The 56,747-nt window shown below is 61.0% G+C and carries 50 protein-coding genes and 8 pseudogenes; 12 read left to right on the top strand and 46 right to left on the bottom strand.

The window, feature by feature from the left end; genetic code table 11:
* Positions 1–144: 144 nt before the first annotated feature.
* Positions 145–641: pseudogene (locus MAMT_RS12005) on the top strand (transposase family protein); the annotation flags it as partial.
* Positions 642–991: 350 nt separating this feature from the next.
* Here MAMT_RS12005 and MAMT_RS06130 read toward each other — a convergent pair.
* The 10 genes and pseudogenes from MAMT_RS06130 to MAMT_RS11640 form a co-directional block, all read right to left on the bottom strand.
* Entirely contained in the window at positions 992–1,903 is a 912-nt protein-coding gene (locus MAMT_RS06130; RefSeq protein ID WP_178086960.1) for an FkbM family methyltransferase, read from the bottom strand.
* Between the two features lie 59 nt (positions 1,904–1,962).
* Positions 1,963–2,268, bottom strand: a pseudogene (locus MAMT_RS11650) (ATP-binding protein); the annotation flags it as partial.
* A gap of 127 nt (positions 2,269–2,395) precedes the next feature.
* Positions 2,396–2,833 (bottom strand): annotated as a pseudogene (locus MAMT_RS11985) (transposase); the annotation flags it as partial.
* A gap of 206 nt (positions 2,834–3,039) precedes the next feature.
* Complete coding sequence (locus MAMT_RS06120) at positions 3,040–4,140, bottom strand: glycosyltransferase family 61 protein (protein WP_178086958.1); 1,101 nt, start codon at positions 4,138–4,140, stop codon at positions 3,040–3,042.
* Between the two features lie 688 nt (positions 4,141–4,828).
* Complete coding sequence (locus tag MAMT_RS06115; protein WP_142660106.1) at positions 4,829–8,242, bottom strand: beta-galactosidase; 3,414 nt, start codon at positions 8,240–8,242, stop codon at positions 4,829–4,831.
* Between the two features lie 130 nt (positions 8,243–8,372).
* A complete protein-coding gene (locus MAMT_RS06110; protein WP_178086957.1) occupies positions 8,373–9,263 on the bottom strand; it encodes a class I SAM-dependent methyltransferase in 891 nt (296 codons plus the stop codon).
* 203 nt (positions 9,264–9,466) lie between these two features.
* Entirely contained in the window at positions 9,467–10,291 is an 825-nt protein-coding gene (locus MAMT_RS06105) for a class I SAM-dependent methyltransferase (RefSeq protein WP_178086956.1), read from the bottom strand.
* On the bottom strand, positions 10,288–11,196 hold the full coding sequence (locus tag MAMT_RS06100) for a glycosyltransferase family 2 protein (RefSeq protein ID WP_142660103.1): 909 nt from the start codon (positions 11,194–11,196) through the stop codon (positions 10,288–10,290). Before MAMT_RS06100 ends, MAMT_RS06105 begins: the two co-directional genes overlap by 4 nt.
* A gap of 31 nt (positions 11,197–11,227) precedes the next feature.
* Complete coding sequence (locus tag MAMT_RS06095; protein WP_178086955.1) at positions 11,228–11,488, bottom strand: hypothetical protein; 261 nt, start codon at positions 11,486–11,488, stop codon at positions 11,228–11,230.
* 502 nt (positions 11,489–11,990) lie between these two features.
* Positions 11,991–12,426: pseudogene (locus tag MAMT_RS11640) on the bottom strand (integrase core domain-containing protein); the annotation flags it as partial.
* Here MAMT_RS11640 and MAMT_RS06090 point away from each other — a divergent pair.
* Positions 12,395–12,583, top strand: a complete 189-nt coding sequence (locus MAMT_RS06090) for a hypothetical protein (RefSeq protein WP_142660101.1) — start codon at positions 12,395–12,397, stop codon at positions 12,581–12,583. The pseudogene MAMT_RS11640 and the gene MAMT_RS06090 overlap by 32 nt on opposite strands.
* A gap of 180 nt (positions 12,584–12,763) precedes the next feature.
* Here the strand turns inward: MAMT_RS06090 and MAMT_RS06085 are convergent, their stop codons facing one another.
* The 23 genes and pseudogenes from MAMT_RS06085 to MAMT_RS05985 all read right to left on the bottom strand — a co-directional run bounded on the left by MAMT_RS06085 (position 12,764) and on the right by MAMT_RS05985 (position 36,833).
* Complete coding sequence (locus tag MAMT_RS06085) at positions 12,764–13,684, bottom strand: glycosyltransferase family 2 protein (protein WP_178086954.1); 921 nt, start codon at positions 13,682–13,684, stop codon at positions 12,764–12,766.
* Between the two features lie 19 nt (positions 13,685–13,703).
* Positions 13,704–13,895 (bottom strand): hypothetical protein, encoded by a 192-nt coding sequence (locus MAMT_RS06080; protein ID WP_142660099.1) that lies wholly within the window; start codon positions 13,893–13,895, stop codon positions 13,704–13,706.
* A 77-nt stretch (positions 13,896–13,972) separates the two neighbouring features.
* Positions 13,973–14,514: pseudogene (locus tag MAMT_RS11635) on the bottom strand (DDE-type integrase/transposase/recombinase); the annotation flags it as partial.
* 161 nt (positions 14,515–14,675) lie between these two features.
* Entirely contained in the window at positions 14,676–15,911 is a 1,236-nt protein-coding gene (locus MAMT_RS06070; protein WP_178086952.1) for a glycosyltransferase, read from the bottom strand.
* Positions 15,912–16,493: 582 nt separating this feature from the next.
* Positions 16,494–16,727, bottom strand: a complete 234-nt coding sequence (locus MAMT_RS11880) for a class I SAM-dependent methyltransferase (RefSeq protein WP_369334543.1) — start codon at positions 16,725–16,727, stop codon at positions 16,494–16,496.
* Between the two features lie 280 nt (positions 16,728–17,007).
* Positions 17,008–17,985: a class I SAM-dependent methyltransferase gene (locus tag MAMT_RS06060; RefSeq protein WP_142660097.1), complete on the bottom strand. Its 978-nt coding sequence runs from the start codon at positions 17,983–17,985 to the stop codon at positions 17,008–17,010.
* A gap of 111 nt (positions 17,986–18,096) precedes the next feature.
* Positions 18,097–18,363 (bottom strand): annotated as a pseudogene (locus MAMT_RS06055) (transposase); the annotation flags it as partial.
* Between the two features lie 150 nt (positions 18,364–18,513).
* A complete protein-coding gene (locus MAMT_RS06050) occupies positions 18,514–20,004 on the bottom strand; it encodes a hypothetical protein (RefSeq protein ID WP_178086950.1) in 1,491 nt (496 codons plus the stop codon).
* A 13-nt stretch (positions 20,005–20,017) separates the two neighbouring features.
* Complete coding sequence (locus tag MAMT_RS06045; protein ID WP_178086949.1) at positions 20,018–21,175, bottom strand: glycosyltransferase family 4 protein; 1,158 nt, start codon at positions 21,173–21,175, stop codon at positions 20,018–20,020.
* A complete protein-coding gene (locus MAMT_RS06040; protein ID WP_142660094.1) occupies positions 21,162–22,460 on the bottom strand; it encodes a glycosyltransferase family 4 protein in 1,299 nt (432 codons plus the stop codon). Before MAMT_RS06040 ends, MAMT_RS06045 begins: the two co-directional genes overlap by 14 nt.
* A 96-nt stretch (positions 22,461–22,556) precedes the next feature.
* A pseudogene (locus MAMT_RS06035) lies at positions 22,557–22,781 on the bottom strand (transposase); the annotation flags it as partial.
* A gap of 104 nt (positions 22,782–22,885) precedes the next feature.
* The gene (gene murJ / locus MAMT_RS06030; protein ID WP_178086948.1) at positions 22,886–24,544 is read right to left on the bottom strand and encodes a murein biosynthesis integral membrane protein MurJ; all 1,659 of its coding nucleotides are present in this window, start codon (positions 24,542–24,544) and stop codon (positions 22,886–22,888) included.
* Positions 24,534–24,662 (bottom strand): hypothetical protein, encoded by a 129-nt coding sequence (locus MAMT_RS11770; RefSeq protein ID WP_281289103.1) that lies wholly within the window; start codon positions 24,660–24,662, stop codon positions 24,534–24,536. Before MAMT_RS11770 ends, murJ begins: the two co-directional genes overlap by 11 nt.
* A 105-nt stretch (positions 24,663–24,767) precedes the next feature.
* A complete protein-coding gene (locus MAMT_RS06025) occupies positions 24,768–25,775 on the bottom strand; it encodes a class I SAM-dependent methyltransferase (RefSeq protein ID WP_142660092.1) in 1,008 nt (335 codons plus the stop codon).
* Between the two features lie 193 nt (positions 25,776–25,968).
* Entirely contained in the window at positions 25,969–26,733 is a 765-nt protein-coding gene (locus MAMT_RS06020) for a class I SAM-dependent methyltransferase (RefSeq protein WP_178086947.1), read from the bottom strand.
* 171 nt (positions 26,734–26,904) lie between these two features.
* The gene (locus MAMT_RS06015; protein WP_178086946.1) at positions 26,905–28,428 is read right to left on the bottom strand and encodes an O-antigen ligase family protein; all 1,524 of its coding nucleotides are present in this window, start codon (positions 28,426–28,428) and stop codon (positions 26,905–26,907) included.
* Positions 28,349–29,503, bottom strand: a complete 1,155-nt coding sequence (locus MAMT_RS11350; protein ID WP_178086945.1) for a tetratricopeptide repeat protein — start codon at positions 29,501–29,503, stop codon at positions 28,349–28,351. The genes MAMT_RS06015 and MAMT_RS11350 overlap by 80 nt, the downstream gene beginning before the upstream one ends.
* Positions 29,504–29,547: 44 nt before the next feature.
* Positions 29,548–31,299, bottom strand: coding sequence for a GumC family protein (locus tag MAMT_RS06010; protein WP_142660089.1), 1,752 nt, complete (start codon positions 31,297–31,299; stop codon positions 29,548–29,550).
* Positions 31,300–31,310: 11 nt separating this feature from the next.
* A complete protein-coding gene (locus tag MAMT_RS06005; protein WP_142660088.1) occupies positions 31,311–31,790 on the bottom strand; it encodes a hypothetical protein in 480 nt (159 codons plus the stop codon).
* Positions 31,791–31,804: 14 nt separating this feature from the next.
* Positions 31,805–32,917, bottom strand: coding sequence for a polysaccharide biosynthesis/export family protein (locus MAMT_RS06000; RefSeq protein WP_142660087.1), 1,113 nt, complete (start codon positions 32,915–32,917; stop codon positions 31,805–31,807).
* Between the two features lie 54 nt (positions 32,918–32,971).
* Positions 32,972–33,997 (bottom strand): hypothetical protein, encoded by a 1,026-nt coding sequence (locus MAMT_RS05995; protein WP_142660086.1) that lies wholly within the window; start codon positions 33,995–33,997, stop codon positions 32,972–32,974.
* 124 nt (positions 33,998–34,121) lie between these two features.
* Positions 34,122–35,582, bottom strand: coding sequence for a sugar transferase (locus tag MAMT_RS05990; protein ID WP_142660085.1), 1,461 nt, complete (start codon positions 35,580–35,582; stop codon positions 34,122–34,124).
* A gap of 360 nt (positions 35,583–35,942) precedes the next feature.
* The gene (locus MAMT_RS05985) at positions 35,943–36,833 is read right to left on the bottom strand and encodes a hypothetical protein (protein WP_142660084.1); all 891 of its coding nucleotides are present in this window, start codon (positions 36,831–36,833) and stop codon (positions 35,943–35,945) included.
* A 240-nt stretch (positions 36,834–37,073) separates the two neighbouring features.
* Between MAMT_RS05985 and MAMT_RS05980 the strand changes: the two genes are divergently transcribed.
* The gene (locus tag MAMT_RS05980) at positions 37,074–38,558 is read left to right on the top strand and encodes a DNA recombination protein RmuC (protein WP_142660083.1); all 1,485 of its coding nucleotides are present in this window, start codon (positions 37,074–37,076) and stop codon (positions 38,556–38,558) included.
* Positions 38,559–38,711: 153 nt separating this feature from the next.
* Here MAMT_RS05980 and MAMT_RS05975 read toward each other — a convergent pair whose 3' ends face one another.
* Positions 38,712–40,274, bottom strand: coding sequence for a zinc ribbon domain-containing protein (locus MAMT_RS05975; RefSeq protein ID WP_178086944.1), 1,563 nt, complete (start codon positions 40,272–40,274; stop codon positions 38,712–38,714).
* Positions 40,271–41,146: an IS1595 family transposase gene (locus MAMT_RS05970; RefSeq protein WP_246186561.1), complete on the bottom strand. Its 876-nt coding sequence runs from the start codon at positions 41,144–41,146 to the stop codon at positions 40,271–40,273. The genes MAMT_RS05975 and MAMT_RS05970 overlap by 4 nt, the downstream gene beginning before the upstream one ends.
* A gap of 111 nt (positions 41,147–41,257) precedes the next feature.
* Here MAMT_RS05970 and MAMT_RS11345 point away from each other — a divergent pair, with 111 nt between their 5' ends.
* A complete protein-coding gene (locus MAMT_RS11345) occupies positions 41,258–41,431 on the top strand; it encodes a hypothetical protein (protein ID WP_178086942.1) in 174 nt (57 codons plus the stop codon).
* Between the two features lie 179 nt (positions 41,432–41,610).
* Here MAMT_RS11345 and MAMT_RS05965 read toward each other — a convergent pair whose 3' ends face one another.
* Complete coding sequence (locus MAMT_RS05965; protein WP_142660080.1) at positions 41,611–42,645, bottom strand: ATP-binding protein; 1,035 nt, start codon at positions 42,643–42,645, stop codon at positions 41,611–41,613.
* Between the two features lie 202 nt (positions 42,646–42,847).
* Between MAMT_RS05965 and tnpA the strand changes: the two genes are divergently transcribed.
* Both tnpA and MAMT_RS05955 read left to right on the top strand, forming a co-directional pair.
* Positions 42,848–43,246: an IS200/IS605 family transposase gene (gene tnpA / locus MAMT_RS05960; protein ID WP_142660079.1), complete on the top strand. Its 399-nt coding sequence runs from the start codon at positions 42,848–42,850 to the stop codon at positions 43,244–43,246.
* A complete protein-coding gene (locus tag MAMT_RS05955; protein WP_142660078.1) occupies positions 43,246–44,808 on the top strand; it encodes a hypothetical protein in 1,563 nt (520 codons plus the stop codon). Before tnpA ends, MAMT_RS05955 begins: the two co-directional genes overlap by 1 nt.
* An 88-nt stretch (positions 44,809–44,896) precedes the next feature.
* Here MAMT_RS05955 and MAMT_RS05950 read toward each other — a convergent pair whose 3' ends face one another.
* Positions 44,897–45,301, bottom strand: coding sequence for a hypothetical protein (locus MAMT_RS05950; RefSeq protein ID WP_142660077.1), 405 nt, complete (start codon positions 45,299–45,301; stop codon positions 44,897–44,899).
* Positions 45,302–45,388: 87 nt separating this feature from the next.
* Between MAMT_RS05950 and MAMT_RS05945 the strand changes: the two genes are divergently transcribed.
* Positions 45,389–46,192 (top strand): C40 family peptidase, encoded by an 804-nt coding sequence (locus MAMT_RS05945; RefSeq protein WP_142660076.1) that lies wholly within the window; start codon positions 45,389–45,391, stop codon positions 46,190–46,192.
* 57 nt (positions 46,193–46,249) lie between these two features.
* Here the strand turns inward: MAMT_RS05945 and MAMT_RS05940 are convergent, their stop codons facing one another.
* Complete coding sequence (locus MAMT_RS05940) at positions 46,250–46,852, bottom strand: Uma2 family endonuclease (RefSeq protein WP_142660075.1); 603 nt, start codon at positions 46,850–46,852, stop codon at positions 46,250–46,252.
* Positions 46,853–46,968: 116 nt separating this feature from the next.
* Positions 46,969–47,235, bottom strand: a complete 267-nt coding sequence (locus MAMT_RS05935) for a type II toxin-antitoxin system TacA family antitoxin (protein WP_142660074.1) — start codon at positions 47,233–47,235, stop codon at positions 46,969–46,971.
* Between the two features lie 235 nt (positions 47,236–47,470).
* Here MAMT_RS05935 and MAMT_RS05930 point away from each other — a divergent pair, with 235 nt between their 5' ends.
* From MAMT_RS05930 to MAMT_RS05920, 3 genes are all read left to right on the top strand, one after another.
* Positions 47,471–47,923, top strand: coding sequence for a hypothetical protein (locus tag MAMT_RS05930; protein ID WP_142660073.1), 453 nt, complete (start codon positions 47,471–47,473; stop codon positions 47,921–47,923).
* 290 nt (positions 47,924–48,213) lie between these two features.
* Entirely contained in the window at positions 48,214–48,504 is a 291-nt protein-coding gene (locus MAMT_RS05925; RefSeq protein ID WP_142660072.1) for a nucleotidyltransferase family protein, read from the top strand.
* The gene (locus tag MAMT_RS05920; protein WP_142660071.1) at positions 48,501–48,890 is read left to right on the top strand and encodes a HepT-like ribonuclease domain-containing protein; all 390 of its coding nucleotides are present in this window, start codon (positions 48,501–48,503) and stop codon (positions 48,888–48,890) included. Before MAMT_RS05925 ends, MAMT_RS05920 begins: the two co-directional genes overlap by 4 nt.
* 150 nt (positions 48,891–49,040) lie before the next feature.
* Here MAMT_RS05920 and MAMT_RS05915 read toward each other — a convergent pair.
* From MAMT_RS05915 to MAMT_RS05885, 7 genes and pseudogenes are all read right to left on the bottom strand, one after another.
* Positions 49,041–49,457: pseudogene (locus MAMT_RS05915) on the bottom strand (AAA family ATPase); the annotation flags it as partial.
* Positions 49,458–49,554: 97 nt separating this feature from the next.
* A complete protein-coding gene (locus tag MAMT_RS05910) occupies positions 49,555–50,025 on the bottom strand; it encodes a hydrogenase maturation protease (protein WP_142660069.1) in 471 nt (156 codons plus the stop codon).
* The gene (locus MAMT_RS05905) at positions 50,022–51,311 is read right to left on the bottom strand and encodes a Ni/Fe hydrogenase subunit alpha (protein WP_142660068.1); all 1,290 of its coding nucleotides are present in this window, start codon (positions 51,309–51,311) and stop codon (positions 50,022–50,024) included. Before MAMT_RS05905 ends, MAMT_RS05910 begins: the two co-directional genes overlap by 4 nt.
* Entirely contained in the window at positions 51,301–52,074 is a 774-nt protein-coding gene (locus MAMT_RS05900; RefSeq protein WP_142660067.1) for an NADH-quinone oxidoreductase subunit B family protein, read from the bottom strand. The genes MAMT_RS05905 and MAMT_RS05900 overlap by 11 nt, the downstream gene beginning before the upstream one ends.
* 2 nt (positions 52,075–52,076) lie before the next feature.
* Positions 52,077–52,904, bottom strand: coding sequence for an FAD/NAD(P)-binding protein (locus MAMT_RS05895; RefSeq protein WP_142660066.1), 828 nt, complete (start codon positions 52,902–52,904; stop codon positions 52,077–52,079).
* Positions 52,905–52,907: 3 nt separating this feature from the next.
* A complete protein-coding gene (locus MAMT_RS05890) occupies positions 52,908–53,372 on the bottom strand; it encodes a cyclic nucleotide-binding domain-containing protein (RefSeq protein ID WP_142660065.1) in 465 nt (154 codons plus the stop codon).
* Complete coding sequence (locus tag MAMT_RS05885) at positions 53,365–54,513, bottom strand: 4Fe-4S dicluster domain-containing protein (protein ID WP_142660064.1); 1,149 nt, start codon at positions 54,511–54,513, stop codon at positions 53,365–53,367. The genes MAMT_RS05890 and MAMT_RS05885 overlap by 8 nt, the downstream gene beginning before the upstream one ends.
* Positions 54,514–54,605: 92 nt before the next feature.
* Between MAMT_RS05885 and MAMT_RS05880 the strand changes: the two genes are divergently transcribed.
* A complete protein-coding gene (locus MAMT_RS05880) occupies positions 54,606–55,268 on the top strand; it encodes a hypothetical protein (protein WP_142660063.1) in 663 nt (220 codons plus the stop codon).
* 12 nt (positions 55,269–55,280) lie between these two features.
* Positions 55,281–56,747: DNA polymerase Y family protein (locus MAMT_RS11340; protein WP_178086941.1), on the top strand; the 1,467-nt coding region annotated here is incomplete at its 3' end.

Genomic DNA, 56,747 nt, shown 5'->3' with positions numbered 1-56,747 from the left:
AAAAGGTCTACCGCGCATGGGAAGCCTTGCTGACAGTATGTTAGGTCAAGTCGAATACAGGGCACTAGAAAATCGCCATCCGTTGCTGATCGGGCATGCGGTGCTGCGCGAGGTTGTGGCAGGCTGGAAAGCCGAGGTAAAGATATGAGAATCACCCTGCACAAGAATGCGACGACTACGCCGGCAATCCGCGCGGCGATTCGGGCGGGCAACGGGTAGCGATTACGAGTTGGCGACGGCGTTTCGCGTGACTCGGGAGACGAGTCGTCGGTGGCGGAAGCGGGATAACGCCCGCGGACGCCAGCCACACGCCGCATCGTCTTCCGACAACACTCAACTCGGGACAGGAAGAGCTGGTGGTCTACTTGCGCACGCAGCTCCGGCTGCCGCTGGACGATCTGCTGGCCGTCATCCGCGAATTTATCGAACCCTCCATGACCCGCTCGGCCTTGGGTCGGCTCCTGCGGCGTCGAGGCCACTCCCGACTGCCTCAACCGGAAAAACCGGCCAATCCCACGAAACCCTTTAAAGTTTATCTGCCGGGCTATTTTCATGTGGACCTCAAATACCTGCCCCAGATGGCCGACGAGACTTCTCGCCGTTATGTCTTCGTCGCCATCGATCGAGCCGCCCGTTGGGTCAGGGCCCAGATCATTGCGTACTGCTTTTTGGGAAATAGATCGGGGTGAGAGCGTTGCCATCCTTTAAATGGTTTAAGCAGGCTTTAGAGGACTAAGCTAGGTCATCTTCCATTCCGGGCCCAACGGTAAGGCCCTCGCAAAAAGCTTGTTCGCCTCCATACGCCGAGGATCGGAGAACGAGGCGGGCTTCCCAATCCGCCGTCAAGGAAGATCGACGAAGTCGAAGTGTCCTTGACGGCAAATCGCCCGGACACAAAATCCGTTGAAGACGGATCGCAAGAACACCGTTTCTTGCCATCCCTCAATGGCAAATCCGCTCCCTCCGTCCATTCCATTCAGCGAAGAGCCTCTTAACCTTGTAAGTCCGAAATCCGCCTAAATCGAATCAAAATGCATTGAATCCGGGGCCAACGGATCGCCCGCCCATCCGCCGACAGCTGATAGGAAAAGCCGGCTCGCTCCCAGAAATCCAAGAACCGCGCTAGGCCCGGCTGCGATCCTTCGAGGTTCTGGTGATTATGGTGATACTCGACCACGGCTTCCCGAACCCTGGCGAGCGCTCCCGATTTGAACAACTCGGCGATAACCTCGGTTTCGCCCCCTGCGATATCCATCTTTAGAAAATCGACCTCATCTCCGATCCATTCCGAGAGCCGACGCGCCTTTACGCGTACGGACTTGCCGCCTCCCCATAAGTCCGCCTGAACGCTCCCGCAGGTAGTATAAGTTTCGTTCCGATAAAAGTCGATCTCACCCTCTCCTCTCGCCAGGGCGCAGCAATGGACGTTCACGTCAGAAAGTTCGTTACCTCGAATATTGCGCTCGAGAAGGGTTACCAGATTCGGATCGGCTTCGAAGGCATCAATACGGCTACGCGGGTAGCTGACCTTGAAAAAGAGGGTCGCCAGCCCGACGTTGGCCCCACAGTCGAGGATGCGCGGAGCCGGATTGGCCGAGACAAACTCGTAACCGCGCGCGACAAAAATTTCCTGCAACAGCGCCAGCGCCGCTCTTTTTCGGCAAGCCCAGGTCCGACCGGCGATTCGGACAACACCATCGTCCTCTTTGCCATGTCCCACAGACGCTTTTATCCGCATGTAATCCACGAGGATCGCTGCCTTTGAAAGACCGGGAAGCTCCGCTCCCCGGTAAAGCCCGCGCAAGGCCAACAGATGTGAAAAGATCTGGATGTCGCGATCCGCAAGCCATCGCTTAGCCCTTTCTCGCCATCCAGACCCTCCTTCCAATGCTTCTTTTGGCATCTCTCGCTCCGTAGCTTGGAAAGCTTCATGCGCCAAGCGTTTTTTCCCAGACCGCTCTCTCAAGGCCATTTCTGTCGACCGACATCAGGAACTGATCCCCTGGCGATATTGTGGAATTGAACCCTTTCTGCTGGTTTCTGAACGGTTGCGGCAAAAAGGCTAGGGTGCTGCTCCAGCAGCACCCCAGCGCGCCGTTTCTCCTTGAGCCGATAGCTCTCCCCACGGATCGTGATCCCATGGCTGTGGCGGAGGATCCGATTGAGGATCGCCGTTAATTTGAGGCGGGTCAGCATCGCTAGGAGCGGTTCGTGGTCGGTCATCGGAAGCTCTCCCCCAATAACCGTTTCGTACTCGGCCAGCGGTCGAGCCAACTCGCCGCTTCCGGCGGGCGTCTCCAGAACCGCCGCGGTCGGTCGTCGAGCAAAGCCCAGCCCGGTAAGGCCCTCGAAGTGCCCAGGGGCCGCTCGAGCGCTCCGGGCTGGCGGGAAGCCGGGCGTGGCGGGCCACTTCGGCCGCCCCGCGGCTGATCGCGATGACCTCCTTTTCGAGGTGGACCCGGACCGTCTCGCCGATCAGCCTCCAGAGCACCGAGTAGTAGTTAGCGTCAACCTCAACGCAGGCGTCGCTGCTGACCAGCCGGATCAGCTCCCGTGTCAACTCATACGAAGGCCGGCCCCCAGCGGAGAGAGCGCCCTCCGCTCTTCGCAGCTCGCGCTGCTCGGGCGATTCGGCCGCTACAGTCTTGGGATCGCTGAAAGCCCGACCGCCTTGGGCATCCTTGATCCACAGATTCAACGACCAATGGGAAACGCCGAGATCGCGAGCTACCTCGAGAATCGAACACCCCCCTCGCACCAGGGCCACCGCATTCTCTTTGAACTCGCGGTCATAACGCCGCGCGAACTTGCTGCTGCTCTTTCCGTTGTTCATTTGGGGTTTTCCTTTCTATCCCCCAAAGCCCTTGTCCGCAAAATCGAAGAAACTTCAAAGTGTCCTTGACGGCAAATCGCCCGGTCACAAAATCCGTCGAAGACGGATGGCAAGAACACCCTTTCTTGCCATCCCTCAATGGCAAATCCGCTCCCTCCACTACTCCATACAGCGAAGAGCCGCTACGGAACATGACACGTTCCCCCTCACATCAGCGAAGTGTCCCTATCCGCAAATAGCTCTTGAAGCTTTCCTTCCAGCTCCTTTGTGTCCACCCACAACTCGGGATCTATAGTGTTCCTAATCCGCTCCGGCTTCCAAACCTTGCAATCAAGCCAGTGATACTTGACCTCGCACTGTGCCGCTAAGTAGCCATACATCGCATATTGTGGTAGAAACGGCGCCCGGAACTCCAGAACGCGTGCGCCACGCCTGCAAAACACAACATTGGCGAGCCCAGCCCCGTGAGCCGCCGCGACACAATCGGCGTCCTGAAATATTCTAGCCTGTTCTTTCACGGTCCACTTTTCGGGGTAGATGACTTCAAACCCGCGTTTCGAAAGCAGCTCCATCACTTCGGTCTCGTTCACTAAGGCTCGTCTCGCCCTGCCTCCACGAGAAATATAAATGCGTTTTGTTTTTGTATTGAGTCGTTCCTTGCCGCTATCAGATTGCCCAAGAACTAGGCTTCTTACAGAATGAGCCACCCACTTGGGTATTGGTTGCACTCCAAGCGACTCGTGCGAGCAAATATATAGCGTATTGATCTTTAGATTTAGGTCCGGGCTAAGCTGCACAATCTTCGCCTTGGGTACCTCCGCTAACTCGAACAATTCTTCCTGAAATGGCAGGTCGATTACGTTGACGATGATTGCGTCCAGAGCGGGCCAGTCCGACAGGCTCTTGAGAAGAGTCAGCCTATAGGTAATTTCAAATAGCCAGTGAGCATAATTGCGCGCATTAATGTAATCCGTGAAAACTACCGCTGCTCTATCAATGCATCTGGTCACCCTCGGCAACCTCGCCCGCATGAACAAGGAATGCTCGGAGTGAGTGGGTGCGAGTTTCGGGGTTGCCTCAGCGACGAGGCGATTGTCATTACTGATGATTACCCCCCAAAAGGAGCAGACCCTTGCTCCTTGCAAGGAAAACACATCGATAGGCCGTGCCTTTTTCAACCATAGCTCATCTCTGGAGCCGAGGCCGAAAACAGTGGGATCTCCGGTCACCCAATCGAAGTTCTTGGTGAGTAGCAGCGCTCCCATATCGGGCTGCTCCGCGAAGGAGACTCGCACGTCCTCAATCACTCCCCGGGGTGGTTTCTCATCAACTGGGGTCTTAGCGATTGCGGCGATGCACCGCGCGATGCGGATTCGCGCTGGCCTAATGATGCGATATTGGGCAAAAAGGTAGAGAGGGCGAAGCCAGGGGATGTAGTGCCACAAAATCCTGCGTAGCAATGTCCGCAATCTCGTCGTCATCGTTCGTGACCGGGCCTAGCCTGGCGCCTGGCTAGTGTGCTGCATTCGCATTGGCCACAACATATGGTCCACAGGGCTTCCCATGCGCGGTAGACTTATTCTAGCGTTCTCCTGGAGCACCCATCGCATCTCGTACTGTTCAGGCGATTCGGCGGCCAGAGGCTTCGAATCGCTAAAAGCCCGACCGCCTCAGGGATCGAACGGCCCGTTTGAACCAGAGCCGCTGCGTTTTCTTTGAACTCGCGGCCATAGCGCAGTGCGAACTTGCTGCTGCTCTTTTCCTCTTTCATTTGGAGCTTTTCTTTCTATCTCCCAAAGCCCCACGCCGCAAAATTGAAGAAACTCTGATGTGCCCTTGACGCCCTCCTCCCTCCCCAGAATCCGTCGACGACGGATGGCAAGAATTCCGTTCCTTGCCATTCCTCCAATACGAATCCAGCCCACCACCACTCCATACAGCGAAGAGCCTTAAATTCCAGTAGACCTTTCCCAGTTTTTAGAGGCGAAACAGGAGTCAGTCTACCCGCTCCAGCCGTAGAATTGTGACTTCTCGGGGCGACAGGGCAACTGGGAGTCCCTCCTTTTTGAGCCGATCGGCGGTCATGACGCCGCGCTCAGCTTGGGAAACAAGTTCGGAAACCCGGTAACGCCCATCGGGAAGCAAGGGAAAGCGAATAACTCCCTCACCGCTTCTTTCCGGCTGGTCGTACCACATCAGCCGACCCACGAGACAATAGTAGACTCCTTCCGATCTTCGCTTGAGCAGGTTCGCCCATAAGTGCACATTCATGTTTTCCAGGAAGAGGGGCACCCCTCCCCACGAGGCGATGTCGCGAAGAAAAGGGTAGGAAGGATGGCCTTCCCCATGCCCTTCGCTCACCATGGGAGGCACGATCTCGGACGCCCAGATCACTACGACCTTCCCCTTTTCAAAGGTCCTCCAGCTAATCGCCGGCTCTCGCGGATCCTCAACAAACGATGCCGCCGTTTGTGCCCCCGGAGGGGTTGATTGCCCCCGTCCGCAGGTATAGAGCTCAAAGACACCCGCGCCCGAGGGGAAGACTGTTCCCGGAACCGCCCTGGCTCGTACATAATAGCGAACTTCTTCGCTGGTTGGCGGTCCAAAGCCAAACTGGCGCAGGAGAATCCAGTCCTCGCCCGGATGATCCGGGCTCTTCCGTCCGGCTGTTGCGCACATGACAAGGGTGCCTCCCTTCCTGACGTACTCTACCAACTGCTCAATCACTCTTTCCCGCAACTGCTGCTCCGACTGGATGACGAAGAGCATCTTGCTCCGAAAAGCCTTGGGCAGAGAGCCAACGCCAAAGGTAAGTGCCGATTGAGCCAGGGTCATCATAGCCCAGGGCGTCGGATTCTGAAAATTTTCGCAGAAGAGGTAGGCGTCAAAAGGCATTGCGATCGTTTGTCGCAATTCACCGAGGATCGGAACGAACTTCCGCAGGCGATCAAGGGAAACCGGCGGTTTATCCCAGGCGTCCGGATGATTCGGCTCCATGGGGAGATACGTCCTCAGGCCAATGCAGTTCCCGCCCCCGCCCAATGTCGCCGTAAAGACCGTGTCCTCGATCCGAGTAGGATCGTCTCCCCACATCAACGAAACCGATTCACTTCGTTCCTGAAATTCCACCTCCGCTCGCTCGATCATGCCGCCGCCGAGGGTTGCCGGATCCTGTGCTCCACCATTGGCCATGGCACAGCCATGGTCCCTCATCCACTGCTCCAACTCCCAGGAATACCATCCTTCCACGAAGATCAGTCGCCTGGAATCCTGTCCACGAATTGCCTCGACGATCTCCTTGTGAAAGGAGCCCAAACGCAGGCGATAGAAATCCCACCAGTCCGCTTTCCAGGAGTCCGAAGAGTCGCGTGGCGGAGAGCCTACCTCCCTCCAATCGATGAACTTTGCCTCCCACCGATTATTGAGTTCCTGAAGGGTAGCCCACCGCTTCTGACAATACGCCCGGAACTCCGCCTGCGTTTCCGGCTCGTAACCTCCCGGCGTCCGGCCATAGCTCTCATCCATGATAAAATATCCGTGCAGGGCCGGAGAGCCACGGTATCGGGCAGCCAACCTGGACATGAGGGTTTCGATGTGGGCCTTTAGCGGCGGAGCCAAATAGTTGAGCCGGCCACCATGAAAGAGATAGAGCGGCGTAATGCCGAAAATCCTATGATCCTCGTCCTCCGCGTAGGAGGAGGGCATCCATTCCGGGAGCGATCCCGCTTCAAAGCCAATCCAAAGGTAGATGCCGATTCTCTTCTCCTTCGCAAAGTTCAAGATGCGATCCAGCTCGCTCCAATCGTATACTCCGGGATAGGGCTCGAGCAGAGCCCAGGGGACAATCCATTCGATCGTCGGAAACATGGGAGGCAGCGTTTTCACCGCTTCCGTAAAGATTTTCCATCGGTGGTCCACGTCCGCCGTGCGGTCGAACACTGGGGTAACCGAGAGCAGTGGAGTTTTTCGAGCCAGTTCGTCTTGAAACGAGGGAACCTCCGCAGGAATCGGGTCGGGATTCTCCGTCAGTCGGCTTGTGTTTTCCCTTTTTGCGACCAGCCGTGTGACACGATCAAAAGGCCGTAGTTCCGTGGCGATCTCGGCTTCGATCTCGTAAAGGCCGGCGGGCAACGTCCGCAGATCTAGCGTATAAACAAAAGGAGCATCTCCCGGCCACGCAGGTTGAACGTCGATCGAGCGGACTTCTTCTCTCCATGGGTACCGCCGAACATGAATCTTGTAGAGGAACTCGCCCGGAGGACGGAAAAAGGCTACGGGGACCAAAAAAGGCTCCCGCACGCCATAGATATAGGATCCATCCCGAGCCGCCGAGCCGATCCTGACATATTGATTCGGGATCGGCCGAGACAATGGCCAGGTGGTCATCTTTTCTTTGGACCGCCCGGGGATGAAGAGCCGATACTCTTTTTCTTCAATCTTGTCGGGCAGAATGCTCTCCACGTTGGATTGCCGAACACGGACCGAGATCCAATACGTACCCGGATTCCGAATGGGGATGGGCAGGGGCTCGGTCAGTTGGAGCAGATTCACGCCGGGCTCTTCCTTGCTCGGCGCTAGATCGTAGGTTGCTCCACCCGCGAGGACCGGCATGCCCGCATAATCGTCTCGAACCTCCCAGCTCACTTGAAGCTTTCGTGCCGAATAGCTGAAGTCCGCCAACGTCAGGGAAGGGACCGGGTCTAATTCTCCGAAATATTCCTGATCGTTAAACAGGTAATAGAACTCGGAGTCGATGGGATTGAGACGGGCCAGCGCAAAGCCCCAGAACAGAAGGTTGGTCGGCTGGTCCGCGCTTTCGTACTGTCCTTCTAAAAAGAATCCCAACAAGGTGTAGGGAGGCTGGGGAGCGGGATTTCCCGGAAGGGATGAGGCATATCCGCCTCGTGCCCGGGATCCGAATGCAGGCACACTGAACCGAACAGCTCCCACAGGAGTCCATGATGTCGTGTAGCAACTTCCCCGATAGACCCCTTCGGGTCCCGACCCGATCGATTCCGTGTAAAAACGATATTCCCTACCCGCGCTATCCCGAACCAGGAAGTCGAGCTTAAGTTGGGTTCCGTGTGGGATGTCTTTGATACCTAAAAAAGTAAGGCTGTTGGCCCAACGTGGGATCTCGAGCGGATGCTTCAGAAGAAGTGTCTGCGCATTCCCCGGTCGGCACGAAAAGACAAGATGCAGACGATCTGCCTGCTGATCAACGGCAAACCCCTTAGTCCGGTTGGGCGCTTGCCAACTCTCGACATTCGCCAATTGAGGCAGAGGCTCGATTCGAATGGAAGCCTCGGCGGCGAGCCGCCCGCTCAAAAGCAAGAGAACTCCACATCCCAACGCGACATAGCGCAGAAGCGCGGTAGCGACGGCCCGAGTGCGCAAGGGCATCGCCATTCGCCGAGCGATTTTCTTACCTCGTCGACGCACGACTCTTCCCGTCGTTGTTCTCAAACTTTTGCTCGAAAGTTCGGCACCGCGAATCCGCACCCAAGGCGACCTACCGGCGCCGATCACTCCGAAGGGGCTAAAATGCCGTTTCGGCCATACCGCCCTTCGCCTTTTCCTGTCGGCCCAGACCAGTCAGGCTTGCAGCGCCATCCTCCGGAAACCCCTGTAAGGGCGGAGTGGCGCGAGCCAGATTTCGCGGCTTGTATGCGACCAGGCCGATGCTGAAGGAAGGCCAATCCAAGAAGCGGGTTATCCATCGATCCAGAAGTGCAATCCCCGGACGAAATGGGAGAGAAACCCCCCATCCGAGCCATGGATGAAGAACACTGACTCGCCGCATCAGACCCGTCACCTTTTGACTGAACCATCCACTGCAGTAAGAGATCTCCTCGATCCAAAGACCCGCCTCGCGGCAGAGTTCCCACAACATAGAGGGGGTGTATCCCCTGCGCACATGCCAGCCAAGCTCCTCCCTCTGGAAAGGCCCATTATCTTCTTTGCTGATTGCCCGGTAGAGGAAATTAGGAGTGGTAAGCAAGAGACGGCCTCCGGGAATCAGACATGCCGCCATCGACCGGAAGAGAGCCGCGTCGTCCAGGAGATGCTCGACAGTCTCCAAGCAGAGCAGGACATCGAAATGCTGACTCCACTGCTTTTGCTCGTGAAGAAGCCGCGCGTCCAACTGGAGGAATTTTGCCCTCTTGGCTCCCGAAAGCTCAGCCCTTATGGTCGCCGCTTCCAGATCCGCGTGACTCCAGCTAGTTCCGACCGAATCGTATCCGCGCAAGCTGGCGCCGATGGTAAACGCTCCGCTTCCGCAACCCACATCGAGTAGCTTCTCTCCATTAGCGGTTCGAGGAAGGCGTTTGCACAGCCAGCTCCACCGATCCCAGAGGAGAGTGTCTCCGTGCAATAGACCGGCCCGATACCCAAGAATGCGAAATAAGAGATGACGGTCTATGTGCATCGACATCAATCCTTCCTTTGTTTTTCTATGGAACTGTTCGTCCAGTTGGCGAAGCGCCCGTCTTCTATCCCGTTTCAAAGGGCCGCAATTGAGCATTGCGCCTCCACATCAAGAGAAGGAGCGAGCAGATCGCTCTTAGTCCCGAGTAAAATCGTGACACTCGTGTTTGCATCTTCCTTCTGCATAAAGTCACTACGAGGCCTTCAAGGCTTCCAGCCTCGCACGCTGAATGCGTTCACCGCCCCCACGCGCTCTCCCAGGCGTTGCCAAAATGGGGATTGCGTGCTGAAATATCGAGTCAGCTCAGAACGCAGCCCCATCTCGGTGAAGAGACGTTGAATTGCGTCCTGATCAACTCCATTACGGACAACATGATACTCCACATTGTCCGCATCTTCCCTGCCGTAGATGCCGCGTCTTCTTTTCAGATACCTCGTTGCTCCGCCAAGGATATCTCCCTGTCCCAGTCTCCAGGCAAGATAGCCGACCCGGCTGACCAGCCTGCTCCACGATGGCAACGAATCGTACCGCAGAGGATCCTCGTATGTCAGAATTTGGCCGTGCGTTCCTAGGATTCCTATCGCCTGGCGGAGGAGCCCGAGGTAATCGGGCACATGGTGCAGGAAGGCAACAGTCATCACGACATCAAAGCGCTTGCCTTGACTCCGAAGTGACTCGAGAGCAGGCATCGCGTCGGATTGGATGGTTTCCAGCATAGCCGAATGCTTCGAGCACTCCTGCCGGAGCTGATCCAGACGAGCCTGGGCGACATCCACTGCTGTGACCCTAGCTCCGAATGCCAATGCTTTTCGAGTGACAGAACCCTCGCCCGCCCCGAGATCCAAGACCGAGGGACTCGTCGTGTGCTCCGCGGCACACGAAAACACTCGGCTGAGCAATCTATCGTAAAGCTCCGCCAGCTTGCGGTGGCCAATATGCGGCGCGCCCTGGATGTACCTTTCACGCGCCAACTGGTTGTACGAGCGAGAGTTGGCCTCCGCCACCGAATGAGAATGAGCGTCTTTCATCGTACCGATCTCCTGTCTGCAGGCTGCGCTCGGCTTCTTCTTTGATCGGCAGAACGAGCGCACCCAAAGGATTCCGCCGGTAATCCGTTTATGCATCGTCTTGCCTCCCACTGCTTGGCATCGATGAGAAAACGGAACCAGAATGTTTGCAAGACGTAGAAGATGAAACCCTCGATTCCGTCTAAAATGCCTGCACGGATGAAGTAGCGATATCCAAAGAGAAGAAATGGTCGGACGAAAATCGGCAATCGGTCGTAACCCGTCCGCAATGCTCTCTTCCGCTCCACTGGATTCCCGAACCACTGCCCGGAGATCCGTTCTCCCTCAGTAGATCTTTGCAGTTCCAATACTTCGGCATCTGACCAGCGGTTATGTCGGATCGTCCACTCGCTCAGGTCCAACCCGATGTTGTCGATGATCGGACTATGGAACCTGCCGGTTGGGCCACGAACGAAAAAGTGTTGATCGTAGAGGCGGTCTTCGCACTTGCCCTTGCCGCGCCGAAATAATCGCATGTGCCATGTAGGCGATATGCCGCCGTGGCGCAGTACTCTTCCTAAAAAACAGACCAATCTTGGGATGAAGTATCCGTCCACCCCTTCGACGGGATCGGGCGCCAGAATCTCCCGCACGAGCTCGGGAGAAAGCATCTCGTCGGCGTCAAGATGAAGCTCCCAGGGATGCCGGATAGGCAATTCACGCATGGCCCAATTCCTCTGTCGGGCGTAATCCTCAAATGGGTGCTGAACGACATGCACCGGCCATGACCGAAGGAGTTCCATCGTCCGATCCGTACTGTACGAATCGACTACATGCACATCGTCGGAAGCTGCTAAGGCTTTTTCGACCGTGGCTCCGATTGTCTTCTCTGAGTTATACGTAAGAATCACAATGGAAACGTTCATTTGTCATTCCCACGGAAGGTCGGCTCGCCTTTCAACGCTCCAGTTTCTGCCCCGGCGAATGGCGAAAAAAGAAGTCGGCTTGGATGCTTTGTCCCTCAGTATCGCAAGCGACGTTGTAGACGCCGTTCAAGCGAAAGCCAGAACGGTCGGGAAATCGGAGCGCCTCGTCCGCGAGAGCCTGTCGACAGTAAAGCTCTCGGAAGGAGCATTCGGCGTACGCGAATTCAAAGAGAGCCAGGAGGTCTTCGCAGCCGCGCAAAGCTTTCCGCTCGCATCCCTCTCCCACACTCACCCTCGCTTTCTCTCCAGTTCCGGGGAAACACTTATCCTGAAGCGGGCCGATCCCCAGAAGGGATGAGGACTCGTCCCATGACAAGAAGGGCATGATAGCGAGGCCATTCGTTGGGGCGATTGCTGCCCGCGTAAGCCGGATTCGGGTATCCCTGAAAAAAGGTCTTCGAAGGGGTTGCCAGGGTTTACGAAAGGTTCAAAGGAAAGATGTGCTCCTCCGGCAAACAGCGATGGGCCGCCAGGGCAAGCCGACTCCGATTCGCTCCAATATCGACCAGTGTCCCGCAGCCAAGAGGTGGCAGCGCCGACTCGTGCTCGATCCCAGCGGCGATGCCTTGAAGCAGCGCGCGGCGATATGCGGATCGCAGCGAAAACGCCGGGAATTTCCGCGATTGTTTTATTAGTTCTTGGACGCTCACGTTCGCTTACCAGCTCTTACCGGCGTTTCAGCGGTCCCCGGTGGCAAGGCAGATTGCCTCCGAATTTAAGCTCTATCTATTACTTCACTCGCAGCGAACCGGCGCCGTCCTATGTTGACCGGAAATGGCCGGGACGCCGGCCCCTCCTCCACTGCCACCGCATGAACGGCATCCGGTGTTCGGTAGCCGGCTGACTGGTGCGGACGCTCGCCGTTGTTGGAGGCGAAATACTCCGCCAGCCCGTGCGTCAACTCGGCCACCGTGCCATATCCCTTTAAATACAACCTCGTCGTGCTTTAGGCTGCGCCAGAGCCGCTCGACAAAAATATTATCCAACAGTCGATCCATTCATGCTAATCGCCATGCCTGCGCCCTTGAGCATGCCCGTGAACCTAGCGCCGGTGAACTATGAGCCCTGATCACTGTTGAAGATTCCGGGTTTCCCGTGCAGTGCCAACGAATCCTCCAGGCAATCGACGAAGACCGAGGTGTCCAGGCTGTTGCTGATCCGCCAGGAGAGCCGCATCATCGAGGAGATGTTCTTCGGCCTTCAGGCAGAGTGCGACGTCGAAATACCCATGCCACTGCTTTTGCTCCTGAAGCAGCCGTACATCCAACCGAACGAATTTCGCGTCTTTGGTTCTCGAAAACTCTGCGCGCGTAGCCGCAGCGTCTAGGAAGCGGTTTGCACAGCCAGCGCCACCGGTCCCCAGCGTGTCTCCGTGCAGCAACCCAGCCCGGTGCTCAAGAATGCGAAACAAGAGATGACGGTCTATGCGCATCGATACTGGATTCTTCCTTTGCTGTCTCAGAGAACTGCCTGCCCAGTCGCGCGGAACGCGCGCCTTCCATTCTCCCTACATGCTGTAAGGAAGCCACCGTATTTTTCCGCTCCGCCGCAGGAGGAAAGACGGGGGAGGTCCATACCGACCCCGAAAGAAATCGATCAGCGCACACGCCCGCCCAAGGCCGAATTCATCAATCCGGTGATTCTTGGCGTCGAGGCAAAGAAAGCGCACGGTGTTCAGCGCAAAGAGAAGCGCACGAACCGCCGCCGCAGGCGATCCACCGTACCGCAAGGCAAGAAAGAGCGAGTTTCTTCCATGCAAATAGGAATATAGGAGAGAAGGAGCCGCCCGCCCCGGGTTGTCGACCGTCGCGCCCCAGACAAGGATAACGCGCCAGCCGGCCCGACTCACGCGCAACCCGAAATCGTACTCCTCCCCGTAGCAAAAGAAGCGCTCGTCGAAAAAGAGGTTGAGTTCGCGTATGCACCGTTTTCGCACGGCAAATAGGGTTGCGTTTGCGAAAACCACATCTTTCCATTCCCCCTTCTTTCCGGGCTGGCAGCGAACGCTTCTCGGCCCACGAATCGGCGTAAAGTGCGGATAGACAGGAGCAACCTCGGCATCTTGATCCGGGCAAGCGATCCCGATGGTCGGATCCGAAAGGAGAGCTTTCGCGAGCAATGCCAAACAGTCTTTACGGGGAATGACATCATGCGATGCCAAAAAGCAGATCTCGTCCTCGGGCGATTCTGCAAGCCAGCGGCGAAGCAAAACGTTGAGGGCGCCCCCAAATCCCCGGTTTTCGGCAAGCGCGACAACCTCCACCTCTTTTGGCAATCCCTGGCAGAGCTGCGCTCGCTTCTCCGGGTCTGACGCGTTGTCCGCGATCACGATGCGCAAGGGCACTTCCAATTTCTGCAAGCAGTCGACCGACTTGAGGCAGGCCTCGGGAGCATTCCAGTGGGCGATGAAAAGTGGGATTGAGCGCATGGGCAATCTCGTCATCCCGCTAGAACAGGGTATATGAACTGTCGCCATCAAGGCGCTGAGCGGCTCCAGTGGCGGTTTCGAGCTTTGCCGCGCTCATCGCCCAGGAAGATTCCCGCTCCTTCAACCGCGCTCTCGCTGCGAGCGGGATGCGCGCCCGTCGAGTCTTTCGAATCCATGAGGCCTTCCACGTCGTTTCCAACGAATTACTCATTACTCATGCCCTCCTTTTGTTCCGTTGCTTTTCCGCTCCATTCTTTACGTCCCCCGCCGCTCCCCCTAACGGACGCTGGCCGTTGAGAATGCGAAATATTCCGCCAGCCCGTTCGTCAGTTCGGCTATCGTGCCGTACCCCTTTCAGATACACGTCCTCATTATTGTCCAACGCTCAAGCCCTTCCATCCATGCTCATCGCAATGCCTGCGCGTTTGAGCATGGCCGTGAACGTAGCGCTGGTGAACTGCGAGTCCTGATCGCTGTTGGAGATCTTCGGTTCCCCGTGCAAAGCCAAGGCGTCCTCTAGGCTGTCAACGCAGAACGAGGTGTCCAGGCTGTTGCGGATCCGCCAACCCGGTACCCGCCACGAGCACCAGTCGATGATCGCCACCAGATAAACGAAACCTCGCAGGAGTGGGATGCAACGTAATGTCGGTGCTCCAAACCGGATCGGGCCGGCTGACCTCCACGCCGCGCAGCAGGTTGGGATAAACTGCCTGCATAGGATGTCCTACGTTCGTCGAAGACCCCGGCGCCACCCCTGCCAACTCCATATGGCGCATCAACCGCTGCACCCCCTTGCGGTTTGCGACATATCCCAGCCGTCTCACAAAAACCCGCGGATCGCCTTCGCTTGTGCCATCACCCTCCCAAGATCGGTAGCTTATATCCCTGTCTCAATCGGGGCCCACTATACTGGGCGCTGAGAGGCAACGAATAACCGCGCAGGCGATGACCAGAAAAGTCTGCGCCGTTCCTTCTGCGCCGCAAGAATGCATTATGCGATGTTTGTCCGCGTGCTTTGATCGCGGCTCTTGCCGACAATAGCTCGATAGAAAGCGATGAGATTCGGAAAAACATTTTCCGGAGAGAAGCGCTGCTCAAAAAGCCTCTTGGCGTTCTCGGCCATTCTGCTCCGGAGTCCCGAGTCCTGCAGGATGGTCTCTATCTTCGTTACCGCGTCCTCCCTTCCATGGACCACAAAGCCCGCCCCGTACTCTTCTACCTCCGGAATATTCGCTCCCGGGGTCACGATGACCGGAATGCTCGCGCGCAAGGCTTCCAGCACTGCAGTGGGAAGTCCTTCGCTCTTCGAGAGGGCTACAAATACGCTCGCAGCGCCGAGCACCGCTTGTTTCTCAACACCGTAGAGCGGCCCTAACAGCCGTATATTCCTTGAGCCCGTCATCGAATCGACTCGTCGCCGCACCTGCTCAGCGTATCTGGTTCTACCCGGACCGACGAGAAGCAGCACGGTTTCAGGCCTTCTGCGCCAAAGCTGCTCGAAGACATGCAAAAGCTCCAAGACGCCCTTCTGCGGATCCAGCCGTCCCAAAAATAAAACCGTTTGACCGTCTCCTCGGAGCTCGAGGCTCCTGAGAGCTTCCGTTGATGAGTGATCCTCCGGTTTCTGTGCCGGCTCGAGCCAATTGGGAGTTATAACCCCTTTACCGGCTTCCGGAAACCAGCATCCTCTTCTCTCTTCTTCGGATAGAAAGCGATAGCCGCTTGCTCCCTTCCACGCGCCCGACAGCCAGAGCGATGCGAAGATCCGCTTTCGTACCGGAGCTTTGCCAACGTCCCATTTCGACGCTTGGCCATGGGGCGTTATGACGTAGGGAATTCGCAGGGCTTGGCAGGCTTTGGCCATATCGGAGCAAATAAACGACCATATTCCCTGGATATCCACGACGTCAAAACGAGATCCTTCCCGATACAACCATTCGATGAGCTCGGGGCAGCGCAAGAAACGCCGATTCCATTTCCCCGAAAGAGGAAAGATTTTCAGCTCGACGTTTTTCTCAATCGGCACCAGCCCTTCGGAAATGCCCTGATTCGAAGTAAGGACGGTCACTTCCCACCCGTTCGCGACAAGACGACCGGCCATCGCAGCCACGGATACGCCCGGCCCTCCGCTGATCTTCGGAATGCCGGGAATCACCAGTGCTACCCGTAAACAACCCATTGACTCTCCGATCGCGCATCCGACAGCACGATGCACTTCACGTTCCACACCCATGTGATCTTATCCGCCTCGCCATCCGTCCCTTCCGACTCCGTTCACCTAGTTGCTCCAACCCGTTTGCCGCTTTGGTCGACCTCGGCCCGCGCTTTATACCCCACCTGCGCCCATGGAGCTAATCGAACCGCTGCCGGGCGACCATGCGCCGACCAGAATGCGTCGCAAAGACGAGCGCCCGGAGAGATGTGAGGAGACGGGCACGTCCGCACTTCCTTTTAAGCCTCTTCAAAAAGTTTTCGCCCCTTTCCAGGGGAAGCGACCGCAACGAGTTGCCGTCTGCGAAGCAACGCTGCTGTAAGCTTCCCTGCCAACTCCAAGAGCGACGGATGAATTTTCCAAAGCCGTGCCGTCCCAAGGCCGCCAGCAGTTGGAATGAACATGCACCTCTCTCGATTCGAACCCCGTCGCACAAAGGAGATTCCCCAGAGTACGCGGTGTCCATGCATAGAGATGCATGTCGCTATCACCCACAATCGCGGTCCGTTGCGCCCGTGCCCGCCAATCGTCTAGGAACAGAAGCAATACCAAAAGGCCGTACGGCCGGAGCAGTCCTCTTAGACCTCGGAGACAATGCTACGGACTCGGAATGTGTTCCAATACATGCTGGGAGATGATTCGAGAAAAGCTCTGGCCTTCTAGCATCTTCAAGCTGGAATACATCTCAAACTCTAGATCCCAAGCATGCTCTAATGCCACGGAATTCACTTCGACGCCCACACGACGTTTGGCTCCAAGATGTTGGAGCAAATACCCCTCTCCGCAGCCAAAATCCAATACGCTGCCCCCTTCCGACAGGTAAGAGCGCAGGATTGTGACATTCCACTCTGCCCCAACACCTGAAGCTCTTGCTCCTCTGCCTTACGCCCACTTCTTCCCCAACGGGTCGTGCGAGCTGTTCGCAATCGCCTCCTGCGTCCGGCAACTATGCGCTCAACAAAATCACCGGTCCCGTTGCCTTGCGCGCCGGTGACGGCACCACGATCGCCGCCCTTTCCTTCCGAATGGGAAGATCAAAACTCGCAGTCTCCATCGCCCGATGATTCCGGCTTCCACCGAGCGTCACACGCTTGCCTATTGACAAGCCCTCTCACTGGCCGGGCTGCACCTGCAGATAGATGGAAGACGGAAAATGCCCAGCGGGGGTTTCGAATGGAGCAAGGCGGTCTTCTACCAACCCATCTTTGCCTCCTTGCGGCCGGTATTCTGGAAAAACCTCGGCAAGCACCTCGGGTCGCCCATAATGAAGCTGACTCAGACAAAACAAAATCTTAAATCTTTTATTAAATATGAGAAAGGCCTGCAGCAGCGAGGATTCCGTACCTGGGAAAAAGCTCTTCAGCAAAACTCGAGAGTAATCATAGGGAAAGTAAATATCATGGAAATGCACGACCACGCCTTCCCGGAGCCTGGGAAGCACCTCCAAAATGAGAAAATTGACATCTCCTCCGGGCTTTACCGCATGAGATGAATCGATGAACAAGACATCTTTCTCCCTCAGGCAGTCGAAGGTCTCGACTCCGGTTTCTTGGACTTTTGAGCGAATCACTCTAACTTCCTCCATCGCACGGAGTGGTGCCGATGGAAAAGGCTCGATTGCGGTTATCTCGGTCCGAGCGCCGCCCTCCGCTTCATTCCTGCGAGCCGCCTCACGTGTGCAGTAGGTTGACGTTCCTGATCCAACCTCGATAACGCGTCTTGGCTGCAAGTAGCGAATCACACCGTGCAGAGCCTGCGCTTCGATATATCCATAACCAGGACCGAATCCTCTGCTCACTGCTTGTCGGTACGTCTCATTTCCCTGATATTCCTTTTGGAAGGGCAAGCAGATTAATCGCAGGCTTTCCGCCTGCTGATCGAGATCGACATCGATTCCGTGCATCCGCGATGGCCGAGCCCATCTGTTTCGACTCTTTTGCAGCTCGATAGGATCTGCCACCGGTGAATAATAATGAACGGGTACTATATGGACGTGGAAAAGCCGTCGGGCAATCCAACTTATGCCAAACAGCATCCGCTTTAAGGAAAGTTTGATCCGCCTTTTAATTGCGTGGAAGGGTTCGCGCATTTTGTCGTGCCCTAACACCTACATCTCTTCATAGACAATCCCTTGTACTGTGATATGCTGATTGGAGACAGACGCGGCCCCAAAAACCGCCTGTTCGCTGTTTTTCATAAGTTATGAGGTTACGACGGGTAGATCCAATCTCAGCTTTCCGGCTTTGAGGAAAGCGGCGATCCGCAGGTACCGGAAGCTTCGGAACTCTCTCGCCATCCTTTTGGCGAGCTGGATAAGGCCGTTGATTGCCTCGATGAGACCATGGGTCACCCGGCTCTGGAGGAAAGGAAGAACGCCGTCCACGTGCTTTTTGATTGTCTTGGAAAGTTTTCGAAAGGGAGCAAGCCGGCTGCGGGCGGCCCACTGGAGACAAAAGCATAACACTTGGCTCTTCAGCGAAGAGCGCCTTGAACTCCGTGTGCGCCGTCGGCGCGTCCGTCGGCTTGTCTTGTCTGTCATTCCAGTAGCTTCGTTCTTAGCTTAAGCATGGGTCGCATTTTTAGGAAGCACTTCAAATGAGCGCAATCCGCAGACGTCTCATCCCACCGATAATTGACGCGATCTTCGCTTGGACCCGAAATGTTCGGCCATCCAGCGTTGTGCTCGAAACCCCCCCATCAAAATGAGAAAAACGAACCCCCAAACGTGATATGCCATGATTCCGCGCACCTCGTGCAGCAGCAAATACATCAATAACGCATAACCCAGAAGTTCTCCCTCTCCCCTCATGCGCGTCCAATAGATCGGCTCCAAGATGCGCACTCCCAGGCCGAAGAGCAGGCCTCCCACCAATAGGAACGAGATGCCGCCCATGCGCAATAGATCTCCAACGATGGAAGTTGTCACGTTCCACGAACGCAAGTCATCTCCATTGTCGATCGCCATTGGTTTTTCCGGCCAAAAGATTCGCGGGATCAGAGAGATCGCGAACGAGCCACCCTCTTCCGCTAAGCCATCAATAAAGCCAAGCGGTCCCTGGTGGTCCTGCTGAAGGAGAGGCCCCCTGCTCCGAAGCACGTCCACGATGTTCACCACCCAGTGAAAATTGTCATCGCGATGGGCCTCTGCCGCGTTCCACGCCACCTTGTCCACCCGGTCCATGTTCGACCATCCGGATGCACGAACTTGCACCATGGTGTCGAACAGCGGAGCCAGTAGAAAGGAGCCAGCGACGATTCCCCACAGCCAACGACGAATACTCGGATCTCTTTCTAGCGCACGGGCAAGGAAAGGAAGCACAAGCGACATGACCACAAGGGACCGAGCTCCGTCCAAAACGAGGATTCCCAACTGGGCGATGGAGATCAACAAAAGCACTGTTTTTTTCAGTGGACGAACCCCTTTTTTCCAGGCGCGGTCTGCAAGGAACAGGGTTGCGGGAAAGACGACGCCGATCGGTTGTAGGATCACCCGCCAATCCCCATTTACTCCGAAATGCATCGCATCGCCTTCTACGCCTCCTGCCCGCGATTGCAACAATAGGTACCAAAATTGAGAGACGCTCCATCCCACGAGCGCGAACCGTTTGAACACCTCCAACGAGAAGACCGCGAACGCCATCCAAAAAAGCGTGTTGGCCGAAATCGTCCCTGCCCCCCATCGCAGGATCGGAGTCAGCGGGCTTCGCCGGGCTTTCACCAATAGCCAAAGAGCAAGCGCCGGCACAAGAAAGACCACGAACGCGGTCTCCCCGAGCAGAATCGAGAGAGGCGGAAACTCTTCCACGTCACGGAGAGTGGCCATGTCGAGCACCAAGAAGTAGACGCAACCGACGAGAAAGACGTGGATCGGCTCCGCAAGGAGCGCGGGATCTCGAAGAGCAGCCGTTGCGACCGGTAAAACAAGGAGCGCCGCGAGCGCGCCCCCAAAGATCTGCGCCAATCCGAGTGAGGCACCAAAGAGACCTTCCCATAGCCAAACGACGAACGTCGCAGCGAGCACAGCCGTTAGACACCCAATGATCGCTGGTCTAGTGCAAACGGGTGTCAAGCGGATCCGTCTCCCGGCCTGTGCGATCGTCGTCTCCATCGCCTTCCCCGCCTCAGCCAAGTTTCCCCGCCCGCGTCATAGCAAGGCGGGCGCCGCGAACCAGGCCCTGCGCCCAACGCTCGGGTGTGTACGCGGAGATGATCGCTTTGGAGGCTGCCCCCATTCTCGCCCGCTCGGTCGCCGAAAGGGCGCTTACCTTGCACAGCAACTCCGCAAGTGCCTCTATATCCCGCGGAGCGAAGGAAAACCCATTCACTTCTTCACTCAGAAGATCGGGAGCGCAGCCGCAGTTCCGAGAGAGGAGCAGCGGCAGGCCGCCGGCCATTGCCTCATTCACGACCAAGCCCCAGGGCTCTATCACGCTTGGCAAGACAAACCACTCAGCCATGGCATAATAGGGCGGCAGATCGCTGGTGGGCCGGTATCCGGCAAAGACGACGTCCCGCAACGCGGGCCGCTGCGCCAGCGTTAAGAGACGAGGCTTTTCGGGTCCGTCGCCTACCAACACCAAACCGCATTCTCCGTTCGTCCGCTCACGATATAACTCATAGGCACGCAACAGGCTTTCTACGTTTTTGTCCGCCGCCAACCTGCCGACATAGAGAAAATACCGATCGGGTAATTCCAGCCGCTCCCTCCATTTTCGGAAATCTCTGCGCACTGCCTCGGTTTCAGTCTGAAAGAAGGCGTTGTCGACAGCGGGGTCGAGCTCCATGATCCACTCCGGGTCCATTCCCAATTCTACCAGATATTCGCGATGGGCCTTTCCACTTACCAGCGCCGCATGGTAAAGCCGACGGACGAGGATTCCTTTTGCAAATTCTTTCAGTGCCCAACGACGCCGGTCCTTCCGAGTTGTTTCGTGCCAGAGCAGCGATCCACGAGAAGACTTTCGAGCCCAAGCAGCAGCGGCTCGCATCACGGGGTCACCGTATCCGCAGGTGACAACGACGTCCGGAGAAATCCTCTCCAGTACTTCTTTCAGCCTTCGTACGACCTTGGCCGCTGGAATATCCTGCAACGCCCCGGACCATAATGTCTCGATCGCGACCCCGCGCTCCGGATCACGGAGCCAAAGATGGTCCGTCTGATATCGTGCCACTTCCAGAAAATAAGGCTGTATGCCATCCACTTGGAGGAGCGCTCGCGCCCGTGCCAGATGATAGGGTCCCCAATGGAGATAGCAGACAATGACCTTAAGAGCGGGCATCCTGCTGCCTCGATGCAACTCCTCTCCGTTCTTGTTCTGGCATCCGCTTCCGCAGAAGATCCGCGATCCTCGCTGCATACGAGTTCCACCCGAACTGTTCCGCTCTCTTCCGAGCGTTCTGCCCTAACCACTTTCGCAGGTTCACGTCTCCGTACAGCAAAGCGATCTTCTGCGCCAGAGCCTCGACATCTCTGGCAGGAACGACAAAACCATCCATTCCGTCCCGAACGACTGAGCCGGCATTCGGTGTCGTGACGACGGGAACGCCGCACGCAAGCGCTTCATATATCGCCAGCGCGGAACCTTCCCAAAGGGAAGGATAGACGAACACGTCTGCTCGCTGCATGTAGCCAACAACCTCACTTCTGGGAACGTTTGGCACATGGGAGAAAACGTCTGCATACCCTCGAAGCGCCAAGCCCGATCCCACGATGCCTCCCACTAGAACCACTTCCGATTTCGGCAAGCAGAGCCGTTTCATCGCTTCCAAGAGGTACTTGATGCCTTTGCGTTGACTCAATTGGCCTACGAAGCAAACGCGAAATATCCCATCCGTTGCCTTGGCTGTGGGTTGGAAAAGTTCCAGATCCACTCCGTAGGGCAACACCACGACCTTTTCACCGGGCACGCCGATCTCCATCAGCGACTCCCTCACATATTCCGATGGTGTCAGGATAAGATCGGCAAGGAGGGCCTCCTCGCGGTTCTGATCGATCCACCAACGAGGAATCACCGGCAGGCTATCCGCAAATTCCGGATTGCACTCAGCCTCCAGATCGAGCAGTTCTTGAGCTGCCGTCGGAAACGCAATCGTCTGGTCCAGAATCCCAAGCGAGCCCACCTTCCGAGCCGCAGACAGCGTCTTCAAGGCAGCCGAATTGTAAGCAACAACCGCTGCCGGACGAAGCGTCGCAACCCGCTTCGCGACCCATCGATCAAAACCAGTGTTTCTCCAGTGCAGGATCTCATCTCCCAACCACCCGTCCACGCCAAGGCGGCTCGCGGCAACAGCAAGAATTTCGCCGTGCGCGAAGCATCGCACCCGCCTCGGGGGAAGACCCGAGTGATGCCGCCGACGCAGCTGCCTTTCGACTCTCCCGCGAACCACGCGCGGCACGACCTGGAGTAGCCGCCCTAGAAAGGATTCCGGCTTGTAATACCATCCAGTATAGTATTCGGCCAATAAGCCAGTGTCTTCCAAGGCCTTCGCAGTCCAATAGGAATGCTGGGTACCCGGGTGCGCCACGATCACTCCCCGTTCCCGGCCGTCTTTCCCCCTCTGCATACCTCAATCTTTGTTTATCGAATGACCGGAAGCGAATAGACGCGGATTGCGACGAAGGCAACGATATCCGGCCTTTTCGTTGTGTTTCTTGGATTTTGTGGCCACGACGGCAAGATCCCACGTCAGTTTTCCGGTTTTGAGGAAAGCGGCGATCCGCAGCTACCGGAAGCTTCGGAAGCCTCTGGGCATCCTTTTGACGAGCTGGATAAGGCCGCCTTTCGCCTCGATGAAATCGTTGGTCACCCGGCTCTGGAGGAAAGCAAGCACGCCATCCCGGTGCTCCTTGATCGTCCTGGAAAGTTTTCGGAAGGGAGCAAGCCGGATGGCAAGAACACCGTTTCTTGCCATCCCTCAATAGCAAATCCGCTCCCTCTTCCCATTCCCTTCAGCAAGGAGCCTGTCCCGACCTTCGCTCGTCCATCGTATCAATCATTCCTTTGGCAGCTATCTTTTCTTTTTATGGATTGTAACTGCCATCCGGCGTAGGCAAGCACACGCGTCGCCTCCGGAAGGCCCAACATCCGGAGCAAGAGAACAAAAGTCGCCAGAGAAAGTACGGAAGCGACTCCCAGGCGAAGCAAGGCACCGGCCTGCGAACTATAACAAAGCCATTCTTTGATCCCATAAGCGACCCAGCCCGCAACGGCGCTCGCAACAAGGAGGCTTGCCACGAAACGACTCCAGGAGCGCCATCCGTTCGCGCCGATGCTGCGCGAGGCGGCGGCTAGCCAGAGAAAGCTTATCCAACCGATCCCGGGAGTCAGCCATGCCAAGCCGGCTAGACCGAAGCGCCGTGCCGTTATCTCAGAGCAGGTCATCACCAGGATTGCGCCGATCACGGAGACCGCACTAGGGAACAGGGTCTCATTTCGAGAATAGAAAGCTTTTTGCAAGAAGGCCGTTCCTGCCGTGGCCGGAACCGAGAAGGTCAGGATGGCCAACACAAGACCTGTTTCTTCAACCGCAGCACCGGAAAAAGCGCCGCGAGCCAGAAGCACCGAGATCAGATCCCGACTGAAGATGGTGCAAAGCAGCACCACTGGAGCCGAGAAAAAGAGCATCAACCGCAATCCCTCCCGCCAGAGTCGCCCGAATTCCACCCCCTCCTTGGCACTCCAAGCATCCGACATTCGGGGAAAGAGAACGGTCGCGAGAGCTCCCGGAACGATCAGTCCTAGTTGCAGAACCTTCCAGGCGTATCCAAAGCTGGCGACTGAACCCGAAGCAAGGAGGGAAGTCGCCCGAGTCACGAAAATCACGGCAGCATAGCCTGCGCCCAATGTCAGAAAAAGGGGCAAGCCATTCTTAAGAAATCGACCCAGGATCTGGAGAGAGAGCCTTCCTGCGGACCAGAGCGGCCATCCTTCCTGTTTCGCCAGAGGCAAGAGTCTACCCATAAATAGCAGGCCGATCAGGAAACATCCAAGGATCGGGGCGAGGATCAGCCCGTTCGACCCGGTCCAAAGGATCGCGCCAAGAAGGAGGAGATTGTACAGGCCTTGAGCGAATGGCTGCACCCAGAAAATTCCATGACATTGGAAAAGCCCGGTCATGATCCCGAACCAAGCAAGCGGGAGAACCGCCAGAGAAAAGGAGCGCACGAAGGAAGTCGCGGTCGCAAACCCCGCCGGATCGAGTCCGGGGGCGAACCAGCGTGCAAGGGACGAGGCAAAAAGACTCCCCGCCGCCGCAAAGCCGATGCCGAGCGCCAGAAAAAAAAACCCAAGTCCGGAAATTGCCTTCCAGGCTTCCTCGGTTCGTTTGTCCCGAGAAACCTCGGAAAAAAAAGGGACTACCAGATTGGGCAGAATGCCCCAAGCGATCGATTGAGCAAAGAGGAAAAAGACAAGCCCTACCCGATACCCGTCGACCAGCGGTCCGATCCCGTAACGCCATCCCAAGGCGAGCTCGACAAGAAATCCGGAGAGCGGGCCCAAGAACGAGAGAATGCTGAGGCCGATCGCACTGCGGGCGATCCGGTGTGGGCCCGACGGCCTTCGGTATGAGAGAGCATCTGCTCCTGCTCCCTCTGCAGTCGCAGCCACTCCGGGCATCGACTCCGGTTTCTCCAGGTCAGCTTCCATGTCGGTTCGTCCGCATCGTCGCAAACCGCCCCGCTCCCCGCCTCCCGTCGGCATCTAAAAATGTCCGGGAGCGGCGTTGCGCCATCCCCCATGCGGCGGTTGCCCATACGAGACACATCTCAAGCTCCCTTCCTTTTCCGTCTCCCAGAAAATCACCGGCCGATTCGTATTGCAACAAAAGCACCAGTCGTCTCGAGGGAATCGAAGCAGGAATGGGTGAGATCTATTCCCGCCTTTTCGTCTCCCCTTCTGCACTCTCCGGGGATCCCGCATTTTTCGTGGCAATGCAGACGATCTCCTCCCCGGCCTGCGGCCGGAGTCGAACCAGGAGGGGTCCGACGATCCAATTCATGACACGCGCCCAGAAGGTTTCGAACGCTTCACTGGTCGAGCACCCCGCATTTTTCCGGCTCCAGTGCCAAAAAAAACCCATATCCAGCGGGCTCGTGCTGACCACGGCCCTTACGGGCAAACCGCTCAGGATCGCCTGGTAACCCGAGGGGCTCGGCAGGATCAGATGACGGGGAGGCTCCAACCCCCGCCAAATTTCCCGGAGGCACCGCGCGTTCCAACCCGTCGGATTCGGAGAAAGGCTCACCAGGACGCCTCCGGGACGGAGGGCGGCGATACAACGCTCCAGCGCCGCTCGCGGATCGAGAAGATGCTCGATGACATGGCTGAGCGTGATCGCATCATAGGAGCCTGGCCTCAGCTCTGCGTCCTCGATTCCACCCTGCCGCACGGGAAGCCCAAGCTTGGTCGATTGCCCCGCCGCCCGTCCATCGGGCTCGATTCCTTCGACCTTCCATCCCAACTCTCGCATCCGGGTAAGAAACTCTCCGCTGCCGCTGCCCACGTCGAGCAGTTTGCCTCCCTTCCGGAAAGGAAGGAAACGCACCATCCGTCCGGCAGGAAACCCTGGGAGGAGCGCCTGGACGCTCTTTGCCCAGCCACGCCCGACCGCCCGTTCCCACCATTGCTCCGGAATCCGGTAGCCGAAGCGAGCTTCGAGGATAGCCAGCTGGATCGAAAGGCGCAGCCTCCCGATCGCATGGCGGGGAATAGGGCCCGAAGAGACCGAAGCGTCGTGCGTATAGTAGTTCTCGGGATAAAACCCAGGAATCGCTTCCGGTCGAGGAAGCGGCTCCATCCAGAGGGAGCCGCAACCGCCGCATCGCCGATAGGTCCAGCTTCCGGGGAGCTTGAGGACAAGGTCCCGGCAATCGCTCATGGTTTCACACGGCTTGCCACCGCATACTGGACAGTTACCGATCGAATTCGACGCCACGCTCCAGAGTTCCTCTCCTCGCTCTCACAGAGTACTGGACTGCATTCCTATTCCATCTACTCGGCACTGCCTGGAAAGGCATCGGCTATTCGTCGCAAGTGCTTTTTCCTAGGCGATATACTTTGGATTCGACCCATCATCTCCTTCGCGCGGCTACAAGAAGTTCATCTCCTTCGAGCCTTCGAGGATCACCATCCCAGGGAAGCAAGGAGACGACTTCCCTATCGAAACGGCTCGCAAATCGAAGAGACTCGAAGCCGAAGGTAACCAAGTTTTTTGCAAAGAACGAAGGGGTAAGGGCCGAGCAATGTTTTTCCCCGATCATTGGTCCCCAGCGGACTCCTAACTCTCTGGCATTCTTACCTCCCCCATTCGGAACCAGAATCAACACCCAGCCTCCTGGGCCAAGAAGGTCTGAAAATGCCTCAAAGGCAATCTTCGGGCTCGGGAGATGCTCCAGCACATGGGACGAAACAATACAATCAAAGGGAGCCCGCTGCTCGATCGCAGACCAATCCGACTCTACGGGGACGTCCAGCATCCTTCTCCCGAACTCCGCCCTCGGCCGGGAGATCTCCCATCCGACCGCATCATAACCCGAGCGGATCAATTGATAGACGCCGTATCCCCAGGACGAACCGTAATCTAGCACCTTACCGCTTGGCAGCAGGCTCGAAAGGATAGGTATAATCCGTTCAGAAAAATCCATCGGGGAACCCGAAAAGTTTGTTTTGCGCAGGAGGGCGATTTCTTCCGGGTTGGGCATGGCTGTGACGGCCCCTTGATCATAATCGCTTTGATAAAAGCAGTCGTTATCGGAATCCGTATCCTTCGGGTACCGGAACAGGAGTTCACAATTCAGGCAGCGACGGAGTTCCAATAGGAGATACTTTCGCTCCATAAGAGTTGTCTGCCGAGATTCGCAAAAGGGACAGCTTCGATCCTGCGTCCCTGCTAGGCGCTTTCTAAAGCAAGAGACTGCAAAAGCTACTCGAGCCATCTCCGGTTCCTTTCCTTCCACGCCCACTTTGCGATCGGTGAGGTTCGCTCCGCACGTCCTCCCATCCCATTTTTAATAAGCTGCCTGCTGTCGTTCTTGGGTGTCGCGGTCCCTGCTACCCATCCACACTCTCTCCGCTTTCCCCATGACGACCACGGCCGCTGCCACGTAAAGCCAGTTCGCCATGATGCTTAGATCAAAATTCGCCACGCCTTGCAAGCAGGCACCGACCACCGCAACAAGAGCTCCAAGGACGATCCTCTCCTGCGAATGGCGTCTTGCTTGCGCCAGCGCCCGCCATCCTACAGTCAAAAGCGCCGACATTAGCCAGAGCGTCAGCCCAAGTCCCAGGACACCCGTATCGCAGAGAAGCTGGACGTAGTTGCTCTCGGCATGGGTAACCGCATGGTTCCCCGGAAAGACCGTTCGCACAAGGCCGAAGGCCGGCTCAAAAGTCCCCAAGCCACTTCCCGCAAGAGGAAACCGCCTCCAAAGATCTCGCGCTTCGCTCCACAACGCCAGGCGGCCGCTCTCCTTCGTATCCATGGCCTCTGTGACCAGCCGCTCGGTCGCCCCGAAAAACAGGTCTGCCGCGACCCAAAGGGCCATTGCAAGACCAGCGATCAGGAAGGCCGCAATGCCGAGAAACCCGCTTCTCCCTTCCTTTCCGCGGGAAGCATACCAGAGCGCCATGAGAGAGAGGGCCAGGAGAAGCGAGGTCATCGCTCCCCGGGATTTCGAGGTCAGCACACCCCCGGCCATGATGAGGAGTAAGAGCGGAAGCAAGAGCCGCTCGAAGAGCTCCTCCGGAGGCAGCCGGACCCAGATGCGCCAGTCGAAGCGTTCGCCATTCCGCCGGCGGGTTGCTTCGGCCAAAAGGAAGCCTAGGCCCATCGGAATGATCAGCAAGAGCAGACCTCCCATGTGGGTGCGATTCACGTAAGGACCGAATGGATCGCCTGCGTAAATCGGCCGCACCCAGTAGATGGCCCCTTTCCAGGTGGCCCTCTGAATGAGGGCAAAGAGGGTCAAGGCGGCTCCGTTGGCGATGATCGCGAGAAGAAGCCGGCGGAACTGGTTTCTGTTGGCGATCACGTTCCAGAGAAGAAGGGCATACAGGCCTATTCCTCCAAATTCCCACAGGTACCGCCGGGTCAATCCAGGATCGACTGAGAGCGCAAACCATTTCGGGGACGAGATTCCCAGAAGGTGTGCCGCTTGCTGCTCCAGCCGAAGACGCTCCGGGGAGAGCAACGCAACGAGGCCCGAGGGGATAGGCATCGCCTGGAACCCCACCCAAACCAGGAAGCAGACGGCCGGAATCCACCCCGGCGGGAGATCGAGCGGCCTGCCCGTGGCGGACGCTCGGACCATCCAGACCGACAGGATGAGTACCGTGGCCGAGAAGACCGCAGCCTGCGCCCAGGGTTCGACCGAGCCGAAGAGCCAGGGAGCCAGCACGAGGACCCCGAGCGTCCCCCCCTCGACGATTCCGTCGGTCCATCGGAGGAGCGCGCTAGGGGGCGCGGATTCCGGGTGCGGCCGAGGCTCCTCGGAAGTCGATTTCCGGTGCTGCGTCGACGATCTCCAGCTCATCGAACCACGCCATCCCGTAGGTGGGGATTTCCCACTCGGAGGTTCCTTTCCATTTGATCTGCACGAGTGCCGGGCCGCCGTCCGAAGGTACATCGATCGGGGCCGCCAGCTCGGTCCAGTCGGTCGTGCCCCCTAGCACGGGAGTGGTCGCCCAGACGGCGCCGGTTTGTGCGTCGCAGACTTCGAGGACCAGCCCCGAGCTGCTCGTGATCTCCTCCGCCTTGCCCTTCCCGTGCAACTCGTAACGATGACCGGGAGAGAGGAGGACCGTCTGTTCGGCGAAGACATGGTCGCTTTCGACCGCAAGACCGCTCAGGCGGATCCGGAGGGAGTTCTGCCCCGACGAAACCTTCTTCTGGTCCCGACGGATGCCCACCCCGACCTGCGGCTTGGTTCGCCATCCGAAGCCCCATCCCACCAGATCCTCCTCGAATCCCCCGTTCCAGACGATGCCTCCCCTGGGATAGAGAGTCTCCCAGGCCTTTCTCGCATCGGAGAGTTGATCGGCTTCCCAGAGCGCTTCCACGTAGCGGCGGCAAAGGGTGGGGTCGAACGGCTTCCCTTCCCGCTCCGCTCGCGCCCAGAGACGGCCCGCCTCGCCTAGCCACTGCTCTTTCAACGCCAGGTCGAAGTAGGCGGCGAGCAGCCGGGGGTCTTTTGCCGGAACGAGCCGAAGCCCGCCATCCTCTCCCCAGGTCGCCTTCGCGACGTAGGCCGCTTGGCGGCGCAGATCAGGATCGTAGCGGAAGACAAGCCGGAGATCGCGGAAAGCCGTCCGAAGTTCGCCCAGTTCGATTGCCAGGGATGCCGTCTTCAGGCGAATCGAGCTGATCGGCCCCGCTTCCCTTCGACATTCGGCGAGCATCGCCTTGGCCTCCTCGAGCCTTCCTTGGTTCGCCCGCTTCTGGGCGAGGGCCAGCCACCGCTCTGGCTGGAGCGGTGCCACGAGGAGGCGCTCCCTAGGGCTCTGCGAATCGAGGAGGCGGAGAGCGACCAGGAAAAGAAGGGAACCTGCTGCGAGCCACTGGAGCGATCTCCCACGAACTTCGCTGGTTTCTCCGATTGCTGGCTCCATCGGGTCTCCTAGTCTCCTAAAGGGCGCTGGGGCAGGCAAAGGAGTCAGGAGGGCTGGGAAGGAGCCTTGAGCGACTGCTCTCTTTTCTGCTCCTCGGGAAGCCGGTAGGCGTAATGATAGGCGTAGTAGGATCGGGCCGATGTCTGTACCCGGTTGAGGACGGCGCCGAGGATCCGGGTGTTGACGCCCAAAAGGGTTTCGACGACACGGCGGGCCTCGGAGCGGTCGACATAGCCGTCCCGGATCACTAGGACCGCTCCGTCGGCCAGGGTGCCAACGACTGCGGCGTCGGGCATGCCGGTCAAGGGAGGACAATCGAGAAGAACGTAGCCAAAGTGGGAGCGGGCCCACTGGCAGAGGTAGGCCATGGCCGCCGCACCGAGAAGGTCGGCGGGGTGGCAGGGGGTGCGGCCTGCGCCGATCGCCCAGACGTTCGGCAGAGCGGTTGCCTGGACGGCCTGTTCCAAGGGTGCCTGGTTGGTCAAGAGCTCCGAAAGCCCGGGATGGGGACGCAAGCCCAACGTCTTGTGGAGAGAGGGCCGGCGCAGATCGGCATCGATCAGGAGGACCGTCCCCTGCTGGCCTAGGACCGTGGCCGTATTCACACAGGTCGAGCTCTTGCCTTCGCCCATCTGGGAACTCGTGAACATCATCACCTGGGGGCGGCCGTCGGGAATGCTGTAGTGGAGAAGCGTCCGGATCTGCCGAAAGGAGTTGCTTATCGCGGAGTCGGGTGACACGTGCGTCGCGAGAGCCATCGGAAGGTCGGCGGGGATCTCGTCGATCCCTTTGGCCCGGAGCTTTTCGGTGTCGGGAACCATGCCCAGGACGGGAAGACCCAAGGCCCGCTCGACCTCTTCCTTCCCGCGGAGCCGAGTGTCAAACTTCGCCAAGCCGATCGCCAACCCGATTCCGCCCATTCCCCCGCCCAGAAAGCCAAGCAGCAGGTTGCGGGCTTTCTTGGGACGCGATGGCATGTTCGGGACCTCGGCGCTCTCAACCACCTCGACGTTGCTCGCATTGAGGGCCGAGGTGATGTCGGTCTCCCGCATCCGCCTCATGACGCTCGAATACATCTCCCGGTCGGTGTCGGCCTCCCGCTTGAGCAGGGCATAATGAGCCAAGGCCTTGCTCTCCCCGCGTACCTTTTCCATTGAGTGTTGGAACTCCTGCTCAAGACCTTCGTAGTTCGCCTTCGCCGCTTCGAAGTCGGCCTCGAGATCGGCCACGCTCCCCTCCTTTTCCTGGGCGAGCTCGCCCTTCAGCCCTTCGATCTCCGCGTGGAGCCGCGTCATGCCCGGATACTCGGGCTTGTAGGTCTCCTCCATCTGTTGGTACCTGGCGACCTCCTTGAGAAGAAGCTTCTTGATTTCCAGCGTGTAGGGATTTTCCGGCACGCCTGCCCTTCCGTCAGCGAGTGCGGCCTTCGCCCGCTCGAGCCGGATCTGCTTCTGCAGCATCAGGAGCCGGGCGCGCAAGAGCGAATCCCTAATCTGGACTGACTCCTTCTCGGCCGGGGCCTTTTCCTGGGGGGAGAGGTGGGCGATCCCCGCCTCAGCCATGAAATCGGCGAGCCGCTCCTCGCTCTGGGCCATCTTCTTGCGCAGGGCATCCATCTGACCCGCCAGAAACTTCCGGGCATGGCGGTTCGCCTCGAGCTTCCGGTCGAGGCCGAAGTTGATGAACGACTCGGCATACCCGTTGGCGACCTGTGCGGCGACAATCGGCTGGCGGCTTTCGCAGCGTATCCGGACGAGCCGCGTATTCCTGATCGGCTCGACCTTGAGAGATCCCATGAGGATGCCGGTTAAGGGAGACGAGTGGACCTCCCCATCCGCCTCGGCTTTCCGGGCCGCCTGCAGCCAGCTTGGCTTGAGGCCGAACCAGTCCGGGTGCTCCTCCAGATCGAGCCGCTCGACACGCGGGCGGCCAACCCCCGGCTCTTCAAAATTTCAAGTTCGGTTTTGTAAAAGGTGTCATACTCGAAGGCGTTGGCCGACTCGTCGCCGACCTGCCGATAGGGGAGGATCGAGTTCCCCGCCCCGGTTCCGATCTTCATCACGGCGGCCGCTTCGTAGACCGGCTTCTGCGTGAAGGTCGCCACGACCGTCAACACGAAGACACTGGCAAAGAAGGTGAGAGCGGCTCCCCGGTAGCGGTTGACATCAGAGAGGAGGCTGCGGACGCTCTCCCAACCCCCCTCTTCCTCGAAAGACTCGGCCGGACCCGGCGTTCCCGAAGCTAAAGGCCCAAGGCTTTCCCGCGGCCTTGGTTGAATTTCATCCATATAGGAATAGGAGACTACGCGCCCCCGAGGAGCCAGGCGGCCATGATTCCCGGATAGAGGAGGTCCTTCACGACGCTCCAGGCCACCAGCCCGGGATTCGACCCCACCATCACCACATCGTCCTTCTGAAGCGGAAAGTCGATTCGCGCACTGTTCTTTTTACTGAGGTCGAGCTTGATCTCCTGCCGCTGTCCGTTGGGCAGCAGCCGATAGACCCTAACCTTGCCCATCTCCGCGACCTGACTCGGCCCGCCGGCGGCGATGATCGCCTGCTGCGCCGTCATTTTTCCTCCCAGGATGTCGACCGCCTTTGGATTTTTGACGTCGCCGCCCACGTAGACCATTCCCGCGCGCGGCACTTCCACGATATCGCCAGGACGCAGGAGGAGATTTCCGCGATCCGCCTTCCCATCCAACAGCTCCCGCAAGTCGATTTCCACGATGCCCGGAGCGAGCCCGCTCGCGGGACTCGTTTTCGTTCCCTCTTCCGAAGCGGTAGAGGCGACTCCCTTTTTGCCCGCGGCGGAAGACCGCTCCGGCAGGCGCCGCAACAAGTAGACTCTGGGCGAAGCCTCATCCTTGAGGCCCCCGGCCATCCCGATGGCGTCGGCAACGCGCATGCGAGTGCTCATGTCGTAGAGGCCGGGTTTGTTAACTTGGCCCATCACGGCGACCTTGTGGCTCCGCATCTCGGCCACCGAGACGGAAACCTGGGGATTCCTCACATACTTTTCAGCGAGCAACGTTCGCAGCTTTTCGTGAAGCTCCTCGGCCGTCATCCCCTCCACCCGGAGCTGGCCGAGGAGCGGCAACAAGATGGTCCCGGCAGGCGTCACCCGCGTTTTAAGATTCTTCAGCTCCGGGACGTCGGCAACCTGGATCTCAAGAAGGTCTCCTCCCCCCAAGGGAGCCTCGTTACGGTCGGGCTCCTGGGTCGCCTGTCCCAAGACGACATGATTGATCCGGCTGTTCGGGGAGTCGAGGCTGCCTCCCGGATAGGTAGTGACCAGGGGAGGCACCGGCCCCTTGGTGCTGGAGCAAGCTCCGAGGGCGAGCGCGGCCACGAGGGCGAGCATTCCACGCGAGAGAGCCGCTCGCACGGTCAACTTGCGCAAGCGGCTCTTCATGCGGTAAGGCAGGAGTAAACCGTGTGGATCTAACCTCCACACCCGTTCGCGCCCTTATGGGCTCGTCGACGTCACCGGAACAGCTGTCGAGGGCGTGGTCGTAAAGGCCGCTGCAGCGCCAACGCCGGCACCCACGGCTGCCAGGGTTGCGACCCAGACCCACCAGGGCAATCCCGCACCACCCTTATCACGGCTGTACGGGTACCAGACATTCTTATACAGATAGCCCTTGTAGCTTCCGTTTTTGGCGAAACCTGCGGTCGCTCCCTCCGGCTGATTCGCATCGGCCGGGATGTCGGACGTGGTGAACGTCTTGTTAATCGGCGGCACGACCCCTTTCTGATAAGCGAAGCCGCCTTCCTGCGGCACATATCCGAGCGACTGGCCGTTCATGCCGTAGATCGGCTTTGCTCCGGAGGGAAGGGTTGTATCCCCTTCTTCGAGGCCCGCCGGCGCTTGGGTACGCTTGATCTTCGCGACGGCCCCGGTCCCCACATCGACCGGATTCCCGGCGGTGGCAAGCGTCACCTTGTGGCTGGCCAGATCCTTGACCGGCAGGGTCCCCTTGGTCATGTAGATCGCCGTGTTGCCATAAGCGCCCAGAAGGATCTCTCCTTCGCGAAGCTCCTTTCCGGTCGAAGTGGCATGGAACTTCTCACTCTCGAAGGCGAGGCGCGAGCCGGCGGGCAGACGGAAGTGAACGATTCCCGACTCCACCTTGGCTACGACACCCGTCCCGGTTTTCTGGAGGACCATCGACCCGTAGGGCCCAAGCACGAGCGAGCCGCCGCTCAAGAGATCGACCCGGGCGGAGCCGTCTTGGGTCTCGATCCGAGCGCCGTTCGCCACCGGCATGTTGCCACTTCTGAGCGGAAGATGGATCCCGTTTTGGGCCAAAATTCCCGCACCAGTAACGTTGCCCACGGAGGCAGCCGCCACCGATGCCGCCCAGAGCGCGGGCGAAAGCGGGGCGGTCGCCATCAGGATCGCCGCCGTGCCTGCCAAGGACGTTGCCGTCCAGAATCGAGACAGCTTCTTCGAACGAAGCCGTCCCACCGAATCCTCTTTCCTATAGTTCATCGTTCCTCCCCGTTGTTTCTGGCTATGTTTCTCCCCTGGTACCCTAATACTCAGGATCTTTTACTACATTTCTTACTTGCGTCAACGCTTTTGTTGTCCAAACGTTTGCCCCCCTGGGAAGCGATTACTTCCCCTTTCCGCCGAAGACCGCGGGAATCGTCCGGAAAAGGATCTGCAAATCGAGCCAGGGACTCCAGTGCTCGATGTAGTAGCGGTCGAGCTCGACCGCCCGCTCGAAGCGGGGATCGCTCCGGGCTTCGACGGCCCAGAGGCTCGTCATCCCCGGCTTCGCGTCGAGCCTTCGGTAATAGCCGACGCTCAGTCCCTCGTAGCGCTCGACCTCGTCCGGGGTCGGAGGCCGGGGACCCACGAGGCTCATCTCACCTTTGAGCACATTCCAGAGCTGCGGGAATTCATCCAGGCTGTACTTGCGAAGTGTGCGCCCGATGGGGGTGATCCGCGGATCGTCGGCCACCTTGAACATCGGGCCCTGGCGCTCGTTGCGATCGACCAGATCGGCCTTCCTAGCCTCGGCGTCCGGAACCATCGTGCGAAACTTCCAGCAGGAAAAGGATCGGCCTTTGCGCCCGATCCGGGTCGAACGGTAGAAGACGGGTCCACCATCCTGGAGCTTGATCGCGATCGCGAGACCGAGCAGGAAGGGGGAGAGCAGGAGGAGACCGGTAAGCGCACCCACGAAGTCGATGCCCCGCTTGAGGAGGAGATAGAGCACGGGAACCGGCTCCCAATGGAGGGGAACGATCGGCCGGCCGCCGACCAGCTCGAGCGCACGCCAGTCGGGCTTGGTGGTCATGCCTTCCACCGGGGGCATAGGTAGGAGCCAGACATTCTTGCGCCGCTGACGAATTTCGGTCAGCACGGTCTCCCACTCTGCTCTGTCCAAGCGGCTGGCGATGAAGACCTCGTCGACGAGGTAGCGATCGAGGACCCGGGGGAGATCGGCGATTCGGCCGAGCACTCCTTCGCCGGGCTCGCCATCATCCAGGAAGCCTCTGACGAAGACGCCCAGGTGGGAGGAAGCCGAAAGAGCGCCCGCAAGCTCCCGTCCGCGGGCATCGGCTCCGACGATGAGCACGTGGCGCCAACCGTTGCCCGCGTCGACATCCCGCCGGGCAAGATTCCAGAACAAGACCCGCCAGGCAGGCAAGGCAACCAGGGAAATCCCGCAGAGCCAGAGGACCATGAGGCGGCTGATCGGCATCCGCGCCAGATAGAAGACCACCATGAGCAGAACCGTCCCTTGCAAGACGCCTTTGGCGACCGCCCAGAGCTCCCGGCTCTCGCCCCTGGCCCAGGCGAGCGTATAGACCCCTTCTCGCTGAAGGAAGAGGAGGACCAAGGCCAGATAGAGCAAGAGGAAGCCGAGGTGGCGGTAGCTTCGCGCCCAGGTGACCGCTTCGCCTTCAAAAGAGCTGCGCAGCCAAAAGACCACGACCCCGGCGGCAAGGATGCAGGCGCTGTCGACCACGATTGCCAGGAGGTCCCGACGATGGCCCTGGCTGCCCGTCCAGACTTCCCGGGCCGCTCCCCTTCCCGCGATCAGAGGCAGATTGGGGGAGGTCATGGCCGCCGGATCCCCACGAGTCCGAATGTTTGAGGAGAAGCTGCCGCCCTTGGCCGCTCCGCTCTCGGAAACGCCAGACTCCTCTTTTGTGACCTGTAAAAATAAGTCACGGACATTGGCCTTGCGGCCAAACCGGCGCAACGTCTCCAACGGCCTGCCCTGTTACCGGCCGCCCTCTTACTTCCGCTCAGGCTTGTACCAAGACTAAAGGGGCATGGGCAAGCCCAATCCGCAGCCGTTGGCTTTATTGCCTTAAGGTATCTAAAGCTTCTTATTATACCGCCCGGGGCTCCTCTCAGGCGGGAAGGCGCCCGCCGGCCCCAGGCCCTCACCGCGCCTGCCGGTCCTAGCCTGCATATCTCACAAGCGATCTCCTGCGGCTTGCGAAATGGACCTGCCTGCTTCGTTGCGCCTTGCATCCAGGCCCATCCGCCGCGCCTCGGGTACGAACTTTGTGAGACATGCAGGCTGGCCGTTGCGGTAGTTCGCGAAGAGGACGCCCCGCCGTTCCGCTTCCCGGCGCGCCTCCTCGGTGATCCGCCGCCCGATCACCAGGGCGTAAGATTTAGCGGGGAGGCGAGGCAGGAGCTTCTCCCACTGCTTGGGCTTGGCCTCCACCGCCGCTCTCAGCGCCTTGAGAAAGAGCTCCGAGCGGAGGCCGGCTCTTTCCACATCGTCCACGTTCACCGTCGTCGAGACCTCCGCCGCGGCGCATGCAAGCTCGCCGGTCTTCTTGTCCTCTCCTACCGCGAGAGCATCGGCATCGCCCAGTTGATCGCGCTCTTCTTCGGTGATCGCGCCAGCTCCGCGGGCGGCGGCGAACATGCGGCTGAGCAGCAGCCGCGCCAGAACCTCGAGCGGATCGATCTGCTTGTGCAGATAGTTATCCAGCTTCTCCACGGCATCGCGCTGCGTCACCTTCCCGTCCAGCTCGTCCAGCTTGATACTCATGCCGGTCAGCAGGTTCTCGACCGCGATAAACCGCCTTTCCGTGGAGTCCATGAAGGACTGAAGCGTGTCCTCGGTCTTTTCCTGCTGTTGCGCCAGCGCCCGGGTTGTTTCGGCTAGCCCCTGCATCGACTCCCGGATCTCCCGGGAATCCTCCCTCCGTTCGAGCTCGGCCTTTTCGAGCTTGGCCGGAAGCCCGAGCAGCTCCCCGGTGAGGATTTCCCGGCGGATCGCCTCCCTCCACTCCGGATGCTCCCGGAGCGCGGCAAGGAGCTCGTCGCTGGACCGGATCGGAATGCTCACGGCTCGACTGTAGCCGCAAAGGTCGGGAAGGGCAACGGACCGCCGCAGCCGTGTCGCAAGCAAGTGAAGCGACCGGGGCCAGCGACACCCGCCTAGTGCAGGCGCCGGCGACGGGGAGAAAGCGGCGAGAAGCAAAAGGGGATGGAGTGGCGGTCTCCCCAGAGGGCAATTCCTTCGCGAGTTTTCCGTTGACCGGCTGCGGCAGAGCAGGAACCCTCTTCTCGGAAAGGGCAAAAGAGAATGGAAAGCTTGGGAATTGGGCTGCTCGGGGCGGCGGTCGGGGCGGCGGTCGTCTGGCTTTTGGGACGGGGGAGCGGGGCCGCGCTGCGCGCCAAGCTCGGGGAATGGGAGAGCAGCCGCGGCCGATGGGAAGCAGAGCTTGCGGAGAGTCGGCGGGCCGGGGAGGAAGCCACGGCCGCCCTGCGAGAGGAGACCGAACGGCGGGCGGCGGCGGAGGCGAAGGCGAGCCGCCTTCCCGGCTTGGAAGCCGAGCTTCAGGAAAGCCGGGGTGAGCTCGGGGAAGCTCGGATGCGGGTTGCCGAGCTGCAAAGCCGGCTTTCCCAAACGGAAAAAGCAGCCCAGGAAAAGCTCCAAATCCTGGAGGAGGCTCGGGCCAAGCTCGGAGAGGCATTCCGCGGGCTTTCCGCGGAAGCGCTCCGGCAGAACAACGAGGCTTTCCTGACGCTCGCCCGGGAAAACTTCGCCCAGTTCCAGGAAGGGGCGAAGGCCGAACTCGAGGCCCGGAAGACGGCGGTGGAGGCCTTGACGCAGCCGATCCGCGAATCGCTCCAGAAGGTCGACGGGAAGCTGGGAGAGATCGAGCGGAACCGGATCGGGGCCTACAGCGCGCTTCACGAGCAGCTCAAGGCGCTGGTGGAGACCCACCTGCCCCAGCTTCGCAGCGAGACCGCCAACCTGGTCAAGGCCCTCCGGCAGCCGGTGGCGCGCGGGCGGTGGGGGGAGATGCAGCTCCGGCGGGTCGTCGAGATGGCGGGGATGGTCGAGCGCTGCGACTTCCTCGAGCAGACGAGCGTGGAGGGGGAAGAGGGCCGGCTGCGGCCGGACCTGATCATCCGGCTGCCCGGGGGAAAGCAGATCGTCATCGATGCGAAGGCGCCGATCGCCGCCTACCTGGAAGCGGTCGAGGCGTCCGACGAGCCGGCGAGGATCGCCCGGCTGGCCGACCATGCCCGGCAGGTCCGGGAGCATATCGCCAATCTGAGCAAGAAGGCTTACTGGGAGCAGTTCGCGCCGACGCCGGAGTTCGTCGTCCTCTTCCTGCCGGGGGAGATGTTCTTCTCGGCGGCCCTCCAGCAGGACCCGGGGCTCCTCGACTACGGGGTCGGGAAGCGGGTGATCCCGGCCACGCCGACGACCTTGATCGCCCTTTTGCAAGCGGTCGCCTACGGCTGGCAACAGGAAGCGCTCACCGAAAACGCCCGGGCGATCAGCGAGCTGGGCCGGACCCTCTACAAGCGGATCACCACCCTGGCCGACCATTGGGCCGGGGTCGGCAAGGGGATGGAGCAGGCGATCAAGGCCTACAACAAGGCAACGGCCACTCTCGAATCGCGGGTGCTGGTGACGGCGAGGCGCTTCACGGGCCTCCAGGCGGCCCCGGAAGGAGCGGTCATCGAGACGCCGGAGCCGATCGACCAGTCGGCCCGCCTCTTGCAGGAGCCGGAGCTGCTGGAGGAAGACCTGGGGAACGACGGGACGGGATAGCTCTTTTGCGATTGGGCGGGTTCGGATTCCCGCTCCGGCTTTCCTTGCGGAGAGCCGGCGATCGCATAAGATTCCGCCGGAGGCAGAAACGTTCTCTGCGGGGCCATGATTCATCGCCATCTGAACCACCAGCGTGGGTACTATCAAGTTGGCTCATGCAGCCGCTGGGGCTGGAGCCGATACTGATTTCCTGGACGCCTTGCGGCGTCCGGATGACCTCACCACGCTCGACGGCATCCCGCCGAAGTAGGGATTCGTCTCGCGTGGGTCGACGGGGGCACCCCTGCTCCCGGTTCGACGCGGGCCATAGGCCCGCATCCGTCGCTCCCCGAACTCGCGCACGAGTTCGGCAAGGACCGCCGCCTTCCCCACGAACACCGAACCAATGGGACGCGCACGGCGCGCCCCGATGTTCGATGCGGCATTGAGGTCGGCATGCAATTCTTTCCCGCACCATAGGCAGCGGAACCGGCTTCGGCCGGCCCGGTTCCGCCGGTCCACGTAGCCGCAGGAAGAGCAGGTCTGGCTCGTGTAGGCGGCATTGACCTCGACGGCCGCCACTCCGAACCGGTCCGCCAGGTCGGCTAGTTTCGACCGCAGGACTGCCCGTCCGCAGCGGTGCAAAAGGGAGTTCATCCGGCGGGACAGGTCCGGATGACAGAAGTCGAGCCGTTCGAGAACCAGCTCCTCCGGCCGGCCGTCGGCCACCAGCTTGTTGAGGACGCGGCCGATCTCGGTACGGAGAAATCCGCGGAGATCCTCGACGAAGGCCCGGTACCGCCGGCTCCGGCGCGGCTTCTTCCCTGCCCGCTGCTGGCTGGCGGCAATCATCGTCAGCAGGGCGTCGTAGCGGCGCAGCCGCTTGAGCCAGTCCCGCCCGAGCAGCTGGCCTTCGGATGTGGCCAAGAGGGTGGATAGGCCGAAATCCAACGCAAGGACGCCCCGACCGTCGTATTCGGCGCGACTCCTGGCACAAGCCTCCCCGATGTCCGTCACGACGCCGAAATTCAGCCGCCCCTCGCGGTCGCAATGGATTTGTATGCCGTCGATTGTGCGGCCCGCCCGACGCGCGTGATATTCGTAGTCCAGCAGCGGGATGGCGATCCTCTTGCCCGGTTCCATCGTGGATAGCTTCAGCCACCAGCGCACCCTGCCACCTTGCGTCGCCTTCACCGGCGCGGCCAGAGAGGCCGCCCTGTGGTCGAGCCGCAGGGAGATCCGCGAAAGATCCGGCCGTCGGTGGCGACTCATCAGATGCCGCATGATGGACCGGGCCAGCCGCCTAACTTCCCGAGGGATAACCTCGCCCGTCTCGCGCATCGCCACATCCGCACGGACGAACCATGCTCCCATGCGGTTTAGGACATGGAGCCTGTGCTTGGTTTCGGGTGGCAGACTGCTGCGGTTCACCACATCGCGGAACTCGTTCGCCCGGTTGCTCACCCATCCCTTCAGCTGGCCGACGACCTGGTAACGGCACATCTGGACCCGGTTCGCCGCTCCCATCACGGCAGCAAAGGTCTTCTTGTCCACATCGTGGATCTTGTCGAACCTGCCCGTCTCGAAAAACAGCCGCCATTGCTCGCGGCCGAGCAGCACAGCCCCTCGGCGATAGGCCGCCAGCAGATCCAGGACCTTGGCCCGCTTGCCCGCCGTCAGGTTGGAGGGCAGCAGGTCGGTACGCAGAACCGGCGGGTGTTCGGGCTTTTTCTTCATGCGGTGGTCTTGGCCGTCAGCAAGACGTAGCAGAGCAGACGGCCTTCGCCGTCCCGGACCCGCTCTGCCATCCGGGCTACTGTGGACTGGGTCTTCCGGTTCCATCGGAAGGCGGTTTCAGCGGCGTAGCGCCCGAGATGCTTCGCGCGGATCTGGTGCCAGACTCCGAGGACCGCACGGCGCAGGAAACTGTTGAAGGATTCGACCCGGTTGACGTGGCCCCGATGGCCGGTGGCCGCGTCGATGCGGGCATACTCCCGGTCGGAGTGGATTACGTACAGATGGGTGCGTTCGGTGCCGAGGGGTTTGTAGGCCGGCCGTCCGTCTGTCATGACCACCGCATCCGGGGCGAGCTTGCCTTCGAGGGCCTCCGCGATGGGGGCCTTGCCGTGGGTCGGGATGACCCGTGCGGCAACCTTCCCGCCACGCTCGGCGGCGATCCGGAGCAGCGAGCGCTTGGTCCCCCGGCCCTTCGGGTTGGCGGGCGGCGTCTGGCACTCCTCGGAAGCGCGGGATGATTTCGCCCGTTTCCGGGACGGCGCACCCGCATACATCTCATCCAACTCCACAACACCGGCAAGAAGGGGATTGGCTTCGGCCATCATCGCCCGCACCCGATGCCCCAGATACCATGCACTCGGGTACGAGATGCCCAGCATCTCGCTCAGTTTGCTGTCCGAGTTGCCCTTGCTGAACGCCACGATCCGATAGATGGCCTGTGCCCATGTGAGCAGAGAGAGGTGGGTGCGATGCATCGGCGTGCCCGCCGTCACCGAGAAATGCTCGTTGCAGCTCGAGCAGCACCAGAACTTCTTGGAGGAAATCCACCATGCCCTCCCGACAAGCCCACACTGGGGGGCACACGGGACCATTCGGCCAGCGCGCCTTCTCGAACCACGCCCGCGCCGCATTCTCGTCGGGAAACATCTCGTTAAACTCACGGAGAGACATCGCCGGCGACTCATGTTGAGGGTGTTACACCTATGGATAATATCCGTCAACTTGATGATTGCGTTTCCGAATACAAGGGACTCGATTCGCGCTGGCACAAATGGGAAGCCGTGAAGGCGGCCGGCGGTCGCATCGCGGTGGCGATCTTCGATCGGATCTCCCATTGGGAGGTCGCTCATCCCGAGGAAGGCGGCGAGCAGGGATAGCCTCTTGACTGCCGCAAACCGCGGTTGGACCGGGCTGCTTATCAACCTCCGGAATCCGGCGAGCGCCGCCGTCTTGGGTCGGCTTTCGAAGATCCCCCTTGTTTCCGGAATCGGGCTTGCCGCGAAGGACGGGACGGAAGTCACGCCTTCCGGTCGCCGATTCCCGCCCTTCCCGTTTTTTAGCGAATCGACCCCGGATTCTTCTCCCGACGAATCTCCTCTACGGCGCAGACGAGGTCCTCCCGCTCAAGGAAGAGGCCTTCCAAAAAGGATCCCCGCAGGTCGACCAAGGACACTCCGTGCTTAGCCGCATGTCGGCGCATGGCCAGGAAAGCTGCCCGCTGGCAGATGGCCGCCAGCTCGGCTCCGGAAAGGCCCTCGGTGGCTGCGGCCAGCGGCTCGATCGCCAGCTTATCGCTGCCGGGGAGCTTCCGCAGATGGATCCGGAGGATGGCGGCGCGAGCCGCTTCGGGGGGGAGGCCGATCTCGATCTTGCGATCGAAGCGCCCGGGCCGAACCAGGGCGGGATCCAGATCCCCGAACCGGTTGGTTGCCGCAAGCACCGCAATCCCCGTGTTTTGGCGCAGACCGTCCATTTCCCGGCAGAGTTCGCCGAAGGTGCGGCGCATGACGCCCTCGACGCCCATTTCGTCCCGATTCGTGCAGAGACCGTCGATCTCATCGAAGAAGAGGACGACCAGCCACCCGCCGGAGGCGATGCGACGAGCATCCTCAAAGAGCCTAGCTACGTTCTTTTCGCTCTCCCCATGCCACATCGAGTTGATGTCGCTTGCCGAAACCGAAAGGAAGAGCGCATCGAGCTGAGTCGCCAAGATCTTGGCGATCGTCGTCTTTCCCGTTCCGGGAGGACCGACGAGCAGGATTCCCTTCGGCGGAGCCAGGCCCATGCGCCGATAGGGCTCGGGGTTGCGGAGCGGATATTCGATCAGCTCCCGCATCGTCCGCTCGACCTCCGGCATTCCCCCGAGGTCCTCCCAAGACGCTCCCGAGACCCGAACCGCAGCACAGGGGCCGGCCCCCTCTTCGTCGGACGGAGGCTCTGCCGCTTCCAAGAGTTCCCGCACTTCGGCAGCCGCCTCCCAGGCACATTCCACGGAGAGCGATTGACCCAAGAAACGGAAGCGGAAGAGTGCCGCTCCTTTCCGGGCTTCGAGCTGCAAATCGGTCGGATAGAGTCCTAGGATGGGATCCATCGCCAGTTTCGGGGCTCCTTGGTGTCGGTCGGAGCGGATCGTCACCCCCTCGAAGCCGCTGGAAACTTCCTGGAAGAGGCGGCAGAGAGAGCGCAGGGAGCGGAAGCGACGCTCGATGACCGAAAATCGCCGCGCAAGCCCCTGGCTTTAGCCATGGGGTGAGCGGCGTAGGGTTGCAAGGTAGGGAAACAAGTGTATAAGAGTGGTGGTGCGGTATTGCAGCAACAGGAACGTCGTATTTTCCTGCAAATACCATGTCGTATGGTGTCCGAAGTACCGGAGGAAGGTGTTGGTGGAGCCAATCGATCGGCGGCTGAAGCAGGTGATTCTCGATCTTCTTGTCGAGAAGAATGCCGATCCGATCGAGATGGAGGTCATGCCCGATCACGTTCACCTGCTTGTCGGCTGCGATCCTCAGTATGATATTCATCGGCTCGTGCGCCTGATCAAGGGACGGACGTCAGCCATTCTCCGCCACGAGTTCCCGGAGTTGCGCCGCAGGTTGCCAGCTTTGTGGACCAACAGCTACTTCGTTGCGACCGTCGGCGGAGCTCCGCTGGCGATGGTTAAGCAGTACATTGAGAACCAGAAGCGTATCTGATGCGAGCCAAGACGCCATCCTTCATCGCCGAGTTTCCGCTGCGGACGACCGCGGCGGACGAGGTTGCCCTCTCCACGCGCCTCAATGCCGCCCGCCGGCTCTACAACGCCGTCTTGGGCGAGACTCTGCGACGGTTGTCCTTGATGCGGCAATCCAAGGATTGGCAACGGGCTTGCAAGATGCCGAAAACGGTCAAGGACGAACGGAGCGGGAAGCGGATCAGCAACAGGGAACGAACCGCTCTTTTCCGCCAGATCCGGGAGAGCTTCGGCTTTAGCTCTTTCTCGCTGCAGAAGTTTGCGCAGGCGTGCCGGGATGCCTGCTTCCTTGCCGATCATCTGGGTTCGCACGATACGCAGACCACGAGCCGAAGGGCTTTCCAAGCCGTTAAGGAATACGCCTTCGGCGTCCGGGGCCGGCCGAGATTCAAGCCGGCCAGCCGGTTCCACTCGGTCGAAGGCAAGGGCGATGCCGTGATCCGGTTCCGGAAAGAGCCGGTTCCGGCGATTTACTGGGCGGGGTTGGCCTTGCCGCTTCGGCTCGATCCGAAGGACAAGCGCGGCTGGCAGCGGATCGCGCTGGAGGCCAGGACCAAGCACGTGCGCATCGTCCGCCGGACCATCCGTGGGAAGGCCCGCTGGTACGCGCAGCTCGTCCAGGAAGGAGTCGCCCCGCAGGTTCGGTCCGCGGGGGAGGGGGTAGTCGGCTACGACCTGGGGCCGTCCACGCTAGCCTTCGTCTCGGACACCGATGCCGGCCTCGAAAGGCTCTGTCCGGAAGTCGATCAGCCCTGGAGGGAGACGCGGCGGATCCTGCGGTCCATGGATCGGTCCCGCCGGGCGACCAATCCTAGAAATTACGACACCGAGGGCCGGGTGAAGCGCGGCGTCAAGCGGTGGATCCGGTCGGAACGCTACAAGCGCAGGCAACGGTATCTCGCAGAAACCGAGCGGCGGCTCGCCGCAGCCCGGAAGACCGCGCACGGCAATCTTGCGAATCGGATATTAGCCCAAGGAAAGACCATCAAGGGGGAGAAGCTATGCTATAGGAGCTTTCAGAGAAATTTCGGAAGGAGCGTGAAGGTGCGCGCTCCGGGGATGCTGGTGGAGAGGATTCGCCGCAAGGCTGAGAGTGCCGGCGGCGGACTCATCGAGATCGATCCCCGGAAGACCCGCTTGAGCCAGTTTGATCACACAACGGGCCACTATGCGAAGAAGCCGCTCTCGGAGAGGATGCACGTCTTCGGCGACGGCCGCACCGAGCCGGTGCAGCGGGATCTCTACAGCGCCTTCCTCGCAAAATGCTCCGAGAAGGATTTCCTCGACATCAGCCAGGTCCGAAAGGCTTGGCCGGGTGCGGAACCGCTCCTGCGACGGGCGATGTCGAGGATGCAGGAACCAGCGAGACGGGAGGGCTTGTCCCGACCGCACGTCAGGAACGTCAGAGCCGGTCGTCCGTCGAAGGGGAAAAAGGGAAGCGGCTGCCCTCGCAGCCGTTCCGGCGAGGCCGGGGATGTTGTAGCGCAAGCGAGAGCCCCGGAGAGCCGGATCTCTATTCTCTAGAACCCCCTGGCTTTAGCCATGGGGAGGTTCAGGGGGAGCGACCGGACGACAGGCGCGCAAGCCGCCGACTTCCCTTATCTTACCTGAATCATTTAATCGAGTACATCTCGGCCAGCAGATCGATGTAGGCGTTGGCCGCCTCCGCGAGCTTATGGGTGTAAGCCATTTCGCGGCTCTCTTTCTGCCCTTGCTTGTGGAGCTCGGCCATCGCCTTGCTCTCCATGACCCTTTTGACCAGCGCCTTCGCTTCGCGAATCGCGCCTTTGCCATGCTCGGCCGCCAGCTCGTCCGTTCCGGGAGCCATCTGCATTTCGCCGAGCATCACCAGATTGGAGCCTTCGGCCGCCATCTCGACCGCATGGTTGATCACGGCGTGCATGTGGTGGAGTTGCATCGAGCTGTCGGCCTGGCGCTCCTGGGAATAGAGAGGGGATGCCGCCAGTCCGATGCCGAGCAGCACCATCGAAGCCAAGAGAAGAGTCCGCTTTTCCATTGTGTTCTCCTTATTCAGGGTTGGTTTGGTCTTTTTCCGCTGGGAAAGGAATGCTTTCCTTCCGGCAGCAGCCTATCGTGGACGCCTGTGAAGCCCAAGTCGGAACCGCACCCGCCCGGGCCTTCCCTTCGCTCCCCGCCGGGCGCTCGGCTGCGACCGGCGGAAGTCCTGAAGAAGATCGCGGCCGAAGGGTGCGCGCTCGTGCTGGCCCTGCTCTTTTCGGTCGGTCCCGCCGGGGCGCAAGGCACCCCGCAAGCGGCCGAGGAGGAGAAGCGCCCCGCCGGAATGGCGCCCGACGCCTCGCTTCGGCCCGAGGAGCTCGCCGACTTCGACCGGCAGCCGGCGCCAGTCCAGGAGGTGATCCGCCAGGCGCTTCGCTTAACCACAATGGACCTCACCTACCGGTACGGCTCCGCCGATCCCACGGTCGGCGGGATCGACTGCTCGGGCTTCGTCTACTTTGTGCTCCGGCAGTGTGGCATTCGGGACGTCCCCCGCACCTCGAGCGGCCAATACATCTGGGTTCGGAAGGCGGGCAACTTCCGGGCAGTCGTGAGCCGGGATCCCAAGACCTTCGAGCTCGATGAGCTGCAGCCGGGAGATCTGCTCTTTTGGGAAGGGACCTATGCGACCAAGAACGATCCGCCGATTACCCACTCGATGATCTACCTGGGCCGGGAAAAGGCGAGCGGAGAGCGGGTGATGGTCGGATCGAGCGATGGCCGGACCTACCACGGCAAGCAGCGATGGGGGGCAAGCGTCTTCGACCTCTGGCCGAAGTTTCCCGGGCAGGCGGCGGCTCCGGGCAGCAGCCGGTTCGTGGGGTATGGGAAGATTCCGGGTTTGGGGATCGCAAGCGATCGGCAGGCGACGGGAGAGAGGGAGGAGTAGTGTCTTGAAGGGGAGACAGCCAGGTTTCTCGATCCGCCGCCGGAGGAGAGGCAACCGCTAGCGGGTCCGCGAGCGTTGCATTCCGATCGTCAGGGCCTGCCGAATCCTCGGCATCTCCAAGGAGAAGCCCGGTAAAAGCGGAGTAGGGATCGAATCCTCAAAGCTCATGATCGCGACCGGCTTCTCCCGGTTTTCACCGAAGCGGTAAATCCGCACACTCTCCTCGTGGCGGTCGAAGATCCAGTATTCTCCAATCCCCGCCTCGCGGTAGATTTCGACCTTGTCCTTCCAGTCGATCTCCCTGGTCGAGGGCGAGAGCATCTCCATGACAAAGGCCGGAACAACCCCTTCCTGGAAGTTCGCCTCTCCATCCCACTTTTCAAGCCGGTCGTTCGGGATGTAGCAGAGGTCGGGCACCACCTCTTCCCGCTCGGGGGCCAGGATCCCGGGAAAGGAAAAGGCGATGCCGTGGCGCACGATGCCCAGCGGAAACTGCTCGAGATAATTTCCGATTCTCCGCTCGATTTCCCCCGCCAAACCGCTGTTGTCCGCCGTTTCTTCGGTCAGGATGAGGTTCCCATGGATGAGCTCCCAATGCTCGCCCTCGGGAGTCGCGAGCCAACCCTTGACCGTGTGCGGCCCGAAAGCGGCTGTCGGCATGGGCGGTTCCTTCCTGCTCCCTCCAGGCTACTAGCGCGCCCAGCGGACGGCAAGGGTGACACGGGGGCTGTCGCAAGCGAGGGAAGTCCTGCGAGTTGCTCCGAAAAACGAGGGGGTCATTCCTTAGCCCAGGGAGCCTTCACTGCCATGAGCCGTTCACCCCCCGGATTGGGCGCGGGTGGCGCATCGAGCAGGTCGATGAACTGCTGAAATTTCTCGGCGTCTAGGTTGAAGTAGACCTGATCGAGCAGCACGGCCTGGGCCTTGTCGCAGGCGGCCTCGAGCATGAAATCCGAACGGTTCTTGCCCAGGAGCTGAGCGGCTCGGTCGATCAGATCGCACTGCTCGGGCAATGCTCGTAGGTTAATGGCGGCGTCTCGCATCGCTTACTCACATGTACACAATAGGCACACAAAAAACTAGAGGCGCGCATAACTGTCGGCAACACGCGCCTGTCTTTTTGTCGTGAGCACGGGAAGTGACTGCTTGGGTAGTGGGAAGCCGGAGGGGCTACAAAATGAGGGCATAGACGGTTTTGGCGAGACTAGCGCAAATGCGCCGGTTGAAAAACAAGCTCTTCTTCGGCAGGATCACGGAAAAGACAAGGGAGCGCTTCCCATGACCTGCACTGGTGGTGGCGTAAGCCCGGAAGCTCGCTTGATCGAGGAGCGGTTGGCCGAAAGTCGGAGCAATCTGCAAGATTCCGTTTCCCTGGGGCGAAGAGACGTCGAAGAACGGCTTTACACGATTGCCGTGGAGTGCCGCAAACCGAATTGGGATGGATCCGGCGCGGAGCCGATCTCGGACGCGACGCATAGCCTCGCCCACTCCTTTCTTGCGGCACTACCGTTGGGAAGCTCGATGCCGACAGTGGGCGCGGAACCGGATGGGCAGATCACTTTCGAATGGCACCGCTCTGCGCATCGGACGCTTTCCGTGAGTATCGATCCCGAAAGAAGGGTGCACTATTCCGCCTTGTTGGGTGCAAGCAGGATGCATGGGGAGGAGCCGTTCTTCGGCGAGATTCCCGAACCGATCGTGAACATTATCGGTCGTCTGGACCGCTTTTGAGCTGCCCAGTCGGAACCCTCTCATCGAATGTTCGATCCCCCTGCCGTGTGACTGGGTAGCCGGGCCGTTGCAAGATCGGGACCGTTTTGTTGCCGGAGAGATCCCCTGGGCAATTTCAGACGATCTTCCCGGACCTATGGGCTAAGAAAAGCGGGATATCCAGAATCGGTGATTGATTCCCCTGCCGCAGACGGTCTGGCGCAATAAGACTGCAAATAGAATCCGTGGTTGATCTGTCGATTACGCTGATAGATAGTGAAATGCGATTACATGATAGCTCGGGGAGTCTTATGAGACCGTCTGAAACTTTGCGGGGGCACCGCGACTCAGCGTTGCGCATCGCAGCCAGCCTCGGTGCCCGTAATGTCCGCGTCTTCGGCTCCGTGCTTCACGGTGAAGACAACGAAGGCAGCGATGTGGACCTCCTGGTGGACGTGCCTAGGGGCACCACTCTGCTCGATATGGTTCGGCTGCAGAATGCCATCGAGCAGGAGCTGGGCGTGTCGGTGGACGTACTCACGGCCGGCGATCTGCCCGCCAAGTTCCGGGATCGGGTACTCAGGGAGGCTAGGCCGCTGTGAGCAAGGACCGGCGCGACCAGGATTACTTGGAGCATATCCAAGAGGCGATCAGCAAGATCCAGCGATTTACGGCTGGCAAAAGCGAAGCCGATTTCCTATCGGACGCTCTTCTTCAAGATGCTGTGATCCGCAACCTAGAAATCATCGGGGAGGCGGTCTCGAAGCTCAGCGCTGACTTGAAGACCGAACACGGTGATGTGCCCTGGGGCGAGATTTCCGGCATGCGCAATCGCTTGATCCACGGGTATATGACCGTGAACCTGGAAATCGTCTGGAGTACCGTGGAGAAAGTTGTCCCTGATTTCCTTCTCAAGGTTACCGGCATCCAGGGAGAACTTCAGGAATCAACGCCGCTTAGACCCGGCGGGGGCCATCGCTCGACATAAGGCCGCCCATAATGGACTGGATTCCTCTAATTACATCTACCCTGCGGTTGGTCGATCTGCATGATAGCGACCGCGCATACGGAAGCTCGCCTAACCGAACTTTCCCTTCGCTGATGCGCAAGTGATGGCAACAGAACGTTAACCGAACTCGACTTCCAGCACGCCGAACGGCTCCAGCTCCACATACGCGATGCGGCCCGCCAGGGTTTCGCCCGTCTGTTTCAACCGGTCGATTGAGGCGGATCCAAGCAGGAGGAACCTTCCGGCACGGGATCCTCGGCGCCGCCCGCGATCGATGAGCCCCCGCAACGTCTGGAAGAGCTCGGAAATCCGATGGACTTCGTCGAGGACCACGAGTTTCTCTTCCTGGCTGCCTAGGTAGAAAGCGGCATCGGATAGCTTTTCCCGGTCGGCCGGATTCTCGAGATCGAGGTAGACGCTCGGCCTCTCTCGGCCGATCTGCTCGGCGAGCGTGGTCTTCCCGACCTGCCGGGGACCGAGCAGAGCCACGGCAGGAAATTGATCGAGCCGGGCGCGAACGGTGTCCGCCTTCCAGCGAGGAAGCATCCTTGTATTCATGGCATGGCGTGCCGGCTTTGCACGGATAGGCCGCCTGCGAAGGAACTCCGCTCGCGGGCTTCGAGGCTGCAACCGCCCTTCCCGCCTATCCGCGGCACTCTGCGGCGATTCGCGCCGCCGCCTCTTCCACCGCCGCGGCGACCCGCGGGGAAAGCGGGGCTCCCGGAGAGAAGTCGAGCCCTTCGGCCGCATAGACGATCAGCCGCGCGGGAAGCAGCCCCAAGGAGCGGCCCAGATCGATCGCCTCGGCGAGTCCCAGCCCGTGGGTGGAACAGGCAGTGGGCCGGGGAAGCCCTTGGCAGAGCGGCTCCAGCCGGCGGAGCCTGCCGGGCTCCTCGCCCATGGCGGCGTCGACGACGATCGCAAGCCGCCTGCCCGGCCAGCGATCGAGCAGGTCGAGCGGCCGGGCGCAGACGATCCGCTCGGCTTCGGGAAGGGAGAGCCGCGCCAGGCGGGCGAGAACCGCGGGTCCGAAGCCGTCGTCGCCCCGGTCGGGATTGCCCAGGCCGGCGAGGAGGACGGATCGCGGACCGGAGGAGCCCCAAGAGGTGCTCATCGCCTGCGAATCTGAAGCCGGAGGAAGTGGGTCGAGCAGGAGATGCAGGGATCGTAGTTGCGGATCGCCTGCTCGCACCGGTCGCGGAGGCTCTCCTCGGGCTCGGAGAGGTGGCGCTCGGCCCAGAGCCTGAGATCCTCCTCGATCGAGGCCTGGTTCTGGGAGGTGGGGGGAACGATTCGGGCTTCCTCGATCGTCCCCTCGCGGTCGAAGCGGTAGCGGTGGTAGAGCAGCCCGCGGGGGGCCTCGGTCGCGGCGTGGCCCTCGCCCGGGATCGCGGGGAGCGCCACCGACGGCGCTTCGGGCGGCTCGTAGAGGGAGAGGAGCCGGAGGGCTTCCTCGCAGGCGAAGAGCACTTCGACCGAACGGACCAGGATGCTCCGGAAAGGGTTCCGGCAGGAGGGCCCGAGGCCCGCCTCGCGGGCGAGGGATTGGACCCGAGGGGAAAGGCGGTCGAAGTTGATGTTGTACCGAGCCAACGGGCCGGCCAGATAGCTGCCCCGCCGGCGGAGGCGGCAGTAGAGGGCGGTCGAGTGCGGGAGATGGCTCTCCTCGAATTCGGCATCGAACTCCTCCGGGAGGCAGGAGAGCCCCCGGCTCGAGACCAGCCGCCCTTCGTTCATCGGATATTCGGACGGGTGGCGGAGCGAGACGAACTCGTAGTCGCGCTCGCAATCGGGCATCGGGAAGGTCGCGACCCAGCGGAGGAGAGCGACCGCCTCCTGCCCGGCCTTCTCCAGCTTGTCCCGAAGCGCGGAGAGCTCGGAGGGGGTCGGCAGCCGGTAGAAGCCCCCGACCCGGATGTTGATCGGGTGGATCTCCCGGCCGCCCAGGAGGCGGAGGATCTCGTTGCCCGCCCGCTTGAGCGTCAAGGCCCGCTCGACCTCCGCGCGGTGATCCCGGGAGATCGCGATCGCGTCGGGGAGCCCGAGGAAATCGGGGGCATGGAGCATCACGATGTGGAGGACATGGCTCTCGATCCACTCCCCGCAGTAGAGCAGCCGACGGAGGAGCCGGAGGGGGCCGCCCAGGGCGATCCCGAGCCCCTGCTCCAGCGCGTGGACCGCACTCATCTGGTAGGCGACCGGACAGATCCCGCAGATCCGGGCTACGATGTCGGGGACCTCGGAAAGGGCCCGGCCCCGGAGGAAGGCTTCGAAGAAGCGGGGCGGCTCGAAGATCTTGAGCCGGGCGGTCTCTACTTTCCCCTCATGGAGGGAGAGCTCCAAGCTCCCCTCGCCTTCGACTCGGGCCAGCGCTTCGAGGGTGAGCTTTCTAACCGCCATGAGCCTCGCTTTCCCGGCGGAAGGGCTCCGCCCCCGCGTTGAAGGTCCGGAAGACCCGGTGGAGATCGCGTTCGGAGGCGCCGAGCGCCTGCCAGCGGCGCCCGAGGCTCGGGGGATTCGGGGTCTCCATCGGCCCGTAGCAGCCGTAGCAGCCCCGGCCATAGCCCGGGCAGATCGCCCCGCAGCCGGCATGGGTGACCGGACCCAGGCAAGGGGTCCCCCGGGCGACCAGGACACAGGGAGTGCCCGCCCGCTTGCATTCGAGGCAGACGCTGTAGCGGGGGATCGCCGGGGTGCGGCCGGTTAGGAAGGCCGAGATCACCTCCAGGAGCTGGAGCCGGTTGACCGGGCAGCCCTGGAGCTCGAAGTCGACCGGGACATGGGCCGCGATCGGGGTCGAACGGTCCAGGGTGCGGATATACTCCGGGGAGGCATAGACCGCCGAAACGAACTCCTCGATGCGGGCGAAGTTGCGCAAGGCCTGGATCCCGCCCGCGGTGGCGCAGGCACCGATCGTGACGAGTTTTTTAGAGAGGCGGCGCACCTCCCGGATCCGCTCGGCATCCTCCGGGGTGGTGATCGAGCCTTCGACCAGCGACAGGTCGTAGGGTCCCGGGAGCGTCTTCCGGGAGGCTTCCAGGAAATAGCCGATCTCGACCGCCTCCGCCAGCGAGAGCAGCTCCTCCTCGCAGTCGAGGAGCGAGAGCTGACAGCCGTCGCAGGAGGCGAATTTCCAGACGGCCAGGCGAGGTCGGGCGGGCATGATCAGAGTTCCCGGAGGGAAAGGAGACGGGAGATCCGGTCGTAGGCAAAGACCGGTCCGTCCCGGCAGATGAAGGTTGATCCGAATTGGCAGCGGCCGCAGACGGCGAAGGCGCATTTCATGTTCCGCTCGAGCGAAAGGAAGATCCGCGCGGGCGGCACTCCCGCACCCAGAAGAGCGGCGGCGCTGTAGCGCATCATCACCTCGGGTCCGCAGACGAAGGCATGGGTCCGCTCCGGCGCGAAGCGAGTGTGGGAGATCCGGGCGGGAACCACCCCGACGGAGCCGCGCCAGGCGGGAGAAGCATGGTCGACGGTCACCTCGACCTGGAGATCGTCGCGGCTGCTCCAGTCGCTCCTCTCCTCTCCGAAGAGGAGGTCGGCGGGGCTGCGGGCGCCGTAGAGGAGAGCGATCCGCCCATAGCGCTCCCGCTCGGCCAGGGCCGGGAGGAGGGCGGAGCGGAGGGGGGCCAGGCCGAGGCCTCCGGCGATCAGAAGAAGATCGCCTCCCTCCGCTTGCGGGAGGGGCCAGGGGGAACCGTAGGGGCCGCGAACGCCCAGCGTGTCCCCCGGGCGGAGCCGGCAGAGGGCCTGGCTGACCGGCCCGACCGCCCGGACGGTGTGAAGGAGGGGGCCTTGGCCCCAGAGCCCGCTCACGCTGACGGGGATTTCGCCGATCCCGAACGCGTAGAGCATGAAGAACTGGCCGGAACGGAAAGCGGGGATCTCGCCCTGAATGGGGAGCAGCCCGAGGGTGACGGTGTCGGCGGACTCGCGCCGGACGCGGTCCACCCGAAAGAGGCTCGGCACGAAGGGATCGGGGGATCGCATGACTCAGGTGGGAGTTTCGCCGTAGACGTCGAGGAGCTGGAGCCGGACGGCCTCCAGGCGCTGGACGAAGAGCGGCAGGAAGCGCTTGAGGAGCTCGTAGCCGAGTTTGGGGTCGGATTCGGATTTGCCGCGGAGGCAGCGGGCGTCGACCACGATCGCCCGGACCGGATCGAGGGCGCGCACGTCGCAACTCCAGCGGTAGGGCGGAATCACCCAGGAGGTGCCGACCAGCTCGCCCTCGTGGAGGGTCTCGAGCACGATGGGCATCCGGCCGGGCCGGTGGAGCTCGAGCGCAACGGTGCCGCATTCGAGGAGAAGGAAGCCGGAAGCGGGCTCCCCTTCCCTCGCCAGGAACCGGCCGGCCGGGAAGGAGACTTCGTGCGCGCACTCGGCGAGCGTCTCGCTGATGGAGGGGTCGATCCCGGCGAAGAACGGGTGCCGGACGAGTACCACCTTGGGATCAGGCATGCGTTGGCTCCAAAAGGGAGGATCGGATCGCTCGAACCTCCTCGGTGATGTCGATGCCCACCGGGCACCAGGTGATGCAGCGCCCGCAGCCGACGCAGCCCGAGCTGCCGAACTGGTCGAACCAGGTGGAGAGCTTGTGGGTGATCCACTGGCGGTAGCGGGAGCGGATCTCCTTACGGACGCTGCCCCCGTGGAGGTAGGAGAAATCGAGGCTGAAGCAGGAGTCCCAGAGCCGCGTCCGCTCGGCGCTCTCGCCCGTCAGCGCGGTATGGTCTTCGACGGTCGAGCAGAAGCAGGTGGGGCAGACCATCGTGCAGTTGGCACAGGCGAGGCAGCGGGTCGCCACCTCCTCCCACCGGGGATGCTCGGGATGGTCCTGGAGGAGCTCCCGGATCCCGCGGGTGTCGAGCGTGCGGCCCATCCGGGAGGCCGTGGAGTCCAAGACCGCCTCGGCCTCCCGCCGGTCGGCTTCGCCGGCCGAGCGGTGCGGAATCGCCGCAAGAATCTCCTCGCCGGCTCTGCTCCCGACTTCGACCAGGAAGCGATGGGAGCCGTCGCCCAGCAGTTCGGTGAGCGCCAAGTCGAAGCCCGAAGAGGCCTTCGGGCCTGTTTCCATCGAGACGCAAAAGCAGGTGCCGGAGGGCTCTCCGCACTGGAGAGCCACAAGAAAGAGATCCCGCCGGCGCTCCGCGTAGGAACGATCCGGGTGGCTTCCCCCCAGGAAGACCCGGTCCTGGATCGCCAGGGCGTGCAGCTCGCAGGCGCGAATCCCCAGGAAGGCCCAGCGCTCGGAGGGCGGAGGCTCTTCGAGGAGGTCGAAGCCCGCCTCGGTGCGCCGGGCCTGCCAGAGCCGCTGCCGCGGGGGAAAGAGGAACTGCTTCCAGGAATGGGGCCCGACCGCATAGCCGAAGAGCGCCCGATCTCCTCTCCGCTCGAGCCGGTAGCGGCCCCCGTCCTGCCGGTCGGTCCACCCTTCGGGAAGATCGGCAACGTTTCGAAGGGGAGCGTAGACGATCGCCTCGTCCCGGATCCGGGGACCGATCACGGAGAAGCCGCGGGCGCCCAGCGCGTCGAGAAGCGCCTGCAGCCCTTCCCGATCGATGATCGCTTCGCCGGCGGTTGGGACATGGCCTTCGGGCATGATACAATCCTCCCCTGCCTTCCGTAGTAGCCCACGGGGGCGATCGCAACAAGCTTCCTTGCCAATATAATACATTTGTATATGCTACTTCCGTGCTTCCGCCGCAGCTTGTCCAACTCAGCAGCCGATTGGGCCTCCTCGACATCCCTCGGGGACCGCGAGGCAAGCGGCTCTCTTTCTTGGAGGAGAGTCCCGATCCCTGGCTGCGGCGGGGCGTGCTCTCCCACGCTCTTACCGAGCTGGCCGCTCCCGGACCGGGAGCGGGGCTCCTGCTTTCCGCCGCTCTCTGCTTTTGCGCCCGAACCAGCCTCCCGGCGGCGCTGGTCGACGGGGCCGATTCGTTCGATCCGAAGAGCGGCTTGGCCGGCCCGACTCCCTCTCTTCTCTGGGTCCGCTGCCGCCTTCTCCGGGAGATCCTCCGCGCCGCCGACCTCCTGCTCCGGGACGGGAGCTTTCCCCTGGTCTGGATCGACCTCTCCCGGCTTTCGCCTTCCGAACTCCGCCGGATTCCCTCGACGACCTGGCACCGCTTCGGGCGCTTGGTCGAAAGGAAGGGGACGGCAGCGCTCCTGATCACCCCCCTCCCCTGGATTCCCGAGGCGCGGGAGCGCTACCGGATCGAGTCTTCCCTCTCCCTGGACCGCCTGGAGGAACCAAGGGAAGCTCTCTGGCAACGGCTGCGGCTCGCCCCCTTGCGGCTCTCCGGTTCCGGGAGTCCCGGATCGCCTGCCCGCCTCGCGGCGGCCGCCGGATAGGGAGCTCACTCCATGTTTGCCGCCCTCCTTCTGCCCCAATTTCCCCTCCAAGCCGCTCTCCGTCCCCAACCCGCGCCCGGGCGGGAACCGGCTGCCCTCGTGGAAGGCGATGGACCGAAAGCCAAGATCCGGGAAGTCAATCCGGAGGCCCGGGCGGGCGGGGTCGAGCCCGGAATGAGCCCCGCCCAGGGGCAAGCCCGGTGCCCTCGCCTGCTCTTTCTTTCCCGGAATCGGCGGGAGGAGGAAGCGCTTTGCCGGCTCCTCCGGGAATCGGCCTGCAGCTGTTCGGGGCAGGTCGAGGAGCGGGCTCCCGGGCTCTGCCTCCTCGATCTCCGTTGCCACCCGAAGTTCCAAAAGGGGTTACCGGAAGGGTTCGGATCGGGTGCTGATCCTTCCGATCCCACGGCTCTTCCCGCACGCTTCCAAGCCGACGGCCTCGTCCTCCAAGTCGGGATCGGACCCACGCCCGATCTCGCCCTTTGGGCAGCCCGGGTAGCCCGTCCCTGCCGGCTCGTCGAAAAGGCAGAGGAGATCGCGGGCGAGCTACCGATCGAAGAGATGACTCCCGATCCGGAACTCTCCTCGCTCCTCCGCCTCTGGGGGGTGAGGACCCCTTCCGAACTGGCCGCCCTTCCCCGGGAAGGGGTCGCCGAGCGGCTGGGCCGGGAGGGCCTCTCCCTTTGGGAGCGGACCCAAAGGAAAGACGGCATGCTGCTGCAGCTTCTCCGCCCGGAGGAGCCCTTCGAGGCGGAGCGGGAGTGGGAGGCGCCGATCGAGGAGCTCACCCCCCTGCGCGAAGCCTTGCGCTCCTCCTTGTTCTCTCTGGGAGAACGGCTGGAGCGGGAGGGCAAGGCCGCCGCCTCCCTTCGGCTGACTCTCCTCCTGGAAGGAGAGGCCGCGCGGGAATATCCCTTTTCGGTGCCGGCCCCGACCGCGGAGCCGCAAAAGCTCCTCGAGCTTCTCGATCCCTTCCTGGAGAACTGCCGCACCCCTTCTCCCCTGACGGGCTTCCGTCTCCGAATCGCCCCCGCCCTCCCCCCTTGGCATCAGCCGACCTGGGAACGAGGGGTGATTCCCGATCCCGACCGCCTTTCGGCAACCTTGGGACGCCTCTTGTCGCTCTTGGGAGAAGGCCGAGTGGGGATTCCCCTTCCTTCTCCCGATCCGAGGCCGGAGGGCTTTCTCTTGGAGCCTTTCGATCCCCTGCTTCGCCCTACCCCCCCTTCGACCACGGCTCCTCCGCTCTTGGGTGCTCCCCTGCGCCGTTTTCGTCCTCCTGTTCCGGCAACGGTGCGGTGCGGGAAAGGGAGACCCAGGGAGCTGCAAACCCCGGAAGGGGCCTGGAAGATCAGCGGGATCGAAGGACCCTATCCCCTGTCCGGAAAGTGGTGGGAGGAGGAGTGGATGCGGCGGGAGTGGGATGTCGCCCTCCGCGGCGGAAGGATCCTCCGGCTGGCGGAGCTGCCGGAGGGCTGGCGG

This window comes from Methylacidimicrobium tartarophylax, from assembly GCF_902143375.2.
GTDB classification, from domain to species: Bacteria; Verrucomicrobiota; Verrucomicrobiia; order Methylacidiphilales; family Methylacidiphilaceae; genus Methylacidimicrobium; species Methylacidimicrobium tartarophylax.
This window is presented reverse-complemented; position numbering and strand designations above follow the sequence as displayed.

What these genes read in the sequence shown, in the direction of transcription:
- MAMT_RS06130 (WP_178086960.1), bottom strand. Translation starts at nt 1,903, where the DNA reads ATGCCAAAAGAAGCATTGGAAGGAGGGTCTGGATGGCGAGAAAGGGCT.
- MAMT_RS06115 (WP_142660106.1), bottom strand. Translation starts at nt 8,242, where the DNA reads ATGGCGATGCCCTTGCGCACTCGGGCCGTCGCTACCGCGCTTCTGCGC.
- MAMT_RS06110 (WP_178086957.1), bottom strand. Translation starts at nt 9,263, where the DNA reads ATGCACATAGACCGTCATCTCTTATTTCGCATTCTTGGGTATCGGGCC.
- MAMT_RS06105 (WP_178086956.1), bottom strand. Translation starts at nt 10,291, where the DNA reads ATGAAAGACGCTCATTCTCATTCGGTGGCGGAGGCCAACTCTCGCTCG.
- MAMT_RS06100 (WP_142660103.1), bottom strand. Translation starts at nt 11,196, where the DNA reads ATGAACGTTTCCATTGTGATTCTTACGTATAACTCAGAGAAGACAATC.
- MAMT_RS06085 (WP_178086954.1), bottom strand. Translation starts at nt 13,684, where the DNA reads ATGCGCTCAATCCCACTTTTCATCGCCCACTGGAATGCTCCCGAGGCC.
- MAMT_RS06080 (WP_142660099.1), bottom strand. Translation starts at nt 13,895, where the DNA reads ATGAGTAATTCGTTGGAAACGACGTGGAAGGCCTCATGGATTCGAAAG.
- MAMT_RS06060 (WP_142660097.1), bottom strand. Translation starts at nt 17,985, where the DNA reads ATGCGCGAACCCTTCCACGCAATTAAAAGGCGGATCAAACTTTCCTTA.
- MAMT_RS06050 (WP_178086950.1), bottom strand. Translation starts at nt 20,004, where the DNA reads ATGGAGACGACGATCGCACAGGCCGGGAGACGGATCCGCTTGACACCC.
- MAMT_RS06045 (WP_178086949.1), bottom strand. Translation starts at nt 21,175, where the DNA reads ATGCCCGCTCTTAAGGTCATTGTCTGCTATCTCCATTGGGGACCCTAT.
- MAMT_RS06040 (WP_142660094.1), bottom strand. Translation starts at nt 22,460, where the DNA reads ATGCAGAGGGGGAAAGACGGCCGGGAACGGGGAGTGATCGTGGCGCAC.
- murJ (WP_178086948.1), bottom strand. Translation starts at nt 24,544, where the DNA reads ATGGAAGCTGACCTGGAGAAACCGGAGTCGATGCCCGGAGTGGCTGCG.
- MAMT_RS11770 (WP_281289103.1), bottom strand. Translation starts at nt 24,662, where the DNA reads ATGTGTCTCGTATGGGCAACCGCCGCATGGGGGATGGCGCAACGCCGC.
- MAMT_RS06025 (WP_142660092.1), bottom strand. Translation starts at nt 25,775, where the DNA reads ATGAGCGATTGCCGGGACCTTGTCCTCAAGCTCCCCGGAAGCTGGACC.
- MAMT_RS06020 (WP_178086947.1), bottom strand. Translation starts at nt 26,733, where the DNA reads ATGGAGCGAAAGTATCTCCTATTGGAACTCCGTCGCTGCCTGAATTGT.
- MAMT_RS06015 (WP_178086946.1), bottom strand. Translation starts at nt 28,428, where the DNA reads ATGAGCTGGAGATCGTCGACGCAGCACCGGAAATCGACTTCCGAGGAG.
- MAMT_RS11350 (WP_178086945.1), bottom strand. Translation starts at nt 29,503, where the DNA reads ATGGAGCCAGCAATCGGAGAAACCAGCGAAGTTCGTGGGAGATCGCTC.
- MAMT_RS06010 (WP_142660089.1), bottom strand. Translation starts at nt 31,299, where the DNA reads ATGGGATCTCTCAAGGTCGAGCCGATCAGGAATACGCGGCTCGTCCGG.
- MAMT_RS06005 (WP_142660088.1), bottom strand. Translation starts at nt 31,790, where the DNA reads ATGGATGAAATTCAACCAAGGCCGCGGGAAAGCCTTGGGCCTTTAGCT.
- MAMT_RS06000 (WP_142660087.1), bottom strand. Translation starts at nt 32,917, where the DNA reads ATGAAGAGCCGCTTGCGCAAGTTGACCGTGCGAGCGGCTCTCTCGCGT.
- MAMT_RS05995 (WP_142660086.1), bottom strand. Translation starts at nt 33,997, where the DNA reads ATGAACTATAGGAAAGAGGATTCGGTGGGACGGCTTCGTTCGAAGAAG.
- MAMT_RS05990 (WP_142660085.1), bottom strand. Translation starts at nt 35,582, where the DNA reads ATGACCTCCCCCAATCTGCCTCTGATCGCGGGAAGGGGAGCGGCCCGG.
- MAMT_RS05980 (WP_142660083.1), top strand. Translation starts at nt 37,074, where the DNA reads ATGGAAAGCTTGGGAATTGGGCTGCTCGGGGCGGCGGTCGGGGCGGCG.
- MAMT_RS05975 (WP_178086944.1), bottom strand. Translation starts at nt 40,274, where the DNA reads ATGAAGAAAAAGCCCGAACACCCGCCGGTTCTGCGTACCGACCTGCTG.
- MAMT_RS05970 (WP_246186561.1), bottom strand. Translation starts at nt 41,146, where the DNA reads ATGGTCCCGTGTGCCCCCCAGTGTGGGCTTGTCGGGAGGGCATGGTGG.
- MAMT_RS11345 (WP_178086942.1), top strand. Translation starts at nt 41,258, where the DNA reads ATGGATAATATCCGTCAACTTGATGATTGCGTTTCCGAATACAAGGGA.
- MAMT_RS05965 (WP_142660080.1), bottom strand. Translation starts at nt 42,645, where the DNA reads ATGGATCCCATCCTAGGACTCTATCCGACCGATTTGCAGCTCGAAGCC.
- MAMT_RS05955 (WP_142660078.1), top strand. Translation starts at nt 43,246, where the DNA reads ATGCGAGCCAAGACGCCATCCTTCATCGCCGAGTTTCCGCTGCGGACG.
- MAMT_RS05950 (WP_142660077.1), bottom strand. Translation starts at nt 45,301, where the DNA reads ATGGAAAAGCGGACTCTTCTCTTGGCTTCGATGGTGCTGCTCGGCATC.
- MAMT_RS05940 (WP_142660075.1), bottom strand. Translation starts at nt 46,852, where the DNA reads ATGCCGACAGCCGCTTTCGGGCCGCACACGGTCAAGGGTTGGCTCGCG.
- MAMT_RS05935 (WP_142660074.1), bottom strand. Translation starts at nt 47,235, where the DNA reads ATGCGAGACGCCGCCATTAACCTACGAGCATTGCCCGAGCAGTGCGAT.
- MAMT_RS05930 (WP_142660073.1), top strand. Translation starts at nt 47,471, where the DNA reads ATGACCTGCACTGGTGGTGGCGTAAGCCCGGAAGCTCGCTTGATCGAG.
- MAMT_RS05925 (WP_142660072.1), top strand. Translation starts at nt 48,214, where the DNA reads ATGAGACCGTCTGAAACTTTGCGGGGGCACCGCGACTCAGCGTTGCGC.
- MAMT_RS05910 (WP_142660069.1), bottom strand. Translation starts at nt 50,025, where the DNA reads ATGAGCACCTCTTGGGGCTCCTCCGGTCCGCGATCCGTCCTCCTCGCC.
- MAMT_RS05905 (WP_142660068.1), bottom strand. Translation starts at nt 51,311, where the DNA reads ATGGCGGTTAGAAAGCTCACCCTCGAAGCGCTGGCCCGAGTCGAAGGC.
- MAMT_RS05900 (WP_142660067.1), bottom strand. Translation starts at nt 52,074, where the DNA reads ATGCCCGCCCGACCTCGCCTGGCCGTCTGGAAATTCGCCTCCTGCGAC.
- MAMT_RS05895 (WP_142660066.1), bottom strand. Translation starts at nt 52,904, where the DNA reads ATGCGATCCCCCGATCCCTTCGTGCCGAGCCTCTTTCGGGTGGACCGC.
- MAMT_RS05890 (WP_142660065.1), bottom strand. Translation starts at nt 53,372, where the DNA reads ATGCCTGATCCCAAGGTGGTACTCGTCCGGCACCCGTTCTTCGCCGGG.
- MAMT_RS05885 (WP_142660064.1), bottom strand. Translation starts at nt 54,513, where the DNA reads ATGCCCGAAGGCCATGTCCCAACCGCCGGCGAAGCGATCATCGATCGG.